Genomic DNA, 55,210 nt, shown 5'->3' with positions numbered 1-55,210 from the left:
AACTCTATAGTTCGATCTTGAATTTTTCGCTCTTTCGAGCAACTCATAAAAACGGAATTGAAGTGAACTTCACTTCTATTCTCATGAGCGTTTAAAGTCTTTTCGACTTTGCTCCGAAGAACTTGGCAATCGCCTTCAAACGCCCACGCTTATCGGCTGTATATTTTTAACGAACTACGCTCAACATCTGCTGTTTTGCGTCTTGCTTGCTGCGATCAGCGAAGCCTTCGATTATGCCACGTTTTTAGAAGAACATGCAAACTTTTTTTCATCCTCTCGCTTCGATTTGCACCTGAACTTCTTTTCAGAAACTTCAGCACGCTTCGTTTTGAGCGGAGCCTTCGATTATGACACGATTTTTTCAATCCCGTCAAGCCCGAAGGACTTTTTTCTCAGCTTCCTCCGACTCCCTTCGCAACCCCCTTCGGGAGCCACTCAGCGAGTCGTTTTCTGCTGAGCCTCGAATTATGACCTGCTTTTGACGCTTCGGGCAACTACCTACGAAAAAATTTTCTCGTTCGGCTACGGAGCCCTCATTGCCGCGCCGTGCGGGTGTTCGCAGGAAGCGGCTGAGGCCAACTCGTGCGGAAGGGGTTGATGTCCAAGCCACCCCTGCGCGCGTAGCGTGCATATACGGCAAGCTTGGTTGGCCGGCAGCGGCGCCAGATGTCCGTGAACATGCGTTCCGCACACGGTTCGTGAAACTCGTTGTGGTTGCGGAAGCTCACGATGTAAGCGAGAAGGCCCGCTTGGTCGATCGCAGGCCCGCTATAGCGGATCTGCACGCTGCCCCAGTCAGGCTGCCCGGTGACGAGGCAGTTGCTCTTGAGAAGGCGGCTGGTCAGTGTCTCCGTCACAGGCGCCTGCGTCGAGTCGCTCGAGAGCAGTTCCGGTGCCGGCTGGTATTGCGTGCACTCGATATCGAGTCGATCCAGATCCAGTCCGTCGAGTTCGTGGACCGGTTCGCGATCGAACTCACCCGGAGCCACAAGCTTGACGCCAATACCGGCGGATCGATCGCTCCCGCGCCAGACCGCTTCGCTCAGATCAGTCTTCATACGATCCCGCACGGCTTCCGCGTCGGTAAACACCGAGCTGTTGAAGCTATTGAGGTAGAGCTTGAAGGACTTGCTTTCGATGATGTTGGGTGTCTCGCACGGAATCGTGAAATGCGCGATGGCCAGTTGCGGCTTGCCACGCGGATTGAGCCAGCTCAACTCGAAGGCAGTCCATAGATCCGCACCGAAGAAGGGCAGCGCGCTCCCCGCAATGCCCATGGCTTCGCGCTGCGTCGAACGCGGGATCGGGAACAACAGGCTGGCGTCGTAACGATCGACATAAGCCGAGGCACGGCCCAGTTGCGACTGTTCGGGGGTGTTATCGAGGCTCATGCTCGCTTTCGGCTGTCTGCAGGAAGGGAACCATGTGCTGCAGGAGGATGTCGACGACCTGCGGCGGCAGGTCATGCCCCATTCCCGGCACGGCAACGAATCGCGCGCCGGGAATACGGCGCGCCGTATCCTGTCCACAAGCCATGAGAACCAGAGGATCGGCATCGCCGTGCAGGACGAGCGCGGGACTGGCAATGCGCCCCAGTACCGACGCACGGCCGCTATCGGCGCCAATGGCCAGCATCTGCCGCACGACGCCGGCGGGGCGGTACGCGCGGCGCAGTGCGCGCCTGATGCGTTCGCCCACCACCTGTTCGTCCTGCGGATAGGCCGGGCTGGAAATCAGGCGGACGAAGCCGAGGCCATGCGCCACGAGCGCCGCTTCCGTCCTGCTTGGCGGGCGCCGGATGAGCGCCGCCGCCACGTCTGGCCGCGGCCCCGGGAGATTGCGTGCCCCGCTCGAACTCATGATGCTGACGAGACTCGCCATCCGTTCCGGCGCACTGGCGGCCAGCCGCTGGGCGATCATTCCCCCCATGGAGACGCCGACCACGTGGGCCTGCCGGATGCCCAGGGCGTCCAGCACGCCCAACGCGTCGTCCGCCATGTCCTGCACGGTGTAGGCGGAACGTACCGGCAAGCCGATGCGCTGCCGCACGCTCTGCCAGATCAGATTGCCGGTCCCCGCCTCGTCGAACCCCTGGCTCAGGCCGATGTCCCGATTGTCGTGGCACACCACGCGAAAGCCTGCATCGACCAATGCCTGCACGAACTCGGCGGGCCAGGCAATCAGTTGCATGCCGAGCCCCATGATGAGCAGGACCACCGGCCGGCCTTCACCGCCGCTGTCCTCGACCTCGATCTGGATACCGTTGGCAGTGATCTTCATAGAGGTGGCCGGATACTGGTGTGTCAGATGAACTCGCGCTCGCGCAGCCACTTGGTGGCGACCCACTTTTCCCCCGCGAGCACGGGCGCGCCACCATGCAAGGTACGCGTTGAGGGATCGGGACGGTCGTAGCTGAAGAAGACACCGGTCCCGCGCTTGGGGGCCACCTCGAGTCCAACGTCGGGAAAGGTGGTCCCGCCGCCTTGCTCGGGCTCCTGCAGGTACATCACCAGCGTCGCAACACGCTGGCCGCCGCGACGCAGGATGGTCGGGGTACCAGGCTCTCCCGGATCGAAGTAGTCATAGTGCGGGCGGTATTGCGCGCCCGGCGAATAGCGCAGGATCTGCAGCCCTTCACCGAATTCGAGCGGCCATTGCAGCAGCGTGGCAATACGTTGCTCCAGCCGGGCGACGACCGCGTTCTCGCCGCGTTCGAAGAACATGCCATCGCTGGTGCGATCGACGTTGAGCGCTTCCCCGCCGGTTTGCGTCTCGACCGTGAGCGAGCGCGCAAGCCGCAAGCGTGCGGCAGCGATCAGCGCCTCGCATTCGTCGTCCGAGACCAGGTCACCAAACACGATCACGCGCGGGTGGCGCATCGTCTGAAGCACGTGGACGCGGCGATCGCCAGCATCTACATAGAGCGGTGAAGCCGACAGGTCCGGCCCCGGCAAGTTCTTGCGCGGCTCCGCGACAGCCGCGATCCCGGCGGCACGCGCCTCGATGTCGGCAAGAACGACGTCCGCCACATTGTCGTGCCAACCCGCGGCGCGCATCGATGCCCGCAGGCTCGGCACGGAATGACCTGCAGCGAGTTGGGCGCTAACCCATTCGCGCAATTCGGGACTTATTTCCTGACCCAGGCTCATGCGGATCTCCTGCGAAATACGAGGCGTTCGGGCTTTGATGCAGCGGCGTCGAATGCGTAGCCCTCAAGGTCGAACTTTTCCAGCGCCTTCGGCGTGGCGGCCTTGTGCAGCACCGCCCAGCGCGCCATCAGGCCACGTGCACGCTTGGCAAAGAAGCTCACGATCTTGTAGCCACCTTGGTCGCCCTTCGCCCCGGTGGCGCCCTTCCATTCCTGGAAGACGCATTCCACCACGCGGGCCCTGAGCACCGACTGGTCGACCGATTTGAAGTATTCCTGAGAAGCCAGGTTGATGACCACGGGCGTCCGATCGGCAGCCAGGCGCTCGTTCAGATGTTCCGAAATCCTCGGGCCCCAGAAGGCATAGAGATCCTTGCCATGGCGGTTGGCCAATTGCGTACCCATCTCCAGCCGATAGGGCTGCAGCAGGTCGAGCGGGCGCAACACGCCGTAGAGCCCGCTCAATATGCAGATGTGGTCCTGCGCCCAGGCCAGTTGTGCCTTGCTGAGCGTCTTCGCCTCGAGACCACCATAGACATCGCCGTCAAAGGCCAGCGCCGCCTGCTTGGCGTTCTTGTCGGTGCCCTTCGAAACCCACGCGGCGTAGCGCGCCACATTGAGTGCCGAAAGCTTGTCCGACAGGTGCATGAGTTCGGCGATCTGCTGGGGCGACTTCTCGCGCAGGATCTTGATGAGTTCGGCCGCGGGGCCCCGCGGGCCTTCGAAATGGGGGCGCGTGGCCGGTACCGCGTCGGGCACCGCGGTCTCGTAGTCGAGCGACTTGGCAGGGGAAAGCAGAAAAAGCATCAGTGAATTATCTGCGGCAAGGCCTCTCGTGCAGGCGAACCGGGCGCGGCCCTCCGCGGTCGAATAAAATCGTTGCCACCTCCACCCCACAAGCGGCATCCTGCGGGATGCCGTTCGTCTTTGTACCGCCATGAGCGACACCTTGCCCCAACCCGGCCTCGAGAGCCTTTCCAAATCCTTCGAACCCGTTGCCATCGAGGCGCAGTGGGGGCCCGAGTGGGAGCGGCGCGGCTATTCGGCCGCGGGCTTCCGCGGCACGCAGAAACCCAAGGACGACGCGCCTTCCTTTGCGATCCAACTGCCGCCACCGAACGTTACCGGCACGTTGCACATGGGCCACGCGTTCAACCAGACCATCATGGACAGCCTCACGCGCTACCACCGCATGGCTGGCGACAACACCCTCTGGCTGCCTGGCACCGACCATGCGGGTATCGCGACGCAGATCGTCGTCGAGCGCCAACTGCAGGAGCAGAAGGTCAGCCGCCACGACCTGGGCCGCAAGAACTTTGTCGCCCGCGTCTGGGAATGGAAGGAAAAGTCGGGCGGCACCATTACGAACCAGATGCGCCGCATGGGCGACACGGTCGACTGGAGCCGCGAGTACTTCACCATGGACGAGAAGCTCTCGAAGGTCGTCACGCAAACCTTCGTGCAGCTCTATGAAGAAGGACTGATCTATCGCGGCAAGCGTCTGGTGAACTGGGACCCGGTGTTGAAGACCGCGGTGAGCGACCTCGAAGTCGAAAGCGAGGAGGAAGAGGGCTTCCTCTGGCACATCGCCTATCCGCTGGAAGACGGCTCCGGCTCGCTCACGGTGGCAACCACCCGCCCCGAAACGATGCTGGGCGACGTGGCGGTGATGGTTCACCCGGAAGACGAGCGCTACAAGCACCTGATCGGCCAACGCGTGCGTCTGCCGCTGGTCGACCGGTTGATCCCGGTGATCGCCGACGACTACGTGGACAAGGAGTTCGGCACGGGCGTGGTCAAGGTCACGCCGGCGCACGACCACAACGACTACGCCGTCGGCCTGCGTCACGGCCTGCAGGTCATCGGCGTGCTGACGCTTGACGCCGCCATCAACGACAACGCCCCCGAAAAGTACCGCGGTCTCGACCGATTCGTTGCGCGCAAGGCCGTGGTGGCCGACCTCGAAGCGCTGGGACTGCTGATTGAAACCAAGAAGCACAAGCTGATGGTCCCGCGCTGCGCGCGCACCGGCGCGGTGGTCGAACCCATGCTGACCGACCAGTGGTTCGTCGCCATGACCAAACCGGATGCCAATGGCCAGTCGATCGCGCAGAAGGCCATCGACGCCGTGCGCTCGGGCGAGGTGAGCTTCGTCCCCGAGAACTGGGTCAATACCTACAACCACTGGATGGAGAACATCCAGGACTGGACCATCTCCCGCCAGCTCTGGTGGGGCCACCAGATTCCTGCCTGGTACGACGAGGACGGCGAGGTCTACGTCGCGCAAAGCGAAGCCGAGGCACAGGCCCAGGCGCCGGGCAAGACCCTCAGGCGCGACGAGGACGTGCTCGACACCTGGTATTCCTCAGCGCTGGTGCCCTTCTCCTCACTGGGATGGCCCGAGAAGACGCAGGACCTCGACTTGTATCTGCCCTCGACCGTGCTGGTGACCGGCTACGACATCATCTTCTTCTGGGTCGCCCGGATGATCATGATGACCAAGCACTTCACCGGCAAGGTGCCGTTCAAGCACGTCTATATCCATGGCCTGGTGCGCGATTCGCACGGCAAGAAGATGAGCAAGTCCGAAGGCAACGTGCTCGACCCGGTCGACCTGATCGACGGCATCGCGTTGCCTGAACTGCTCGACAAGCGCACGCAGGGCCTGCGCCGTCCCGAGACTGCGCCTGCCGTGCGCAAGAACACGCAGAAGGAGTTCCCGGACGGCATTCCCGCCTTTGGCGCCGACGCATTGCGCTTCACCTTCGCATCGCTCGCATCGCTGGGCCGCAGCATCAACTTCGACCCGAAGCGTTGCGAGGGCTACCGCAACTTCTGCAACAAGCTGTGGAACGCCACCCGCTTCGTGCTGATGAACTGTGAAGGCCAGGACTGCGGCCTGCGAGAGCACACCAAGGAAGAATGCGCCGTTGGCGGCCCGGCCCACGGCTACCTGAGGTTCAGCCAGGCCGACCGTTGGATCGTCTCGCAGCTCCAGCGCGTCGAGGCCGAAGTGACGAAGGGCTTCGAGGAATACCGCCTCGACAATGTCGCCAACGCCATCTACCAGTTCGCCTGGGACGAGTTCTGTGACTGGTATCTCGAGATCGCGAAGGTCCAGATCCAGCAGGGCGACGACGCGCAGAAGCGCGCCACGCGGCGCACGCTGATCCGCACGCTCGAAACCCTCCTGCGCCTGGCGCATCCGGTCATACCATTCATCACCGAGGAGCTGTGGCAGAAGGTGGCGCCCGTCGCCGGCCGCGAAGGCGAGTCGGTGATGATCGCGGCCTATCCCAAGAGCCAGCCCGAGAAGATCGACGAGGCCGCCGAAGCCCACGTCGCACGGCTCAAGTCGCTGGTCGACGCTTGCCGCACTCTGCGCGGCGAGATGAACGTCTCGCCAGCCACGCGCCTGCCGCTTTATGCGGTCGCCGACGACGCAGCGAGCAGCGCTTTCCTGCGCGACGCGGCGCCCGTGCTCCAGGCACTGGCCAAGCTGAAGGAAGTGAAGGTCTTCGACGACGAGGCTGCATGGGCAGCCGCCGCCGAGGCAGCACCGGTTGCCGTGGTCGGCGATGTCCGCGTCTGCCTGCACATGGAAATCGACAAGGCCGCCGAAAAGATCCGCATCGGCAGGGAGCTCGCGCGCGTGGAGGGCGAGATCGTCAAGGTCAACGGCAAGCTCGGCAACGAGGCTTTCGTTGCCAAGGCGCCGCCGGCGGTGATCGAGCAGGAACGCAAGCGGCTGGTGGACTTCAGCGCCACCGTCGAACGCCTGCGCGACCAGCTTGTGCGCCTCGGCTGACATACGATGGGAGCCGTGGCCCTTAGTATTCGGGTGCGGCGTCAGGAACGCCATTCTTCTCCGATTCAACATCCCTTGATCTGACGAAAAACCCATGTCCAATTCCCCGATGCGCATTCGCAAAGCCGTGTTTCCCGTGGCCGGCTTTGGCACCCGTTTCCTGCCGGCCACCAAGGCGCAGCCAAAAGAGATGCTCCCGGTGGTGGACAAGCCGCTCATCCAGTACGCAGTCGAGGAAGCCTATGCCGCCGGCATCCGCGACATGATCTTTGTGACCGGGCGCAACAAGCGCGCGATCGAGGACCACTACGACACGGCCTACGAACTCGAGACACAGCTCGAAGCCAGCGGAAAGCTCGAACTGCTCAACATCGCCCGATCGGTCATGCCCGACGACATGACCTGCTCCTACGTGCGGCAGCCCCGCATGCTGGGACTGGGACACGCCGTGCTGTGCGCGGAGCATCTTGTCGGCAACGAACCTTTTGCGGTTCTGCTGGCCGACGACCTGATGGTCGGTCCGGACGGCGGCGAGCCCATCCTGGCGCAAATGACGCGCGTCTTCGGCAAGCTGGGGAGTTCGCTGCTGGCGGTGCAGGAAGTGCCTCTGGAACACGTCAAGCGCTACGGCATCGTCGCCGGCGATACGGTTGAAGACGGATTGGTCAAGGTCAATCGCATGGTCGAAAAGCCGAAGCCAGAGGATGCGCCCTCACGCCTCGGCGTAGCAGGCCGCTACATCCTCACGCCCGGCGTGTTCAGCGAGATTCGCAACCAGCCCAAGGGTGCCGGCGGCGAAATCCAGCTCACCGACGGCATCGCCGCGTTGATGAAGAAGGAGTCGGTCTACGCCTATTCGTACAAGGGCATCCGTTACGACTGCGGCAGCAAGGAAGGTTTCCTGCAGGCCACCGTCGAGCTCGCGCTGGCGCACGCCGAAGTCGGCGGCCAGTTCCGCGACTATCTCAAGAGCCTGGAGCTGTAGGCGCGTTGACCAGCGGATCGAGGAAGCGAAGCAGTTCCTCGTCGCTGACAGGCGTGAGCGGCAAGCCGAAGACTTCCTTCAGGTGAGCCACCAGCGTCTGGGCCCAAAGGGCATTCGCAACGACACCGACATGATGGTCCCCAAGCAAGAGGTTGTTCGGCTCGTCCCCGGCGGTGTTCGTGATGCGAAGTGTCGGGCCGAATGCGAAAGACGTCCCGGAAGGATTGCCTGACGCATCACGCGTGCCCCACCGGCTCTCGAACCAGGCGGCGTCGTCGAAAAATGCCACTCGCGGGCGGCCCGCAGCAATGTCGCGAATCGCGGAATTGAAGTTGTCCAGCGCCGTCCTGATGCGGGTCGTCTCCCGCGCCGAGCGCCAACGATCGAAATTCGCCGGATCGTCCGCGTCGTTGGGGATACCGACCAGAAGAATTCGCGTGGACGGGTGCGAGGCATGGATCATTTCCACGGCCTTGCGGATCTCTCCCGCGCAATAGGCGATGGTGGTGGACAACTCCGGGGCCGTCGGATCGGCAGCCTGGAGATCGAGCAGGCCGGCCCAGGAGTTCACTCCGATTCGAATGACGACGACTCCGCGCGTCCAGCGCTCCGGATCTTCGTTCATCAATTCAACAAGGCGAGGCCCCTGGCGAAAACGGCCGCCCATGAGGTTCTTGCACGCGGCACCGGAATTCGCGAAGTTGTAGAGGTAATCCTCCTTCTCCGGGGCTCGACCGCCGCTCAAGCCGATCCATTCGCGCGCGCGGGCCACGACACCGGGCCGCCCCCAGCGAACCCAAGGCCCCAGGTCCAGTTCCTGCCCTCTCACGCGGGCTAGCACCTCGGTCCATTGAAACGTGCGTGCGCGCAGCGGGCCGCCGCGTTCGTTCGAAGCGGCGGGAAACCACTTGTAGTCTTGATAGGCCTGGCTGTTCGAATCCCCCAGCACTGCCAGAGGAATGGACGCCGGCGACGGGTTGGGATTTTTAGGGACAGAACCCATTCCGTCGCTCCACATCGTCAGGGTGAGTACCGCGACGAGCCCGCCCACCACGAGGGCCACGGCAACGATTCGGTTGCGGAGCTCCATGGCGGCAGGACACTCAACGACGCCGCAGAACGTGAATGAAATCAGTACCGATGGTCTGCTGCTCGACGAGATCGTTGCCAGTCTGGCGCGCGAACGCCTGGAAATCACGCACCGAGCCGGCGTCGGTGGAGACCACTCTCAACAGCTCGCCGCTCTGCATCTCGTTGAGCGACTTCTTGGCCTTCAGGATGGGCAAGGGGCAGTTGAGACCGCGGGTGTCGATTTCTTTGTGGATGTGCATGACAGGTTCCTCCGGCGGCAAGGATTCTAGGTGGCTGCCGCGTCGGGCATGGGTGCGGCCGGGCGCGGCCACTCCATGAACCGCGGCTCGTGGCCGCGCGTACGAAGCCAGTCGGCCAGGGCATAGCCGGTTCCGGCCGGCCAGCACCGGAGCGCTTCCAGGTCATAGAGGCGGTAGTCGACGAGTTCCGGCGAAAGCCGGACCTCACCATCGGCAACCGCATGGTAGGCAATGATCACCTGATTCATACGCTGGAAGTCGTAGACGCCGACCAGGTTCAGGGCGCTCGCATCGAGGTTCGTTTCCTCCTTGATCTCGCGCGCGATGCCTTCCTGCGGCGTTTCGCCGGCCTCCATGAAGCCGGTGATCAAGGCGTACATCTTGTGCGGCCATGCGGCATTGCGTGCCAGGAGCACCTGGCCGCGGTACTCGATGATCGCAGCCAGCACGGGCGTCGGATTGTTCCAGTGCGTCCAGCCGCAGGAAGGACAGCGCAAGCGCGATTTCGCGCCGCCATCCTCCTGCAGTTCGATGTGCGCGAGCGGTGTCGCGCAGCTTGGGCAGAACTTGTGATCGCTCATGGCGGTCAGGCGGGGAACACGCCGGTCGACAAATAACGGTCGCCGCGGTCGCACACCACGAAGACGATGGTTGCGTTCTCGACCGTCTTCGCGATCTCCAGTGCGACCCACAACGCGCCCGCGGCGGAAATGCCTCCGAAGATCCCCTCCTCGCGCGCCAGCCTGCGGCACATCTCCTCGGCATTGTCCTGGCTCACGTTCACGACCTGGTCGACCCGGCTGGGGTCGTAGATCTTGGGCAGGTACTCCTGCGGCCATTTGCGTATGCCCGGTATTCGCGAGCCTTCGTCCGGCTGCGCGCCGACGATGCGCACCGCGGGATTCTTTTCCTTGAGAAAGCGCGAGACGCCCGTGATGGTCCCGGTCGTGCCCATGGCGCTCACGAAATGTGTGATGCGGCCTTGCGTGTCGGCCCAGATCTCTGGGCCGGTGGTTTCGTAGTGGATGCGGGGGTTGTCCGGGTTGGCGAACTGATCCAGCACCCTCCCCTTGCCCTGCTGCACCATCTGCTCGGCGAGGTCGCGCGCGTACTCCATGCCACCGCTCTTGGGCGTGAGCACCAGTTCGGCGCCGAAGGCCTTCATGGTCTGCGCGCGCTCGACCGAGAGATCCTCCGGCATGATCAGCACCATGCGGTAGCCCTTGATGGCCGCAGCCATGGCGAGCGCGATGCCGGTGTTGCCAGAGGTCGCCTCGATCAAGGTGTCGCCGGGCTTGATCTCGCCGCGCTCCTCGGCACGCTTGATCATCGAGAGGGCAGGCCGGTCCTTGACCGAGCCAGCGGGATTGTTGCCTTCGAGCTTGCCAAGAATCACATTGCCGCGCTTCGCGTTGGCGTCGGCGTCAATGCGCTGCAGCGCGACCAAGGGTGTCTTGCCAATCGCGTCTTCAATCGTCGGGTATTGCATGGAGCCACTGTGCCATAATTTTGGGCTGCCTTCCTTCCGTGCCCGGGTGGTGAAATTGGTAGACGCAGGGGACTCAAAATCCCCCGCCGCAAGGCGTGCCGGTTCGATTCCGGCCCCGGGCACCACGGCTCTCATGCCGTGCGTTCAGGAAGTATTTCGCGCAAAGGGCGAGTCCGCATGCCGCCTCGACGGCGCGGCGCATCACTCGAATCGCGCGCAAATCTACAATCGTCTGATGGTTTTTCACGATCCCGATTACGCGGCGGACGCGTTCGAAGTCAAGATTTCCGAGTTGCTGGTGGCCACGCCTGAGGGCAGCGACGCACTCATCGACGATTCAGTTTCCGAAGTCCTGCGCCTGCTGCGCGAGCATCTGAAGATGGACGTGGTGTTCGTCTCCGAGTTCGTCGACGGACGGCGCGTTTTCCGTCGCGTCGATACGAGCCCGGAGGCTCGGGTCATCGAGCCGGGACAGTCCTCGCCCCTGGAAGAATCCTTTTGCCAACGTGTCATAGACGGACGCCTGCCGCGCCTGGTGCGCGAAGTGGCTGCGCTTCCGACGTTCGGAGAGCTCCCGGCGACTGACTTTCCTGTGGGTGCCCATCTGAGCACCCCCATCGTGCTCAATGACGGTCGTGTCTACGGCACGCTGTGCTGCTTCAGCTTCGCACCCAACGAGCAACTGACGCAGCGCGATCTCAAGAAGCTGGAAATGTCCGCACAACTCACGGCCAAGAAGATCAACGAGCGTCGCGCGCGTGAAGCAGACAAGGCCATGGCAGACTGGTCGCTGCAACCGCAAGACGGATCAGCTCGCAAGCGCTGATTCGCCCCACGGCCACTTCCTGCAGACCCGTCGCGCGTCACGGCTGATCAGGCGCCGGACCGAAGCCCCGTCTCCACCGTCGGATGCCGCAGGCGCACCCGCAACTCGCGCTTGAGGCGCGTGTTGTCGAGCCGCCTCGATTCGCCCATGAAGCTCAGCAGCGACAACGGAAGCTGTGCCTGCGCCTCCTCTCGCGCGATACGCGGCGGCCGCGGAAAACCGTACAGGCGCGCGGCGAGATCGACGTAGTCGCCCATCTTGAGTTCGCTGTCGTCGCTCGCATGGAACACTCGCTGCGGCCCACCGCGCCACAAGGCCGCCACACAGGCACGCGCGAGGTCGTCGGCGTGGATGTGATTCGTATAGACGTCGTCCTCCGAGCGCAGCACCGGCGTGCCCTTCCTCAGCCGTTCGCGGGGCGTGCCCCCTTCGCGATCGGGCGCGTAGATGCCCGGGATGCGCAGGATGCGTGCCGATACGCCGGCCCGGCCAAGCCAGCGGACGGTGCGCTCCGCGTCGACACGGCGGTGTGCGCGGGGCGTATCGGGCCGCGGTGCACGCGTTTCGCTGATTCGCGCACCGCCGCAGTCGCCGTAGACGCCACTGGTCGAGCCGTAGACAAGCGCGGACGGGAGTGAACGCAAGCGCAGCGCACGCGCCAGAGCCAGGGTACGCGCATCACGCCACCATTGCGCACCTTCGACGCGCGCCGGCGGCGCGAGGTGCAGCACGCGGGTCGCGAGCCCGGCGAGGCGCCGCAAGGTCGCCGGTGCATCGAGATTCGCAACGATCGGCGTCGTGCCTGCTTTCCGCAACAGCGGCCCGCGCTCGGGCGAAGAGGTCAGAGCCATCAACCGCACGCGCCCCCGCAGAAGACCGACAGCCCGCAGTCCCACATCGCCGCAACCGACGATGAGCACACGCTCGCGCCGGAAGCGCGAGGGCATCGCGCCAAGAGGGCTGTTGATTGAGGGCAAAATCCATCTCCCTTTAGAAGCAGATCCGAAGAATAACCATGACCAGCGCAGCGGCGAGCGAAGCGGGCTTTCACATCACGGTAGAGCCCAGCGGGCGCCATTTCACCGCACACGCCGACGAAACCATTCTCGCGGCCGGCATCCGCCAGGGCATCGGCCTTCCCTATGGCTGCAAGGACGGAGCCTGCGGTTCGTGCAAATGCAAGAAGCTGTCGGGCACCGTGACGCTGGGCCTTCATCAGAGCAAGGCGCTGAGCGCCGAGGAAGAACTGGCCGGTTACGTATTGACCTGTTGCGCGCGCGCAGAGAGCGACGTGGTGCTGGAATCGCGCCAAGTCACCGAAGCCGGCGCATTCCCGATCCGCAAGATGCCGGTCCGCGTGCTCGCACTGACGCGGCAGTCGCACGACGTCGTGATGCTGCGCTTGCAGCTCCCGGCAGGCGAGCCGCTGCAGTTCCATGCTGGCCAGTACATCGAATTCATCCTTCGCGACGGAACGCGCCGCAGCTACTCCATGGCCAACGCGCCGCATACGCTGCTGGAGCCCGGCACCGGCATCGAGTTGCACATCCGGCATCTGCCCGGCGGCAAGTTCACCGACCACGTCTTCGGCACGATGAAGGAAAAGGAGATCCTTCGCGTCGAAGGTCCTTATGGCAGCTTCTTCCTGCGCGAGGAATCAGACAAGCCGCTGATCCTCCTGGCCTCCGGCACCGGCTTCGCGCCGATCAAGGCCCTGCTCGAGCACATGCAGCTCAAGGGCATCGAGCGGCCGGCGACCTTGTACTGGGGCGGGCGGAGGCCCGAGGATCTCTACATGGACGACTGGGTCCGCGCGCAACTCGCGGAGATGCCGAACCTAAGCTATGTGCCCGTGGTATCGAATGCGGTGCCTGAGGACAACTGGCGGGGCCGCACCGGCTTCGTTCACCGTGCAGTGATGGAGGATTTCGCCGATCTCTCGGGTTATCAGGTGTATGCCTGCGGAGCTCCGATCGTGGTCGATTCCGCCAAGCACGACTACGTGGCGGAGCGTGGCCTGCCCGAGGAGGAATTCTTCGCCGACGCATTCACGACGGAAGCGGACAAGGCCTTGCCCTGACGTCGCGCTCAGGCTCAGGGATAGCCATCGACGCGCCCCAGGCGACACGAAGCACAATTGGAAACATGAACGCCAGACATTTCCTCCTCAGCCTCGTTTCCACCGCCACCGTCCTCCTCGCCGCTCCGGCGCACGCCCAGCAACGCCCCATCCGCCTCGTCGTTCCTTACGCCGCCGGCGGCCCGATCGACGTCACGGCGCGCGTCCTTGCCGAAAGCGTGAAGGATTCGCTGGGGACGGTCATCATCGACAACAAGCCTGGCGCCGGTGGCAACATCGGCGCGGACGCAGTGGCGAAGGCAGCACCGGACGGTCTCACGATCGGCATCGCAGCCACGGCGACGAACGCCGTCAATCCCTGGCTCTACGCGAAGATGCCTTTCAACGCCGCCACGGACTTCGCGCCGATCACGCAGATGGTGCGCGTGCCCAACGTGCTGGTGATGAACGCCGAAACCGCGCAGCGCCTGAAGATCAACTCGCTGCCCGATCTCATCGCCTACGCAAAGGCCAATCCGGCCAAGCTCAACTACGGCAGCGGCGGCAATGGCAGCGCGGGACACCTCGCGGGCGAGCTGTTCAAGAAGGAAGCAGGCATCTTCGCGGTGCACATCCCGTACAACGGCGGCAATCCCGCGCAACTCGCGTTGCTCTCGGGCCAGGTCGACTTCAATTTCGACAACCTCGCGACCGCGGCGCCCAACATCCGCTCGGGCAAGCTGAAGGCCATTGCCGTGACCACCGCGCAGCGCAGCACCACGCTTCCCGATGTGCCGACCGTCGCGGCCACACTGAAGGGCTTCTCCATCGATACGTGGTGGGGTCTCGTGGCGCCGGCCGGTACGCCACCCGATGTGGTCGCCAAACTCAATCACGCCTTCGTCGCGGCGCTCAATGCGCCGGAAACCAAGACGCGATTCGCGTCGCTGCTGGCAGAACCGGTCGCCAGTTCGCCGGAGCAGTTCAGTGCGTTCATGAAGACCGAACTCGCGAAGTACGAGAAGGTCGTCAAGGCCACTGGCGCAAAGGTGGACTGACGCGAGGCCTGCTCGCGTCGCGCCCCCTTCGAGGAGGAGATACCTGCGGCCCCGCTGATTACTCGCCGAGGTACGCGGCGCGCACCTTGGGGTCGCTCAGCATCACCTTGGCGTCGCCGCTCATGGTGATCAGGCCTGACTCCATCACGTAGCCGCGATCGGCGAGTTGGAGCGCGCGGCTGGCGTTCTGTTCGACCAGAAGAACGGTGACGCCCTGGTCGTAGACCTGCTTCACCACCTCGAAGATCTTGTCGACCATGATCGGCGACAGGCCCATCGAGGGCTCGTCGAGCAGCAACACCTTGGGGCGTGCCATCAGTGCGCGGCCCATCGCGAGCATCTGCTGCTCGCCGCCGGACATGGTCCCGGCAAGCTGCGTCGCGCGCTCCTTCAGGCGGGGGAAGGTCGCGAAGACGCGTTCGACGTCCTTGGCGATCTCCGCCTTGTCCTTGCGGATATACGCACCGATCTGCAGGTTCTCGGTAATGGTCATGCGCGTGAAGACGCCACGTCCTTCGGGCACCATCACGAGCCCTTCGCCAACCAGGTCCCAGGCGCCCCGGCCCTTGATGCTCTTGCCGAGAAACTCGATGTCACCGCCCAGGAAAGGCTGCGTGCCGGTGATGGCCTTCATCGTCGTCGTCTTGCCGGCGCCGTTGGAGCCGATCAGTGAAACAAGCTCGCCTTCGTGCACCTCGAAGTCCACGCCCTTCACGGCCTGGATACCGCCGTAGGCCACTTTCAGGCCGCTGACTTTCAATAGAGTTTGTGCCATCTCAGTGTCCTCCCGTGCCGAGGTAGGCCTCGATCACCTTTTCATTCCGCTGCACGTCCGCGGGCGTGCCTTCCGCAATCTGCTTGCCGTAGTCCAGGACCGTCACGCGGTCGCACAGGCCCATCACGAGCTTCACATCGTGCTCGATCAGCAGGATGGTGCGATCGTCCTTGCGGATGCGGTCGATCAGTTCGCGAAGGAGCACCTTCTCGGTGGCGTTCATGCCGGCCGCGGGCTCGTCGAGCGCGATGAGTTGGGGGTCGGTCGCCAGGGCGCGTGCGATTTCGAGACGGCGCTGGTCGCCGTAGCTAAGCGTTCGCGCCTTGTAGTCTGCAAACTTGCCGATACCGACGTAGTCGAGCAATTCATGCGCACGCTCGGCGATCGCGGCTTCCTCGGCCTTGAAGCCGCCGGTACGGAAGATCGCCCCGAAAACGCCCGAATGCGTGCGGATGTGGCGCCCGACCATCACGTTCTCGAGTGCGGTCATTTCCGAGAAGAGCCGGATGTTCTGGAACGTGCGTGCGATGCCGGCCTTGGCGACTTCGTGGACTGCTGTCGGCTGGTAGGGCTTGCCGGCCAGTTCGAAGGTGCCGCTGTCAGGCGTATAGAGGCCCGTGATGACGTTGAAGAAGGTGGTCTTGCCGGCGCCGTTGGGGCCGATCAATCCGTAGACCTGACCGCGCTGGATTTTGATGCCGACATCGGACAGCGCTTGCAGGCCGCCGAAGCGCTTGGAGATGCCGTGAACGTTGAGGATGGTTTCAGTCATTGTCGTGCTCTCCTCGCTCACGGATTGATCGACATGGGACGCGACGCGGCACCCGGCACTTCATCGGCCGGAGCCTCGATGCCCGGCGCGGCGGCCGGCATGCCGGAAGCGGGAGCAGTCCCCTTGCGCGCCAGTGACTTGCCGTGCTCCGGCGAAGGCCAGAGGCCTCGCGGACGCACCAGCATGATGATGATCATCGCCAGTGCAATGAACAACTGGCGCAGGATCGAGGCGTCCAGGCGACCGTCGGTCATGGCCTGCAGCGGCCCAGCCACGTAACGCAGCACCTCGGGCAGCGCGGCCAGCAGAACCGCGCCCAGAATCACGCCGGGCAAGTGGCCGATGCCGCCCAGCACCACCATCGCGACGATCATCACCGACTCCATCAGGCTGAAGGACTCGGGGGAAACGAAGCCCTGGAACGACGCGAACATCGCTCCGGAGACGCCGCCGAAGCTCGCGCCCATGCCGAAGGCCAGCAGCTTCATGTTGCGGGTGTTGATGCCCATGGCCTTGGCGGCGATCTCGTCTTCGCGGATCGCCATCCAGGCGCGGCCGATGCGCGACACCTGCAGGCGATGCGAAATGATGATGGTGAAGATCACCAGCGCCAGGAACAGGTAGTAGTAAAGGGTCACCGAGGAGATGGTGAAACCGTCGAACTTCAACGGCTTGCCCAGGTTCAGACCCCAGAAATGGATCGGGTCGATGGCAGTGATGCCCTTCGGTCCATTGGTGAGGTTGATCGGGTGGTCCAGGTTGTTCAGGAACACGCGGATGATTTCGCCGAAGCCGAGCGTCACGATTGCCAGGTAGTCGCCGCGCAGCTTGAGCGTTGGCGCGCCCAGTAATGCGCCGAACAGCGCCGCCAGTCCGAGCGCCGCCGGGATCACCAGCAAGAGCGAGCTGTGCAGCCCGTTCGGGAACATGGCCTTGACGGCCGGGAATGTGTCGGTCAGGTGAGGCGACCCGAGAAGCGCATACAGGTACGCGCCGATCGCAAAGAACGCGACGTAGCCGAGGTCTAGCAGGCCTGCATAGCCCACCACGATGTTGAGGCCCAGCGCCAGCATTACGTAGAGCAATGCGATGTCCGCGATGCGGACCCAGGCGTTGCCCTGGCTTTGCAGCAGCAGCGGCAGCACCAGCAGGGCAACCGCGCCGAGCACGAAGAAGACGATGTTCTTGCTGTTCTTCATGGTGCGCTCCTCAAGCCCGGTCCGCCACACGTTCGCCGAGCAGGCCCGAGGGCCGCAGCGTCAGCATGATGATCAGAACGATGAACGCGAAGATGTCGCTGTAGTGGCTGCCCAGCACATCGCCCGTCAGTGCGCCGATGTAGCCCGAGCCGATGGCTTCGATCAACCCCAGCAGGATGCCGCCGACCACCGCACCGGCCAGGTTGCCGATGCCGCCGAACACAGCCGCCGTGAAGGCCTTCAGGCCGGGAATGAAGCCCATCGCGTGCTGCGCGATGCCGTAGTTGGACGCATACATCACGCCGGCCACCGCGGCGAGCACGGCACCGATGATGAACGTTGCCGAAATGACCATGTCGGGGCGGATGCCCATCAGCGCCGCGACGCGCGGGTTCTCGGCGGTGGCGCGCATCGCGCGGCCGAGCTTGGTGTAGTTGACCAGCCAGGTCAGGATGGCCAGGCAGATCGCCGTGACGCTCAAGATCATGACCTGCGTCGGCGAGATCACCGCGCCGCCCACATGGATGGGCGTCGTCGGCAGCAGGTTCGGATAGGCCTTGTTGGTGGGCTTCCAGATGATCATCGCGAGCGTCTGAAGCAGGATGGACATGCCGATCGCGGTGATCAGGGGCGCCAGCTTCGGGCTGTTCCGCAGCGGCCGGTAGGCCACTTTCTCGATGACGAAATTGAGCGTCGCGGCGACCACGCAGGCAATGAGCAGGGCAATGATCAGGATGATCCAGCCCGGCGTGCCCGGCATCGACTCCTGCATGAGCCCGATGATGGTCCAACTGGTGAGCGCTCCGACCATGAGCACTTCACCGTGTGCGAAATTGATGAGATTGATAATGCCGTACACCATGGTATAGCCCAAGGCTATCAAGGCGTACATGCTGCCTAGAACCAGACCGTTGATGATCTGCTGCAGCAAGGTGTCCATATCGAGAGCTCCCTAATTTTGTGGCAGCACCCTTGAGAGGTGCCTCGACCCGGCGTACCGGATTGACGCCTTGGTTTCACTTAGCAAAAAACCCGCCAGCATGTGACGACGGCGGGTTTGTGGGCGGGATTGTAGTCACGCCCGGATGCCAATCTGGTGCGTTTTGCGGCGGGGTTTTCCCGCTGGCGTCCAGGGGAAGGCAGGCGTGGGAAATCGACCTGTTTCTAACCTGAAACTTCTTGGTTTCGTTTTCGCAGCTCGCGTAGCTTTTCCGCAATGCGGATCTCCAGGCCGCGCTCCACGGGTCGGTAGAAGGGCGGCGGGTGGAGACCTTCGGGCATGTAGCTCTCTCCCGCCGCGAATCCGCCCTCCTCGTCATGGGCGTAGCGGTAGCCCTTTCCATAGTCGAGCTGCTTCATGAGCTTGGTCGGCGCATTGCGCAGATGCATCGGCACCGGGCGCGTGCCGTCTGACTTGATGAAGGCACGGACCTCGTTGTAGGCCTTGTAGACCGCATTCGACTTCGGTGCGATCGCGAGGTACACCACGCACTCGGCCAGCGCCAGCTCGCCTTCGGGCGAACCGAGCCTCTCGTACACCTCTGCGGCATCCAGAGCAAGGCGCAGCGCGCGGGGGTCGGCCAATCCGATGTCCTCGCTGGCCATGCGCACCAATCGGCGTGCCATGTAGCGCGGGTCGGCGCCGCCGTCGAGCATGCGCACGAACCAATAGAGCGAGGCATCCGGATCGCTGCCGCGCACCGATTTGTGCAGCGCGGAGATCGTGTCGTAGAACTGCTCGCCGCCCTTGTCGTAGCGCCGCATGCGTTCACCGAGAACACGCAGCAGCCACTCGTCCGTGATGTTGTCCAGCTTCTCCGCGCGCGCTGCGACCGCCAGCGTTTCAAGGGTGTTGAGGAGTCGCCTGGCGTCGCCGTCGGCGTAGGCCACGAGGCGGTCCACGGCCTTCGCATCGATGGCCGGCACGGCCTGGATGTCCTGCGCGCGCGCCACGATCTGCTTGAGATCGTCCTCGCCCAGTGGCTGCAGCACATAGACCGCAGCCCGGGACAGCAGCGCCGAGTTCACTTCAAACGAAGGGTTCTCGGTGGTCGCGCCAATGAACGTGAAGAGTCCGGACTCCACATGTGGCAGGAACGCGTCCTGCTGGCTCTTGTTGAACCGATGAACCTCGTCGACGAAGACGATGGTGCGGCGTTGCTCGAGACCATCACGTGCTGCGGTCGCGCGATCGACTGCGTCGCGAATGTCCTTCACGCCGCCGAGCACGGCGCTGATGCTCAGGAACTGCGCGTCGAACGCGTCGGCCATGAGGCGCGCTATGGTGGTCTTGCCCACGCCGGGTGGCCCCCAGAGGATGCAGGAGTGCGGCTGGCCCGACTCGAAGGCAATGCGCAGTGGCATGCCAGGGCCCAGCAGGTGTTGTTGGCCGATGACCGCGCCCAGGTTCTTGGGTCGCAGGCGTTCGGCGAGGGGTTGGTGAGTGGAGGTAGCCATCGGAAGCGCGTAGTGTCGCCCAGCATCCTAAGTCGCGCGCGACAAGCCCTTGACATGGAGCCCGGTGCGGCCGAAGGTGATCGCATGCGTCAAGCCAAGGAACTCCCCGCAAGCTTCAAGGACTACGAGGCTGGCAAGCACCGGCGCTATGGCCTGCTTTTCTCTGTGAACGGCGGCGCATTTGCCATTGCAAAGCTCTTTGCCGACACCAAGGCCGCCGCGGTGCTCGGCGCGCTGACGCTGCAGCACCTGTCCGTCGGCATGATCCTGTTCACGGTGCTCATGACCGTGGACATCTTCCTGTTCGGCCGGAATCTTCGCAGTACGCTCCCACCCGACGCGTTCGAGGGCGACGGCAACACGGTGGCGATCTTCGGCATGCCGGGCCAGTGCGTCCTGGCATTGACCGGCTTGCTGATCTGCGCCGGCTGGTACCTGGTGGCCTGGGGCTAGCCGCTTGGAAGCGCCGACGCTATTGGCGGACCACGTCGGCGCCAGCCGGCGTCTTGAACACGAAGGTGCTGGCGGGGAGCGCCGGATTGACCTCGACCTTGCTGAACTTCAGCACTGAACTTTGGCCAAAACTGTCCAGGATTTCCAGCGAGGCCAGGGCCTCGCCCTGGAAACCGATCTGCACGCTCTGCAGTTGCCCGTCCTTGTTCTTGGGACTCGCCTTGACCCATTGGAGGCCATCGCGCTCCGGCGCAGCTTCAAGGGTGAAATCGGCTTGCAAGGCACGCAGATCGGGCGCCGCGGCAATCAGCGCTGCGGGCGTCGAACCGAGCGCCTGTGCCTGCTTGCGCTGGGTGACCTGGTTCAAGTCGGCGTCGTAGAGCCACAGCGTCTGGCCATCGGCAACGATGGTCTGGACGAACGGCTTCTTGTAGTCGAACCTGAATTTCCCAGGCCGCTGGAATTCGAAGGTGCCCGTCGACACCTTCGCACGCGAGGTCTGTCCATCCTTGGGCGGCGAAGTCACGGTCTGCGTGAACTCGGCGCGGCCCGACTTCACCGATTTGACGAACGCCTCGAGGCTTTCCATTCCGCCAGCCCAGACCCCGCTCATCCCCAGGGCAAGCAAGCCGCCCACGATCAACTTCTTCATTGCCATCTCGATTTCTCCGTCGCCGGCAAAGCCAGGCCCGTTCACTCCGTCCGCGCTGGCACGAGGATCTCGCGCTGGCCACTGCCGCTCATCGCGCTGACCAAGCCGGCGTTCTCCATGTCCTCGACCAGGCGAGCGGCGCGGTTGTAGCCGATCTTCAGGTGACGCTGCACCAGCGAAATGCTCGCCTTGCGGTTCTTGAGCACCACTTCGACCGCCTGGTCGTACATCGGGTCCTTTTCACCACCATCACCACCGCCTTCACCGAGCAAGTCGCCGTCACCGTCAACGGTACCGCCTTCGAGCACCCCTTCGATGTAGTCCGGTTCCCCTTGAGACTTGAGGTAGGCCACCACGCGGTGCACTTCCTCGTCGCTCACGAAGGCGCCGTGCACGCGGACCGGCAGGCCGGTGCCGCTCGGCATGTAGAGCATGTCACCCATGCCCAGCAGCGCCTCGGCGCCCATCTGGTCCAGGATGGTTCGCGAGTCGATCTTGCTCGACACCTGGAAGGCAATGCGGGTCGGGATGTTGGCCTTGATGAGGCCCGTGATCACATCCACGCTCGGGCGCTGCGTCGCCAGGATCAGGTGGATGCCGGCCGCGCGCGCCTTCTGCGCGAGGCGGGCGATCAGTTCTTCGATCTTCTTGCCGACGACCATCATCAGGTCGGCGAGTTCGTCGATGACCACGACGATGTGCGGCTCGCGCGCCAGCGGCTCGGGGCTGTCGGGCGTAAGGCTGAAGGGGTTGTAGATGAACTCCTCGCGTGCCTTCGCTTCGTCGATCTTGGTGTTGTAGCCCGCCAGGTTTCGAACGCCCAGCTTGCTCATGAGCTTGTAGCGGCGCTCCATCTCGGCCACGCACCAGTTGAGGCCGTGGGCTGCCTGGCGCATGTCGGTCACGACCGGTGCCAGCAGGTGCGGGATGCCCTCGTAGACCGACATTTCCAGCATCTTCGGGTCGATCATCAGCAGGCGGACATCGCGCGCCTCAGCCTTGTAGAGAAGGCTCAGGATCATGGCGTTGATACCGACCGACTTGCCCGAACCCGTGGTGCCGGCCACCAACACGTGCGGCATCTTGGCCAGATCGGCCACCACCGGATTGCCGACGATGTCCTTGCCGAGGCCCATCGTGAGCATCGACTTGCCTTCGTTATAGACCTGCGAGCCGAGGATTTCGCTGAGCTTGATCGATTGGCGCTTGGCGTTCGGCAGTTCGAGCGCCATGTAATTCTTGCCGGGAATCGTCTCGACCACGCGGATCGACACCAGCGACAGCGAGCGCGCCAGGTCCTTCGCGAGATTGACGATCTGCGAGCCCTTCACGCCCGTGGCCGGTTCGATCTCGTAGCGCGTGATCACCGGGCCCGGCGAAGCAAGCACGACACGCACCTCGACGCCGAAGTCCTTCAGCTTTTTCTCGATCAGGCGCGATGTCATCTCCAGCGTGTCGGCCGAGACGGTTTCCTGCCGCGCCTGCGCGGCATCGAGGAGATCGACTTGCGGCAGCTTGCTGTCGGGCAGTTCGCGGAACAGGGGCTTCTGGCGTTCCTTGGCGACTCGATCGCTGCGCGGCACTTCGGCGAGGGCAGGTTCGATCTGCACCGGCGGCGAAGGAGCCTTGCGCTTGGCGCGCGGGACGATGCGGAGTTCCTCGTCCGACGCCTCCAGCGATCCGTGGTCGGTGGACGCCAGTTCTTCGCGTTCGCGCACGGCCTGCTTGCCCATGGCGATATCCTGAGCGATCTCCCGCTTCTCGCGGCGGGACTCGAAAAGGGAATACAGACGCGAGCCGATGCGCTCGGCGATCTGGCCCCATGAAAATCGAAACACGAGCGCCGAGCCGATCACGCCGGCCGCAATGGCAATCAGTGCCGATCCGGTGAAGCCCATCCATTTAACGCTGGCTGGTCCGACGAGATAGCCGAGTATTCCGCCGCCGTGCCCCGGCAAGCGAAATTCGAGACGGTAGAGACGCGACCATTCGAGCATCGCACTGGCGCACAGAAGCAGGATCAAGCCGAACCAGAAGGCCAGGCGGCTGCGATTGAACGGCCCGCGGGGGGTCTGCTCGGCCGAGTTGGCTTCGCCGCCGCGCATCCATCCGGCCAGCGACGAAAGCCAGACGCGAAGACCGGCCGCCAGGCACCACCAGACCGAGTACCCGGCCAGGAAGTAGCTCGCATCCGCAAGCCAGGCGCCGATGCGGCCGCCCCAGTTCTTGACCTCTCCGCCCGTGCCCGAGGTCGACCAGGCGGCATCGGAGGGCGTGAAGCTCAGCATCGAAAGCAGCCAGAACAACAGGGCGACGAAGCCGGCAATCAGGGTGATCTCGTGCGCGAAGCGCATGGCGCGAAGACGCACCGGCGGCGCTTCGTTCGACGAAGACGATTGAAGGGTGTTGAGCGAATAAGTCATGAACGGCACAACGACCGGTCCGCAGCAGCGGGCCGGTGGTCCAGAAAAACTACAACGAAGAACATCGCAGCCGCGTTGTCAGGGCCGGCAATGAAAGGGCCAGTGCGCAGCGGTGCGCCCGGCCGGATGGTCAAGTGAGCGATGAGAGTCGTTCCTTGACGATCATCGAACCATCCGGCTGGGTCTGCACGAACCCACGCTCCTCGAGATCCTTCATGACGCGGCTCACCATCTCGCGCGACGCACCGACCATCTTGGCCAGATCCTGACGCGAAATCTTGTCGCGCACCTTGAGGTTGCCGGCCCCGTCATCGACCGCGAACTCCAGCAGCGAGCGCGCCACGCGTCCGTAGACGTCCATCAGCGCCAGCGACTCGATCTTGCGGTCTGCGTGCCGCAGGCGCGCAACGAGGCCCCGCATGATGTTGTAGGACATCGAGGAGTTTTCAGGCAGGCAGCGCGCAAAGGCTTCGCGGCCAAGCATGAGCACGTCCGTCTGGATTTCGGTGCGCACGGTCGCCGAATGCGGTTCGTCGTCGATCATGCTCATCTCGCCAACGTAGTCGCCGGGATGCAGCGTCGCGAGAATGACCTCGCGACCGCGGCTGTCGGTGCTCATGACGCGGGCGCGGCCGGTCAGAATTATGTAGAGGGCATCTGACTTCTTGCCTTGTTCGACGACGACCTCGGCGCGCTTGAAGCGCTTTTTGACAATCGCATCGGCAATGCTTGCAGACTGCGTTGGCGTCAGCGCAGCGAACAACGGCACGCGACGAAGCAATTCAAGATTGGACAGCATCGACATTCATCAATCCCCGGATTCCGCGCGATTTTCAAATCCATGGATTAATACAATCGCGCGCATTGAAAACAGCCCCCGCCCGGTCTTGAACCGAACGGTGATACTCCATATCTATCACCCTGAAAATGTACACGCTGCCGCAGCGTCAATCCTAGGTTTTCTACTCATGTCCTCCCCACGCCACGCGAAGGTTCTCATTCTTGGCTCCGGTCCCGCCGGCTACACGGCCGCAGTCTACGCGGCCCGCGCCAACCTCGAACCCATGCTCATCACCGGTATCGCCCAGGGCGGCCAACTCATGACCACGACCGAAGTCGACAACTGGCCGGCCGACGTCCACGGCGTGCAGGGGCCCGACCTCATGCAGCGCTTCCTCGAGCACGCCGAACGCTTCAAGACCCAGATCGTCTTCGATCACATCAACAAGGTCGACCTCAGCAAGCGCCCGTTCACGCTCACCGGTGACACCGACACCTACACCTGTGATGCACTGGTGATCGCCACCGGCGCATCGGCCAAGTACCTGGGCCTGGATTCCGAACAGCACTTCATGGGTCGCGGCGTCTCGGGCTGCGCGACTTGCGACGGCTTCTTCTACCGCGACCAGGAAGTCTGCGTGATCGGCGGAGGCAATACCGCGGTCGAGGAAGCACTGTATCTCTCGAACATCGCCAGCAAGGTCACGCTCGTGCATCGCCGCGACAAGTTCCGGGCCGAGCCGATCCTGATCGACAAGCTCCATGAAAAGGCCGCCGAGGGCAAGATCGAGATCAAGATCCACAACACCCTGGACGAAGTCCTGGGCGACGACTCCGGCGTAACCGGCATCCGGCTGAAGAATACGCAGACAGGTGCGACCGAGCAGTTGGACCTGAAAGGCTGCTTCATCGCCATCGGACATCATCCGAACACAGACATCTTCCAGGGCCAGGTCGACATGAAGGACGGCTACATCGTCACCCGTTCGGGGCTGCAGGGTTTCGCGACCATGACGAGCGTGCCCGGCGTATTCGCAGCAGGCGACGTGCAGGACCACGTCTACCGCCAGGCCATCACCAGCGCCGGTACCGGCTGCATGGCGGCCCTCGACGCACAGCGTTTCCTGGAGCAGGACGGCACGCTCTGAACCGCCAGGCGGTGAAAAGGCTATAATCCAAGGCTTTGCCGAATCTACCCCTCCATCTTGGAGCCGGGTTCCTGCGGCAAGCCGGGGTACCGCCACCCGTTTCTGGCGAGGTCAAGCTGCAAACCACCCCGCAATCTCATTGCGCCAGGTGCCAGCTGTTCAAGAAAGAGTGTCCCCATGGCACGCGTATGCGAAGTAACGGGCAAAGGCCCGATGGTCGGAAACAATGTTTCCCACGCCAACAACAAAACCAAGCGCCGGTTCCTGCCGAACCTGCAATACCGTCGTTTCTGGGTCGAAACGGAAAACCGTTGGGTTCGCCTGCGTGTTTCGAGCGCTGCCCTGCGCCTGATCGACAAGAACGGCATCGACGCCGTGCTCGCAGACCTGCGCGCACGCGGCCAAGCTTAAGGAGCTGAATCATGGCAACGAGCAAAGGCGGACGCGAAAAGATCAAGCTGGAATCCACCGCGGGTACCGGCCACTTCTACACGACCAGCAAGAACAAGAAGACGATGCCTGAAAAGATGTCGATCATGAAGTTCGACCCCAAGGCACGCAAGCACGTCGAATACAAGGAAATCAAGCTGAAGTAATTCGGCCCGGTTCTCCAAGACGCCAAAAAACCCGCTGTGACCCAGCGGGTTTTTTGTTGCCCGCGTTTCCGCAAGGCTCGCCGCGGACGCAAAAAAGCCGGCTCATGAGCCGGCTTTTTGTGTTGCCAGGGAAAGAAGGACCCAAGCGTCAGGAGCGAGCCGCGCGCAGACGCGTCGAGAACTCGCGCAGGCCTGCGATACCACTGGCCTCCGCCCGATGGCACCACGCGGCCAGATCGGCAGCCAGTTGCTCGCGGGACTGCGAGGTGTTGAGCCACATCTGGCGCAACTCTTCGCGCATCGTCACCATCTTGTCGAGCACCGGATGCGCGGCACGTGCCTGCACCAACTGCGAACGCGCAGCAGCAGGCACCTTGTCGTCGTCACGGTGCAGCCAGCGCTTGGAAGCCTTGAGAACCGACAAGTCCGCACCCTTGGCTTTCAGTTGGGCGAGTTCATCGCGCGTGGCACGGCGCATTTCGCGGGCGTAACCGGCCATCACTTCGTAGCGATTGGCAATCAGGGCCTCGAGCGTGTTCTCGTTGGCGACAGGCACCACATCGCCCATTTGCAGCTTCGGCGGCAGCTTCTTGACCTTGGCCCAGCCGATCTTCTGCATCAGGCTGATATAGACCCAGCCGATGTCGAACTCGTACTTCTTGACCGAGAACTTGGCCGACGTGGGATAGGTGTGATGGTTGTTGTGCAGCTCTTCACCACCAATGATGATCCCCCAGGGAATCAGGTTAGTGCTGGCGTCAGTGGCTTCGAAGTTGCGGTAGCCCCAGAAGTGACCGATGCCGTTGACGACGCCGGCGGCCCAGAACGGAATCCACAGCATCTGGACAGCCCAGACCGTCAGGCCCAAGCCGCCGAACAGGGCAACGTTGATGATCAGCATCAGGCCAACGCCTTGCCAGCTGAAGCGCGAATACAGGTTGCGCTCGATCCAGTCATTGGGCGTGCCGTGGCCGAAACGCTCCATCGTTTCCTTGTTTTTCGATTCCTTGCGGTACAGCTCCGCGCCGCGCCACATGACTTCGTCGATGCCCTTGACTTGCGGGCTGTGCGGGTCTTCCTCGGTTTCGCACTTGGCGTGGTGCTTGCGGTGGATGGCCACCCACTCTTTCGTCACCATGCCGGTGCCGAGCCACAGCCAGAAGCGGAAGAAATGCGACGGGATCGGGCCCAGATCCATGGCCCGGTGCGTCTGCGTCCGGTGCAGGAAGATCGTGACTGCCGCGATCGTGATGTGCGTGGTGACGAGCGTGTACAGCACGACTTGCCACCACGTGAGGTCCCACAAGCCGTGTCCGAGCCAGTCGATGGCCGCGCTCAGGACGGCAGAGTCAGGAAGCAACATTGAGTTCGGTACTCCATGGCCACACGAAGGTGCAGCCTTCAGGTAATCCGCGATTTTAAAGGTTTGACCCTTAAAAGGGGGCTAAATCCTTGATATATCGCAAGTTTTCGAACTCTTTGGAGCTTCGTCCCTACTTCCGGTTCCATACCGCAGCAAAGAAGCCGTCAGTCGCATGGCGATGCGGCCAGAGCCGCAGGTAGCGCCTGCCGCCCTCGCCGCCCGCGCAAAGCGCCTCTGCGCCGGGGACTTTCAGGCCTTCCAGCACGTCTGCCGCATCCGCTGCCTCGAAATCCGGATTGGCCGCGCCGAAAGCCTCGGCAATCGCCTCGTTTTCCTCCGGCAGCACGCTGCAGGTCGCGTAAACCAACCGCCCGCCGGATTTCACCAGGCGAGAGGCACTCTGCAGGATTGCGGTCTGTTTGGCAGTGAGTTCCAGGACCGATTGAGACGACTGGCGCCACTTCAGGTCGGGATTGCGCCTCAGCGTACCGAGGCCCGAACAAGGCGCGTCCACCAGCACCCGGTCGATCTTGCCGGCAAGCCGCTTGATGCGGTCGTCGCGCTCGTGGGCGATGGCCGCGGGGTGAACATTCGACAACTTGCTGCGAGCAAGCCTTGGCTTGAGGGCGTCGAGACGGTGCGCCGAGGTGTCGAAAGCGTAGAGACGGCCGGTATTGCGCATCGTGGCGCCGATAGCCAGCGTCTTTCCTCCGGCGCCGGCGCAAAAATCGACCACCATCTCGCCACGCTTGGCGTCAAGCAGCAGGGCCAGCAGTTGGGAGCCCTCGTCCTGCACCTCGACCGCGCCACGAGCGAACGCGTCGAGCTTGGTAAGTGCCGGCTTTCCGTCAATCCGAAGCCCCCAGGGCGAGAACGGCGTGGGAACGGCCTTGATGGAGGCCAGGGCCAACTCCTTTTGCACTTCAGGCCGCTTGTCGGTGAGCGCATTGACGCGCAGGTCAAGCGGCGCCGGCTGCTGCAGGCTTTCCACCAGCGGCCAGAACTGGTCGCCCAGTTGCGCCTTGAGCGGCGCGACCAGCCATTCAGGCAGGTTGTGGCGGTGGCGTTCGAGCAGATCGTCCTGCTTGACGGCGTCGCAGTTGTCGAGCCAGCGCTTTTCGGTGTCGTTGAGCGCACTCTTCAGGAAGTCGCGAGGGCCGTGGAAGCCGAGGATCGCCATCCGACGCTCTTTCGGGCCGCTGCCCGACGGGGAAAGATGGTCGAAGAGCAGCTTCTTGCGCAACACGGTGTAGACCGTCTCGGCCAGCGTGGCGCGCTCGCGCGGCCCCAGTTCGCGATGGTCGCGGAAAAAGCGGGAAACGACCTGATCGGCCGGGTGATCGAATTTCAGGACGAGGCCGACCAGGTCGGCGCTGGCCTCGAGAAGGGCTTTGGGGTGCATCCCCCATTGTCTCAGCCGCCGGCCGACCCTAGATGGCGGTGCGCGTCCAGATCGGCTCGAAGGCCTGGCGCTCGATTTCGGCGAGCGTGGGCGAATGCCCCGCCCAAAGCACCAGCACGGCGCCGGGAAGGCTCAGGGTGTGCTCCAGTTGCCGGCAAAGATTCCAGCGCTCCTCATCGGCAAGCATGGGCAACTCCAGGAACACCACGTAGGCGCGCCGCCACGGGAATTCGCGCAGGTTCTTGCGAACCACCCACGCCCGGGAAATCGCGCTGCAGCGCACCAGGTCCGCGCGCAGTTCGCCCAACTCGAACTCGCTGAGGTCATGGCGGGCGATCTGGCTGAAGTAGGGCGTCGCGGTGATTTCCTCCCACGCGCGCTGCTCGGCCTCTTCCGCCGTTTTCGCCCGTTCGCGCCAGAGCCTGAGCGCTCGCTCGTCGTGCGCGCCGGTATCTGGGTCCTCGAGCAGCGAGACCGCGGTCTTGGCGGCCCACCAGCGGCTGGCCGTGCTCGATTCGTGCAGTTTCTCCAGCACCTCAATGCGCGCCGTCCGATCCTTGGCCGGCAGCATCTGTGCGAGACCTCGCAATGCGCCGGGGTGATTCGCGGTCATCTCCAATGCGCGTTCGTAGATGCCGCGCACGTCCGCCGCCGCATCGACGCGGCGCGAACAATCGGCCCACTCGACCATTTCGTCGGCGTTGTTGCGCCCGGCACTGGCCGCCAGCGCACCGACCCGTTCGCGTACGCGCACAAGGTACGCGTGATGCTGCTTCCAGTCATTCGCATGGGCCCGGCGCCATTCCGCATCGAAATGGGCCGTCCACTTCGGCGCATCCGCCAGAAGGGCGAGCGCCGATTTCTCCGACCATGAGGGCAATGCCGCCTTTTCCTCGAGCGCTTCCAGCCGGTCGCGCAGCACGGGGTGAGTGTCATCGACGTCGCTGACGCTGCGCAGCGCACTGCGCAGTGCGGTGCGCGCAAAGTCGACATCGACAGGAGCACAGAGTCTCTGCGCCATGGCCGTGAAGGGCCCGATGGGCAACGGCTCATCGACGGCGCGCGACCAGTGGGACGGCCAGAATTCCTCCGCGTACCAGGAGCCCTTGACCGCGATCTCGGTCAGCGCGCCGGCAACGACGCGCGTGCCGAGAAGACGCGCGGCGACCCGATCAGCCTCGTACTCATCCTGCCGCGCGAGCGCGAAGGTCTTGGCGGCAAAGCGCGGAAAGTACCAGCGAAAAAAGGCTTGCGATGCGAACGCCATCACACCGTCGTCGCGCTGGAAGCTCGCATCCAACTTGAGCCATGAAAGACGGGTTCGGTAGATCCAGGCACTCAGCTTTCCGTGGTTGCCCCGCAGATGGCCGTACTCGTGCGCCAGCACCGACAGCAGGCGGCGCCGGTCGAGTGCCATGAGAAGCGGAAGCCCCACGCTGAGGTGGTTGACCGCTCCGCCGAAAAGGCCGAAGCGCGGCAACTGGCGGATGCTGGCGTTGAAATCGCTGTCGAGATAGACGCGGTGGACTGGCGGCCCGTCGATCTTGGCGCGGATCCGGTCAAGTGCCTCGAACAGCGCGGGCGCGTCCTCGCGCTCCAGCGCGACCCCTTCGGGTTCGTCGAAGCGAACCCAGAGCGCACGCAGCGTGGCCCACAGCAGGCCAAGCGCAAAAAGCAGGAGCCAGCCCCGTGCCACGCTGAATCGAGTTCCCTGTCCCAGCGAGACCACGACCCAGGCGATGATGCCGACCGCCAACGCCAGGCAAGCGATCACCCACAGATAGCCCAATGCGGCAAAGGCGGCCACTCCGCGCCGGTAGCCTGTGCTGTCGTCCGCACTGGCATGCTCGCTCAGCCGCACGAGATGAACAAAGTCCGCGCGATCCATCCCGACCTTTCACCCTAATGAAGGAAAAACCCAAAGTGACAGACGACGACCTTCCGCCCCTGATCGAAACGCCGCCCGGCCGCTACCGCCACTACAAGGGCGGCGAGTACGAAGTGCTCGGCACGGTGCGCCATAGCGAAACGCTCGAGCCGATGACCCTCTACCGGGCGCTCTACGGCCAGGGCGGGTTGTGGGTAAGACCCGCGGCGATGTTCGGGGAGACCGTGGAGGTGGGAGGCTCGTCACAGTTGCGCTTCGTCAAACTCGACTAGAAGTATCGAAGCGCAGATTGTGTCAGTTTGTTTCCAAGAGCCATGCAGCAATGGCTTGCGGGTAAACCCTATGTTCCTGCGCCAAAACGCGCGCTGCGAGGCGTTCTTCAGTGTCATCGGCCATGACGGGCACGGCCGCTTGCGCAAGGATGGGCCCGTGGTCGAGTTCGACGGTGACCTCGTGCACGGTCACTCCGGCCACGCGGCAACCCGCCTCGATGGCGCGCCGATGGGTGTTCAGCCCCGGAAAGGCAGGCAGGAGTGAAGGATGAATGTTGAGAAGCCGACGCTCATAGCGCTTCACGAAGCCGGGCGTCAGGATCCGCATGAATCCCGCGAGCACCACCAGCGTCGGCGAATACGCGTCGATGGCGTGGGCCAACGCCGCATCAAAGTCTTCTCGCGTCGAAAAGTCCTTGTGCGAGACCACTGCGGTCGCGATGCCGTGCTCGCGTGCGATCGCCAGCCCCTGTGCGTCCGCCTTGTTGCTGATGACCGCTGCGACGTGCGCACCGAAGCGCGCAGCCCATCGCTCTTTGTCGGCAGCCCGGACGATGGCAGCCATGTTCGAGCCGCTGCCGGAGATCAGGATCACAATGTTTTTCATGGGACGCGGGATTATCTGTGCTCGTTTCCCCGAGGCCGGGTTTGTCGCCGCGCGGACACCTTGAACTAGCACGACCGTGCTAAAACTGCCCATTCCGAAGACAGGCCGCAACCGCGACAGTCGATCAACACAGCGAGGCACGCATGGATTTGAGCTTCACGCCCGAAGAACAGAAGTTCCGCGAAGAGATTCGCGCCTGGGTCAAAGAGAACCTTCCCGCAGAAATTTCCCACAAGGTGCACAACGCACTCGAACTCACGCGCGACGATCTGCAGCGCTGGGCCAAGATCCTGGGCAAGAAGGGCTGGTTGGGCTACGGCTGGCCCAAGGAATTCGGCGGCCCCGGCTGGACGGCGGTCGAAAAGCACCTGTTCGAGGAAGAAGCTGCACTGGCCGGCGCACCACGGATCATCCCCTTTGGCCCGGTAATGGTCGCCCCGGTCATCATGGCCTACGGCAACGCCGAGCAGCAGAAGCGCTTCCTCCCCGGGATCGCCAGCGGCGAAGTCTGGTGGAGCCAGGGCTACAGCGAACCGGGCTCCGGTTCCGACCTGGCCTCGGTCAAGACCAAAGCCGAGCGCAAGGGCGACAAGTTCATCGTCAACGGTCAGAAGACCTGGACCACACTCGGCCAGTACGGCGAATGGATTTTCTGCCTGGTGCGCACCAGCAATGAAGGCAAGCCCCAGACAGGCATCAGCTTTCTGCTGATCGACATGAAATCACCCGGCGTCACCGTGCGTCCGATCAAGCTGCTCGACGGCGGCCACGAAGTCAACGAAGTCTGGTTCGACAACGTCGAAGTGCCCGCCGAGAACCTCATCGGCGAAGAGAACAAGGGCTGGACCTACGCGAAGCACCTGCTCTCTCACGAACGGACCAACATCGCCGACGTGAACCGCGCCAAGCGCGAGCTGGAGCGTCTCAAGCGCCTCGCGAAGAGCGAAGGCGTCTGGGAAGACCAGCGCTTCCGCGACGAGATCGCCAAGCTGGAGATCGACGTTGTCGCGCTCGAGATGCTGGTGCTGCGCGTGCTCTCCGCCGCCACCTCGGGCAAGAACTCGCTCGATATCGCCGGCCTGCTGAAAATCAAGGGCAGCGAGATCCAGCAGCGCTATTCAGAACTCATGATGCTCGCCGGCGGCCCCTACTCCCTGCCGCTGGTCCGCGAGGCGATGGAAGCAGGCTGGCAAGGCAACTTCCCGGGCGGTCATCCGCAACTGGCTCCGCTGTCGTCCACCTACTTCAACATGCGCAAGACCACCATCTACGGCGGCAGCAACGAAGTCCAACGCAACATCGTCGCCCAGACGGTCTTGGGCTGAGCGCAGGCAAACAAGGATCAAGCAATGGACTTCAATTTCAGCGACGACCAGCAACAACTTCGCGACGCGGTCGCCAAATGGGTCGAAAAGGGCTACGGCTTCGAGCGCCGCCAGGCTACCGAGGCGGCAGGCGGCTTCTCCCGTGAAGCTTGGGACGAACTGGCCGAACTCGGCCTGGGCGGCCTGTACATCCCGGAAGACGAGGGCGGTCTGGGCATGGGACCCGTCGAAGGCATGGTCGTGATGGAAGAGCTCGGCCGCGGCATCGTGCTCGAGCCGCTTGCGCAATCCTTCATCGCGGGCGCGGTGCTGGCCGGCCATGCCGACGAGGACACCAAGGACAACTGGCTGCCGCGCATCGCCGGCGGACAGGCGATGGTGGTGCTCGCCTACCAGGAACGCAAGGCGCGCTACCGCCTCGACGTGTGCGAAGCCAGCGCGGCGAAGGCCGGCGACGGCTGGGCGTTGAGCGGCACCAAGAGCCTCGTCCCAGCCGGTGACGAGGCGGATGCCTTCATCGTTCCCGCGCAGGTGGACGGCAAGATCGCCCTCTTCCTCGTGGAGCGCGCCGCCGACGGCGTCGCCGCTCGCGGCTACGGCACGCAGGACGGCAGCCGCGCGGCCGAAGTGGTTTTCGACAAGGCGGCCGCCACGCTCGTCAGCCTCGATGGACTCCCGGCACTCGAACATGCCGTCGACATCGGCATCGCCGCGACCTGCGCGGAAGCCGTGGGCGTGATGGACAAGACGCTCGCGATCACCGTCGAGTACATGAACACACGCAAGCAGTTCGGCGTGGCTATCGCGACCTTCCAGGCGCTGCGCCACCGCGTCGCCGACATGAAGATGCAGCTCGAACTCGCGCGTTCGATGAGCTACTACGCGAGCCTGAAGCTCAACGCACCGGCCGCGGAGCGTCGCCAGGCGCTGGCCCGCGCGAAGTACCAGTTGGGCGTCTCGATGCGCTTCGTCGGGCAGCAGGCCGTGCAACTGCACGGCGGCATCGGCGTGACCGACGAGTACATCGTGAGTCACTACTTCAAGAAGCTGACGCAACTGGAAATGACCTTCGGCGACACCCTGCACCACCTGGGCGAGGTGTCGGCGCGCATGCAGGACACCGCTGGGGTCTTCGCCTGACGTCGACCCGCAGTCGCTTCCGATAGCACGCAACGCCCGTCGGCCTCAAGCTGACGGGCGTTTCTCTTTAGACGGAATTTGCAATGCACACTCGCCGCCATTTGATTGCCATTGGCCTCGCCACCACCATGCTCGCAGCCTGCACCACAGCACCCCTGACCCAGGAGCGTCCCCCGATCGTGTTCATGCATGGGAACGGCGATTCGGCAGCGCTGTGGCAGACGACGATCTGGCGCTTCGAGTCCAACGGCTGGCCGCGTGAGCGGCTCTTCGCGGTCGACCAGCCCTTTCCACTGGCTCGCGACGACGACACGGTCGCCCAGCCGGGACGCAGTTCGACCGCCGAATCGATGGCTTTCCTGAAAGTGCAAGTCGACCACGTGCTCAAGTCCACCGGTGCGAGCAAGGTCATCCTGATCGGCAATTCGCGTGGCGGCAACACCATCCGCAACTACGTGCAGAACGGTGGCGGCGACCAGGTCGTGAGCCACGTGGTGCTGGGCGGGAACCCCGCGCATGGCATCTGGGCGGTAAAAGGCCTGCGCGAGCGCAGCGAGTTCTCGGGGCTGAGCCCGTTCATGCAGCAACTCAATGCGCCCAAGAACGGCAATGGAGACGAGGTCACGCCCGGCGTGAAGTGGCTGACCCTTCGCTCGGACAACAACGACAAGTACGCGCAGCCTGACGGCATCTGGATCGGCGCCAAGGGCACGGCGACCCACATCGGCTTCGACGGGCCGGCGCTCAAGGGCGCGACCAATGTGGTGCTGCCGCGTGTCGACCACCGCGAGACCTCTTTCTCGCCAGCCGCCTTCGATGCCACCTGGCGCTTCCTGACCGGCGAAGCCCCGCGCACGCTCCAACCGGCGCCCGAATCGCAGATCGTCCTGTCGGGCAAGGTCACCGGCCTCGGCCTCGATTCACTCGATCAGGCCAGCGGCGCGTTCGTCAACAACCTGCCGCTGACCGGAGGTCGCCTGGCAGTCTTCGCCGTGGACACCGCGACCGGGACGCGGCGCGGCCCGCCGGCTTGGGAGCAGACCATTGCACAGGACGGGCACTGGGGGCCGTTCGCGGCGCAATCGAACACGTCCTACGAATTCGTCCTGAGCGCGCCTGGCTACGCCACCACGCATATCTATCGCAGCCCCTTTCCACGCTCCAGCGGCGTGGTCCAGCTTCGGCCCGAGCGCATTGCCGAGGCGGATCGCGATGCCCGCGCGCTGGTGATCCTCACCCGGCCTCGCGGCTACTTCGACGCCGAACGCGACACCATGCGCTTCGACGGTCAGACCGCTTTGCCGGGCGTCCCGCCCAAGGGATCGGGCGTCTCGAGCTCGAAGATCAAGCTCCCGAGCGACGCGCCCCGCGCCGTGGAGTCCGAATTCAACGGGGAGCGCGTGACCGGTCAGGCCTGGCCCGCCACGCAAGGCGAAGTCAGCGTGCTGGAACTGACCTACTGAGCCGCGACTACCCGTGCAGCCGCGAACTCTGCGGCAGGTGGGCCATCAAGAACTCCATCTGGTCTGCCAGGATCCGGCGGTTGCGCAAGATGAAGTCCTCCCACAGGCTGGGCACGTAGGGGGCGTACAGCAGGGACATGCCGGCTTGCTCGGGAGTGCGGCTGCTCTTGCGGTGGTTGCAGGGCCGGCAGGCCGTGACCACGTTCATCCAGGTGTCGATGCCCTTCTGCGCGAACGGGATGATGTGCTCGCGCGTCAGTTCTTCCTCGTGGAAATGGCCGCCGCAATAGGCGCAGACATTCCGGTCGCGCGCAAACAGCTTGCTGTTGGTGAGCCCGGGCCGCTGGGTGAAGGGATTGATGCGCGGCACGCCCTTGGTGCCGATGATGCTGTTGATGGCAATCTGCGACTGCTGGCCGGTGACGGCGTTGTGACCGCCCCTGAACACCGCGACCTGCGCGCCCACCTCCCAGCGAACCTCGTCGGAGGCATAGTGGATCACCGCTTGTTCGAGCGAAATCCACGATTGGGGCAGCCCTTGGGCCGACAGCTTCAAGACCTTCACCACACGCCTCCTCGAGAAAAGAGAACCACGGAAAGACCAGGACATGATGCGCGCCCGAAGGGCTTGCACACGACGCACTGAGTCACAATATACCGGCTTTGTGACAAAACGCCCCTGATGTGCCCATTCCATGGGCACGAAGTGCTATCAAAAAGATACCAACCCATGCAGGTCTTTCGGGGATTTCGGCATCCGGGCGTGGCTCCCGCCTGCGCCCTGACCATTGGCAACTTCGACGGTGTGCACCGCGGCCACCAGGCCATGCTGGGCCTGCTCAACACCGAGGCGCGCCTGCGCGGCCTGCCCAGTTGCGTGCTGACCTTCGAGCCGCATCCGCGCGATTACTTCGCGGCGCTCACCAAGCGCCCGGAACTGGCGCCTGCCCGCATCGGCACGCTGCGCGACAAGCTCACCGAACTTGCGGCGGGTGGCGTGGCGCAGACCATCGTCCTTCCTTTCGACGGCCGGCTCGCCTCGCAGACGCCGGATGAATTCATCCAGCACGTGCTGATCGAAGGCCTGGGCGCCCGCTATGTGCTGGTTGGCGACGACTTCCGTTTCGGCGCCAAGCGCGCCGGCGACTACGCGATGCTCGACCGCGCCGGCGACGAGAACGGGTTCGATGTCGCGCGGATGAACAGCTACGAGGTCCACGGGCTGCGCGTGTCCAGCTCCGCAGTGCGCGAGGCGCTGGCCGAAGGCCGGATGAACGACGTGCACGCCCTTCTCGGCCGGCCCTACGCCATTTCGGGCCACGTGGTGCACGGGCGCAAGCTCGGCCGCGCGCTGGGCGCCTCGTCCCCCGGCCAGGACGACGGCTTCCGCACGCTCAACCTGCGCTTCAAGCATTGGAAACCCGCCGCGAGCGGCATCTTCGCGGTGCTCGTGCACGGCTTGACCGAAGCCCCGCTGCATGGGGTCGCCAACCTGGGCGTGCGGCCATCGCTGGACGCCAACGACGTCAACGCCGGCCGGGTGCTCCTGGAGACTCATTGCCTCGATTGGCCCGCCCACCTCGGTGCCGAAGGTGCCTACGGTAAAATCGTCCGCGTGGAACTGCTGCACAAACTGCACGACGAATTGCGCTACACCAGCCTCGAAGCCCTGACTGCGGGCATCGCGAAGGATGGCCGCGACGCGCGTGCGTTCTTTGCCTCCACCCACGCCGAGACCCATCGCCAGACCACGCGCGACCGAATTTAGAGCGGAACCTTCGCTTTCCGCCGCGTCCGGCCGCACCTTGCCTGCAAGGGCCGCACGCCCCATCGATCCCTCGAGCGTTGCCAGGCAGCGCAGATTTCTGGAACCTTCCATGGCCGACAACAAGACTGACAGCGGTACCGACTACCGCGCCACGCTGAACCTGCCCGACACCCCCTTCCCCATGCGGGGCGACCTGCCCAAGCGCGAGCCGGGCTGGGTCAAGGAATGGAACGACGAAGGCCTCTACCACCGCCTTCGCGACGCGCGCCACGGCGCACCCAAGTTCATCCTGCACGATGGCCCGCCCTATGCCAACGGGCAGATCCACATGGGACACGCGGTCAACAAGATCCTGAAGGACATGATCACCAAGGCGCGTCAGCTCGAAGGCTTCGACGCGCTCTACGTGCCCGGCTGGGACTGCCACGGCCTGCCGATCGAGAACGCGATCGAGAAGAAGTACGGCCGCAACCTCGGCCGCGACGAGATGCAGGCCAAGAGCCGCGCCTACGCGACCGAGCAGATCGCCCAGCAGATGAGCGACTTCCAGCGCCTGGGCGTGCTGGGCGAATGGGACCACCCCTACAAGACGATGGATTTCGCCAATGAGGCCGGCGAAATCCGCGCCTTCAAGCGCGTGATCGAGCGCGGCTTTGTCTACCGCGGCCTGAAGCCGGTGTACTGGTGCTTCGACTGCGGTTCCTCGCTCGCCGAATTCGAGATCGAGTACGCCGACAAGAAGTCGCAAACGCTCGACGTTGCCTTCAAGGCGCACGACCCGGCGAAGCTCGCGGCCGCCTTCGGCCTGCCCGCGCTCGGCAAGGATGCCTTCGCGGTCATCTGGACGACCACCGCGTGGACCATCCCCGCCAACCAGGCGATCAACCTGAACCCGGAGCTCGACTACGCGCTGGTCGACACCGAACGCGGGCTGCTCGTTCTGGCCGCCTCGCTGGTCGAGATGTGCATGAACCGCTATGCGCTCGACGGCAAGGTGCTCGCCACCGTCAAGGGCGAGAAGCTGGGCGGCCTCGAGTTCGAGCACCCGCTGTATGACGTCGATGCCGGCTATCGCCGCCTGTCGCCCATCTACCTGGCCGACTACGCCACGGCCGACGACGGCACCGGCCTCGTCCACTCCTCGCCCGCCTACGGCGTGGATGACTTCAACTCCTGCATAGCGCACGGGCTGTCCTACGACGACATCCTGAACCCGGTGCAGGGCAATGGCTCGTACGCCCCGGACTTTCCGCTCTTCGGCGGCCAGAACATCTGGAAGGCCGTGCCGGTCATCATCCAGGCGCTGCGCGACGCCGGGCGGCTGATGACGACCGAGACCATCACCCACAGCTACCCGCATTGCTGGCGCCACAAGACGCCGGTGATCTACCGCGCGGCGGCGCAGTGGTTCATCCGCATGGACGAGGGCGAAGGCGTGTTCACCAAGGACAAGGCGCCACAGACGCTTCGCCAGACCGCGCTGCAGGCCATCGAGCAGACGAGCTTCTATCCGGAGAACGGCAAGGCGCGCCTGCACGACATGATCGCCAACCGGCCCGACTGGTGCATCAGCCGCCAGCGGAGTTGGGGCGTGCCGATCCCCTTCTTCCTGCACAAGGATTCGGGCGAGTTGCATCCCCGCACGATGGAGATCCTCGACCAGGCCGCCGACATCGTCGAGAAGGGCGGCATCGAGGCGTGGAGCCGAGTGACGGCCGAGGAGATCCTCGGCGCCGCCGACGCGCCCCACTACACGAAGAGCACCGACATCCTCGAGGTGTGGTTCGATTCCGGCTCGACCTTCTTCCACGTCCTGCGCGGCACGCACCCCAACGTCCACCACGAGACCGGGCCCGAGGCCGACCTTTACCTCGAAGGCCATGACCAGCACCGCGGGTGGTTCCATTCGTCCCTGCTGATCGCCTCCGCACTCGAAGGCCGCGCGCCCTACCGCGGCCTGCTCACGCACGGCTTCACGGTCGACAGCCAGGGCCGCAAGATGAGCAAGTCGCTCGGCAACGGCATCGACCCGCAGGACGTGAACAAGAAGCTCGGCGCCGAGATCACCCGCCTGTGGGTGGCCGCGAGCGACTACTCGGGCGACATCGCCGGCGACGACAAGATCCTCGCCCGCGTGGTGGACGCGTATCGCCGCATCCGCAACACGCTGCGCTTCCTGCTGGCCAACACCAGCGACTTCGACATCGCGAAGGACGCGGTGCCGCTCGACCAGTTGCTCGAGATCGACCGCTACGCACTGAGCCGTGCCGCGCAATTCCAGGCCGAGGTGCTCGCACACTACAAGGTCTACGAGTTCCACCCGGTCGTGGCCAAGCTCCAGGTGTATTGCTCGGAAGACCTGGGCGCCTTCTACCTCGACGTGCTGAAGGACCGGCTCTACACGACCGCGCCCGGTTCGCATGCGCGCCGAAGTGCGCAGACGGCGCTCTGGCACATCACGCAGGCGATGCTGCGCTGGATGGCGCCGTTCCTGAGCTTCACGGCCGAGGAGGCGTGGAAGTTCTGCGGCGACGGCCAGTCGATCTTCGTCCAGACCTACAGCGATCTCGGCACGCCCGACGAAGCGCTGCTCGGCAAGTGGACCCGCATCCGCGAGATCCGCGACGCGGTCAACAAGGAGATCGAGACCGTGCGCGCGGCCGGCCAGGTCGGCTCGTCGCTGCAGGCCAATGTGACCCTCGGCGCTCCCGCCGAGGACCACGCGCTCCTCGCATCGCTGGGTGACGACCTCAAGTTCGTCTTCATTACGTCGGCAGTGAAACTGGTCGCCGGCGAGGCGCTGTCTGCAACCGTGACGGCGAGCGCGGCGACGAAGTGCGAGCGCTGCTGGCATTGGCGCGACGACGTGGGACACGACCCTGCGCATCCGGCCATCTGCGGACGCTGCACCAGCAACCTCTACGGTGCGGGCGAAGCGAGGACGGTCGCCTGATGGCGCGCCGTTCCTCCGCCTCGGGCCTCGGGATCTGGCCCTGGCTCGGCCTCGCGCTCGTGATCGTCATCATCGACCAGTTCACCAAGACGCTGATCCTCGGCTACTACAAGCTCGGCGATGCGACCTACGTCACGAGCTTCTTCAACGTCGTGCGGGCCCACAACACCGGGGCGGCCTTCTCCTTCCTCGCCGACGCGGCGGGGTGGCAGCGCTGGTTCTTCATGGGCATCGGCATCGCGGCGGCGATCTTCATCATCTGGATGCTCAAGTCCCACGCGGGGCAGAAGCTGTTCAGCTTCTCGATGGCCGCCATCCTCGGCGGCGCCATCGGCAATGTCATCGACCGGATGATGCATGGCTACGTGGTGGACTTCCTGGACTTCCACCTGGCCGGGCGGCACTTCCCGGCCTTCAACGTGGCCGACAGCGCCATCACGATCGGCGCGATCTGCCTGATCCTCGATGAACTGAGGCGAGTCAAGCGAGGCAAGTAAGCCCCCAGCGTCGTGGGAGGCCTATGGCTATATAGTGCTTCTCTTCCATGAAGCACTTGTTGAATCTGCTCGCAGCCATCGCGCTGCTGGTGTGGGGTACCCATCTCGTTCGCACAGGCGTCTTGCGCGTCTTCGGCGCGAACCTGCGCAGAATTCTCGTGCACAGCATGCGCAACCGGTTCACGGCGGCCCTGTCGGGCATCGGCGTGACTGCGCTGGTGCAGTCGAGCACGGCGACCTCGCTGATGACTTCTTCCTTCGTCGGCCAGGGCCTGGTGACCCTGCCGGCGGCGCTCGCGGTGATGCGCGGGGCGGACATCGGCACCGCGCTGATGTCGGTGCTGTTCTCGGCGGATCTTTCATGGCTGTCGCCATTGTTCATCTTCGTGGGGGTCGTGCTGTTCATCACGCGGCCGTCCAGCGCGGCCGGCCGTGTCGGGCGGGTGTTGATCGGCCTCGGGCTGATGCTTCTCGCCCTCCAGCTCGTGGTCGAGGCCACCGGCCCGCTGTTCGACAGTCCCGCGATGCGTGCGGTCCTGAGCTCGATCAACAGCGATGTCCTGCTGGAAATCACCATCGGCGCAGGGCTCGCCATCCTGGCCTATTCCAGTCTCGCCGTCGTGCTGCTGGTTGCCGCCATGGCGAGTTCCAACGTGGTGCCGCTCGACGTGGCGCTGGGCCTGGTGCTCGGCGCCAATCTCGGCAGCGGCCTGCTCGCGGTGCTGACCACCGCGAAGTCGTCCGTCGCGGTTCGCCAGGTGACCTTGGGCAACCTCGTCTTCAAGCTGCTCGGCGTGGCCATCGCAGCGCCCTTCGTCGGCCTGTGGCTGCGCGAGGTCAAGCCCTACATCTCGGACGCCACGCAACTGGTCGTGCTCTATCACCTGGCCTTCAACGTGATCGTGAGCGTCGGCTTCATCGGCCTCACCAGTTCGGTGGCCCGGCTCGTCATGAAGCTGCTGCCCGAGCCTGAAGAGCCCGCCGCAACGCGACGGCCCCAGCATCTGGATCCGTCGGCGCTGTCGACGCCCACACTCGCCATCTCGAACGCCGCGCGCGAGGCACTGCACCAGGCGGACGTCGTCGAGACGATGCTGATCGGCATGCTCAACGTGATCCGGAACAATGACCTTCGGCTCGCGCAGGAACTGCGGAATCTCGACGACACGGTCGACGAGCTGTACTCCGCCATCAAGTACTACCTGACCAAGATCTCGCGCGAGGCACTGGGCGAGGAAGAGAGCCGCCGCTGGACCGACATCATCAGCTTCACCATCAACATGGAGCAGATCGGCGACATCATCGAGCGGGTGATCATCGACATCGAGGACAAGAAGATCAAGCCGCAGCGCAACTTCTCCGAGGCCGGCATGCGGGAGATCGTCGAGCTGCACGAGCGGCTGGTCGCAAACCTGCGGCTGAGCATGAGCGTGTTCCTGAACGGCAACGTGCGCGACGCGCAGAAGCTGCTGGAGGAGAAGGCGCGCTTCCGCGACTTGGAGCGGGCCTACGCGACGACCCACCTCGGGCGCCTGTCGGACCAGACCACGCTGAGCATCGAGACCAGTTCGCTGCACATCGACCTGATCTCCGAGCTCAAGCGCATCAACTCGCACATCTGCTCGATCGCGTATCCGATCCTGGAATCGGCCGGAGCCCTGGCGCCCACCCGGATGCGCGAATCACGACTCGGCGCGTTGCAGTAGCTCGCCTAGTCCAGGGTCAGGATGGTGCAGCCGGTGGTCTTTCGCGCTTCGAGGTCCCGGTGCGCCTGTTGCACGTCGGCCAGTGCATAGCGCTGGTCGATCGGGATCTTCACCGCGCCGCTCTCCACGACCGCGAACAGGTCGTCCGCCATCGCCTGCGTGCTCTCGCGGGTCGAAATGTGCGAGAACAAGGTGGGCCGGGTCACGTAGTACGAGCCCTTGGCCAAGGTGCCGAGGTTGAAGGCGGCCACCGGCCCCGAACCATTGCCGAAGACCGCGAGCAGGCCGAAGGGCCGCAGGCTCGCCAGCGAGCCTTCGAAGGTGTCCTTGCCCACCGAGTCGTAGGCCACCTTCACGCCCTTTCCGCCGGTGATTTCCTTGACGCGTTCGGCGAAGTTCTCGGTGCTGTAGTTGATGGCGTGGGCCGCGCCATGGTCCAGCGCGATCTTGCACTTGGCATCGGTGCCCGCAGTGCCGATGAGTTGGAGCCCCAAAGCCTTGGCCCACTGGCATGCGATCAGGCCGACGCCACCCGCCGCGGCATGGAACAGGATGAAATCACCGGGCTGCAGGCCTTCGGCCGGCAAGGTCTTCTTCAGTAGGTACTGGGCGGTCAGGCCCTTGAGCATCATGGCCGCACCGGTCTCGAACGAGATCGCGTCCGGCAGTTTGCAGACGCACTTGGCCGGCATCACGCGCACCTCGCTGTAGGCGCCGGGCGGCTGGCTGGCATAGGCCGCGCGGTCGCCAACCTGGAGGTGCGAGACGCCCTCGCCCACCGCCTCGATGACGCCGGAGGCCTCCATGCCGAGCTGCAGCGGCATGGGGAACGGGTACAGCCCGCTGCGCTGGTAGGTGTCGATGAAGTTGAGACCCACCGCCTTGTGGCGAATGCGGATCTCCCCGGGACCTGGATCGCCGACTTCGACGTCGACGATCTTCAGTTCCTCGGGACCACCGTGGCGGTCGATGCGGACGGCTTTGCTCATGAATCGTGGCTCCTAGTGTTGAATGTGCGATTCGGCTGGATCGAAACGAGGCGCCTATGCTGCCACGGACTGGGATTCAAGGCGCGCACGGAGGAATGCGGCTCGCGGCCCGGTAAAGTCCAGCCCCATGCAGCAGCGTCTCACTCCGGGCACCGCCCTTCTTCTCACGGTGCCTCCCCTGCTGTGGGCCGGCAATGCTGTCGTCGGCCGCGTGGTGCGCGATCTCGTCTCGCCCATGTCGTTGAACTTCATCCGCTGGCTTCTGGCCTTCATCGTGCTGCTTCCCTTCGCGATGTCCGTGCTGCGCCGCGAGAGTCCGTTGTGGATGCACTGGAAGCGTTTTGCCGTGCTCGGGCTGCTCGGCATCGGCTGCTACAACGCGTTCCAGTACCTGGCGCTGCAGACCTCGACACCGATCAACGTCACGCTTGTGGGCTCCAGCATGCCGCTGTGGATGCTGGCGACCGGCGCGTTGTTCTTCGGCGCGAAGATCACCGGTCGCGCGCTGCTCGGCGCGGCGCTCTCGATGGTCGGCGTGCTGCTGGTGCTCAGCCGTGGTCAGTGGGGACAGCTTCTCGCGCTGCGGCTGGTGGCCGGGGATCTCTACATGATGCTCGCGACCATCTCGTGGGCGTTCTATAGCTGGATGCTCTCGCGCACCCATGAACCTTCCGAGGTCAGGCGAGACTGGGCATCACTGCTGATGGCGCAGCTGGTGTTCGGGCTCGCGTGGTCCGGCGTGTTCGCCGCCGGCGAGTGGACGTTGACCGATGCGCACGTGGACTGGGGCTGGCCACTGGCTGCGGCGCTCGTCTTCATCACGCTCGGGCCTGCGCTTCTAGCGTATCGGTGCTGGGGAGCCGGCGTGCAACGGGCCGGCCCGCAGACCGCCGGGTTCTTCACCAATCTGACGCCCTTGTTTGCCGCGCTGCTGTCAGCGGCGTTTCTCGGCGAATTGCCGCAGTGGTACCACGGTGCGGCGTTCGTGTTGATCGTCGGGGGGATCTGGGTGTCCTCGCGGCCATAGCGCGTCAGCTGCCCGACAGCGCCACCGCCTGCAGGGACACCAGCTTCTCGCTGGCGCCGACCCGCTGGGTGCCGATCTCCCGGAAGCCGAAGCGCTCGTGAAAGCGGCGCGAAGCATCGTTGGGCGGATCGACGTCGAATTCGCAGGTCACCTGCACGGCCCGGTTGCGCGCCGCGAATGCGAACAGATCCTGGTAAAGCAACTCCCCGATGCCCCGTCCTCGGCAATCAGCGGCCACCACGATGCGGTCGATGTAGACGAAGCGCTCGCAGTTCGCGGCGAACCAACGGTAGTTGGGGCTGTCGTAGGCCGCTCCTTCGGTGAACGCAAGCAGGAAGGCAGCGACCGTTCCCTCGCATTCCACGACCCGGTGGTACGCAGCTTCGGCATGCAGGCGCTCCAGCCGATCCCGCCCGAGCGGGGCCAGGAAGTGCACCCATGCCTCGTTGAGTTCGAGAATGCGAGGGAGATCCGCTGGTGTCGCGTCCCGAATCACCATCGGCGCGTCACCTCAATACGTCCCCGGATAGGCCCCGCCGTCGGCCAGCACGTTCTGCCCCGTCAGGTACCCCGCCTGCATGCTGCAGAGGAATGCGCAGATCGCGCCGAACTCGGCCGCCGTACCGAAGCGGCCCGCGGGAATGCTCTTCTCGCGCGCGGCCCGGACGGTGTTGACGTCCTGTCCCGACTTCTTGGCTGCGCCTGCCATCGTGCCCTTGAGCCGGTCGGTGTCGAAGGAGCCGGGCAGCAGGTTGTTGATCGTGACGCCCTTGCCGGCAATCTCCGAGCGGGCCACGCCGGCAACGAAGCCGGTCAGGCCGCTGCGCGCCCCATTGCTCAGGCCCAGGATGCCGATCGGCGCTTTCACCGAGCTGGACGTGATGTTGACGACGCGGCCGAATCCGCGCGCGGCCATGCCGTCGACCGTCGCCTTGATCAGTTCGATCGGCGTGAGCATGTTCGCGTCGACCGCCTTGATCCAGGCCTCGCGGTCCCAGTCGCGGAAGTCGCCGGGAGGCGGCCCGCCGGCGTTGGTGACCACGATGTCGAAATCCTTGTGCAGCGCGAAGGCGGCGGCGCGGCCTTCGGCCGTCGTGATGTCGGCCGCCAGGTGCTTCACGAAAGGCTTGGTGCCGCTCACGCTGGCCGCCTCGGCCTCCAAGGCCTTCGCCGCGGCCTCCAGCGCCTCGGCGCCGCGAGCGACGATCACCACGTTCACGCCTTCACGCACCAGCGCTTCCGCACAGCCGTAGCCCAGGCCCTTGCTAGCGCCGCACACCAGCGCGGTCTTGCCTGCAATTCCAAAATCCATGTTCTTTCCTTCGCGGGGTCAGCGCCCCATGCGTGTGAATACGAAGATGCCGGCGATCACCAGCGCCGTCCCGGCCGCGATCCACGCGGTGAAGGGTTCGCCGAGGATCACCACACCCATGAGGATGGTCGAGATCGGCCCGACCATACCCGTTTGCGCCGCCATGGCGGGCCCGATGCGTTCGATTGCCATCATGACGGCAAGGACGGGCACCGCCGTGCACAGCGTGGCGTTGAGGATCGACAGCCAGATCACCTGCGGCGCCACGTCGAAGGCCGCGCTCATCGGCCGCAGCAGCATGAACTGCACGATGCACAGCACGCAGGCGACGCTGGTCGCCAGCCCAACGAGGCGCAGCGATCCCAGCCGCTTGACGAACTCGCCGCTCGCGACGAGATAGATGGCATAGCTCACCGCGCTCAGGAAAACCAGCAGCGCGCCCCAGGCGGCCGAAGCGCTCTGTCCCAGCTGCACTTCATGGCCGAACACCAGCAGCACGCCCGCGTAGCTGATGCTCATGCCCGCAAGCTGCCAGCGGGTGATGCGCCGTCGATAGACGATCCAGCCGAACAGGAGGACCAGCGTCGGGTTGAGATACAGGATCAGCCGCTCCAGGCTGGCCGTGATGTAGGCCAGCCCCGCAAAGTCGAGAAAACTCGACAGGTAGTAGCCCGAAAACCCGAGCCCGACGACGCCCATCCAGTCACGCCGCGTGAGGGCCGGCTTGCCACGCCCGGCCCACCAGGCCATGAGCGCGAACAGCGGCAACGCGAACAACATGCGCAGCATGATGAGCGTGACCGCGTCCACGCCATGGCGATAGGCCAGCTTGACGATGATCGCCTTGCCGCTGAACGCGATGGCGCCCAGTGTCGCGAGAACGAGGCCCGGCGCGAGACTCTTGTGGACGGAGTGCTCCGACGTGGCCTGCAATTGCATCGTGAGAATCAGAACCCGGCCGCGAGTCCATCGCGGCGCGCGTCGCTCGCGGCCACGTAGCCCTCGACCGCCGGATCGCCGGCGCGCCAGATGAACTGGCCCGCACCGAAGTCCTGGTAGGAGTCGTTGATGACGTCGACCTTGTGGCCGAGCTCGGTCAGGCCCCGGACGGTCTTCGGATCCATGGCCGCCTCGACGTTGATCTCGAGGCCCGAGTTGAAGCGCCAGCGCGGCGCGTCGCACGCGGCCTGCGGGTTCTGCTTGTAGTCGAGCATGCGCACCAGCGTCTGCATGTGGCCTTGAGGCTGCATGTTGCCGCCCATCACGCCGAAGCTCATCACCGGCGCGCCGTCCTTCGTGAGGAAGGCCGGGATGATGGTGTGGAACGGGCGTTTGCCCGGCGCCACCACGTTCGGGCTCTTGGCGTCGAGGCTGAAGCCGTGGCCGCGGTTCTGCAGGCTGATGCCGAAGTCGGGTTCCACGCAACCCGAGCCGAAGCCCATGTAGTTGCTCTGGATGAAGCTCACCATCATGCCGCTCTCGTCGGCCGCGGTGAGATAGATGGTGCCGCCCTTGACCGGGTTGCCCGCCTTGAAATCCTGCGCCTTGTTCACATCGATGAGTTTGGCACGCGATGCGAGATAGGCGCCATCGAGCATTTGCAGGGGCGTCACCTCCATCGACGATGGGTCGGACACGTAGCGGTAGGTGTCGGCGAAGGCAAGCTTCATGGCCTCGATCTGCAGATGCTGCGAGGCGACGGAATCGACCGGGATCGAGCCGATGTCGAAATGCTCGAGGATGCCCAGCGCGATCAGCGCGGCGATGCCCTGGCCGTTCGGCGGGATCTCGTGCAGTGTGTGGTCGCGGTACTTCTGCGCGATCGGCTCGACCCACTCGGGCTTCCAGTCAGCGAGGTCGCGCACCTTGAGGCTGCCGCCGTTGGCGGCGGAGAATTTCTCGAGCGCTTCGGCGATCTCGCCGCTGTAGAACGCATCGCCCTTGGTCGCGGCGATGGCCTTCAGCGCCCGCGCCGCGGCCTGGAAGCGGAAGAGTTCACCGACCTCGGGCGCGCGTCCCCACGGCAGGAAGCCCTGTGCAAAGCCCGGCTGCGATTGCAGGATGGGCGTCGCTGCTGCCCATTTCTGCTGCACCACCGGCGGCATCAGGTAGCCGCGCTCGGCGATCTCGATCGCCGGCGCCATGAGGTCCGCGAAAGGCAGCTTGCCGAAGCGCTCGGACAACGCGACCCAGGTGCCGACGGCACCCGGCACGGTGACCGAATCGATGCCGCGCTGCGGCGGCGTCCGCGCATCGGCGCCGTACTTGCGGCTGAAGTAGTCGGGCGTCCAGGCCTGCGGCGCAGGGCCGGAGCCGTTCAGGCCGTGCAGTTTCTTTCCGTCCCACAGGATGCAGAAGGCATCGCTGCCCAGGCCGTTGCTGACCGGCTCGAGCACGGTCATGGCTGCCGCCGTCGCGATCGCGGCGTCGACGGCATTGCCACCCTGGTACAGGGTGCGCAGGCCCGCCTGCGCGGCCTGCGGATGCGAGGTCGACACGACATTGCGCGCAAAGACCGGAATGCGGGTCGAGGTGTAGGGATTGGCGTAATCGAATTTCATGAGTGCTTCCAATTCAGACAGGTCTGTCCTTCCTGAAACACCGGAACCGGCTTCGCCGGGCCGCCGGTGTTGCCCCCGGCAGGGGGGTGGGCGTTGCGACAGGAAGTGCGCGCAGCCCGGGGGCGGGCCTAGTCTCCGGTGATCTTGCGTTCGGTGATGATTTTTTTCCACTTGGCAGCGTCTTCAGCCACCATGGCAGCGAGTTGTGCCGGCGTGCTCTGGGTGGGCGAGATGCCCAGCCGCGCGAGCTTGTCGCGCACTTCCGGGTCGGCGAGTGCCTGGTTGGCTGCCGTGTTGATGCGGGTCACCATCTCGGCCGGAAGTCCCTTGGGACCGTAGAGGCCGAACCACGTATTGGACTCGAAGCCCGGCAGCGTGTCGGCGATCGGCGGCAGTTCGGGTGCCAGCGGACTGCGCTTGAGCGAGGTCACGCCCAGTGCGCGCAACCGGCCGTCGCGCACGTGCGGCATGCCAGTGGGCAACGAGTCGAACAGCACGTCGACCTTGCCGCTGATCAGGTCGGGAATCGCGAGCGCCGTGCCCTTGTAAGGAATGTGCGTGACGAAGACGCCGGCCTGCGACTTGAAGAGCTCCGCCGTCAGCTGGACGATGGTGCCGTTGCCGCTCGAGGCGTAGTTGAGCTTGCCGGGATTCTTCTTCGCGTAGTCGATCCATTCGCGCACCGTCTTGGCCGGCGAGCTGTTGGGCACCAGCATGATGCTCGGCGCATCGCCGACGTGGGCGATCGGCGTGAAGTCGTGCACCGTGTCGTAGGGCAGCTTGGGATTGATCCAGGGGCCGATCGAATGCGTGCTCGTGGTCGCCAGAAGCAGCGTGTAGCCGTCGGGCACGGCCTTGGCCGCCATGTCGGAACCGATCGCGCCGCCGGCGCCGGGCTTGTTGTCGATGACCAGCGTGGTGCCGAGCTTCTCGCCCATCTTTTGCGACAGCGTGCGCGCGAACAGGTCCGTAGCGCCGCCGGCCGGGAAAGGCACGATCAACCGGATCGGCTTGGTTGGATAGCCTTGCGCCAGGCTGGCGGGCGCCGCGGCCACGCAGAGCGTGGCGGCGATGACCTGTAGGAACTGGATTCGTTTCATGGTGCTGGATTTTGTCCCTGTGGAGGAGTTCGAATGCTATGCAGGGCTCCGACATCAAGCCAGATAATTCAGCTTATCGAACTATGAGCATTTCTTATGTCGAAGACTGGCAACGAAGAGATCTCCCTGCAGCAGCTCCGGGCTCTGGCGGCGGTGGCCGAATCGGGCAGCTTCACCTTGGCGGCAGAGAGCCTGCAACTGACGCAGCCCGCGATCAGCCATCTGATCAAGCGCATGGAGCACGAACTCGGCCAGCCCCTGGTCGTGCGCGGACGCCGCATCCGCATGACCAATGCAGGCGAGATGATGGTCGACACGGCCGTGCGCGCACTCAGGCTGATCGATGAATCGGTCGATGCCTGCCGTTCGCAGTCGCAGCTTCGGGAGGGACGCGTGGTGCTGGCGGTCGGCCATCTCACCGCTGGCGCGCTCCTGCCGCCGTTGCTGGGCCGCTTTTCGCAGCAGCACCCTTCCCTGGCGACCTCCCTGCTCGACAGCACCGCCGAACAGATGATCTCGCGGATCCTTTCGCAGGAGGCCGACCTGGGCTTCGGATCGGACATCGGGCAGAAGCATTCAGAACTCGCGACCGAGCCGCTCTTCACCGAACGGATGAGCCTCTTCGTGCGCGACGACCATCCGCTGGCGCAGCGGGTGGTGATCGATGCGAAGCACCTCGACGCGCTGCCCTTCATCCACGTCAATCCCGATGCGAACATCTGGCGGTCCGTCAGCCGCCAGTTGTCTAGCGTCGCCAATGTCTATCCGCGTGTCGTGCACCATGTGTCGATGCTGTCCACGGCCTTCGGGCTCATCCAGTCCGGTGCGGGCGTTGCGCTGCTGCCGCGTTACGTGGAAGTGCTGATGCCCGGCAACCTGCGCGCGGTGGCGGTGACGCGACCCACGCTCGAATACCCGGTGGTTGCCGTGCGGCTGGCGAAGCATCCGCTCAATCCTGCGGCGATGGCGTTTCTCACCATGGCCCGGCAGTACATGAAACCACGGAAATAGGCTCTTCCCCTCTACGGGGGGGTGAAACAGAAACGGCACCCGAAGGTGCCGTTGAGAGAGCGAAGGATACGCCTGACGATCAGGCCTCTTCCTCGTGGAAGGCTTCCTCGCGCTTGGACTTCACGGCCGGCAGCAGCACGATCACCAGGAGCAGCAACGCCGCAGCCAGCAGGCCCGCCGAGATCGGACGCGTGACGAACACGATCCAGTCGCCACGCGACAGCAGCAGCGCGCGACGCAGGTTCTCTTCCATCATCGGCCCCAGGATGAAGCCCAGCAGCAGCGGCGCAGGCTCGCATCCCAGCTTGAAGAAGCTGTAGCCGATGAAACCGAAGATCGCCACCATCCAGATGTCGAAGGTGTTGTTGTTGGTCGAGTACACCCCGATCGCGCAGAACAGCACGATGGCCGGGAACAGGAACTTGTAGGGCACCGACAGCAGCTTGATCCACATGCCGATCAGCGGCAGGTTCAGGATGATCAGCATCGCGTTGCCGATCCACATCGAGGCGATCAGGCCCCAGAAGAGTTCGGGGTTGCTGGTCATCACCTGCGGGCCGGGCTGGATGTTGTGGATGGTCATCGCACCCACCATCAGCGCCATCACGGCATTGGGCGGAATGCCCAGGGTCAGCAGCGGGATGAAGGAAGTCTGCGCACCAGCGTTGTTGGCCGACTCGGGCGCCGCGACGCCACGGATGTTGCCCTTGCCGAAGGGCACTTCGCCCGGGTGCAGCTTGGTCTTCTTCTCGATGGTGTAGGCCGCGAAGGCAGCCAGCAGCGCACCGCCGCCGGGCAGGATGCCGAGCGCCGCGCCGAGGGAGGTACCGCGCAGCACGGCAGGCAGCATGCGTTTGAAGTCTTCCTTGGTCGGGAACAGGCCGGACACCTTGGCAGTGAACACTTCGCGCTCGTGCTCGGGGCGCGACAGGTTGGCAATGATTTCGCCGTAGCCGAACACGCCCATCGCGATCGTCACGAAGCCGATACCGTCGGTGAGCTCCGGGATGTCGAAGCTGAAGCGCGCGACACCCGAGTTGACGTCGGTGCCGACCAGCCCCATCAGCAGGCCCAGCACGATCATCGCGATGGCCTTGAGCAGCGAGCCCGAAGCCAGCACCACGGCACCGATCAGGCCCAGGATCATCAGCGAGAAGTATTCGGCCGGGCCGAACTTGAAGGCCAGCTCGGTCAGCGGCGGTGCGAAGGCCGCCAGGATCAGCGTGCCGATGCAACCTGCAAAGAACGAACCCAGGCCGGCCGCAGCGAGCGCAGGGCCAGCTCGTCCTTTGCGCGCCATCTGGTAGCCGTCGATGACGGTCACCACGGACGATGATTCACCGGGCAGGTTGACCAGGATGGCGGTGGTGGAACCGCCGTACTGCGCGCCGTAGTAGATGCCGGCCAGCATGATCAGCGCCGACACGGGGGGCAGCGCGTAGGTGGCGGGCAGCAGCATCGCGATGGTCGCGACCGGCCCGATGCCCGGCAGCACGCCGATCAGCGTGCCCAGAATACAACCGACCAGGCAGTACAAGAGGTTGGTGAAGGTGAAGGCGACGCCAAAACCCAGCGAGAGATTGTTAATGAGATCCATGGTGTCGTCCTCAGCCCGTGATGAAGGTAGGCCACACCTGGATCTGCAACTTCAGCGCCCAGATGAAGGCGATGTAGCTGCCGACAGCCAGAACCGTGGCAAGAATCAGCACGTTGCGCAGGTTGAACTCGCTGCCCGCCAGGCTGGAGATGATCACCAGCGCATAGATGGCGATGATCATGCCCATGGCCGGCACGCCGACGCTCGGCAGGCCGCCGAGCAGCAAGCCGAAGGCGAGGTTGGCGCCGATGATGTAGACCACCTGCTTCCAGGCCCACTTGCCGATCGGCTCGCCGTCCTCGGTCTCGACCGTGAGGCCGGTGAACATGATGGCGAGGCCGATGATGGCCATCAGGACGCCGAGCATGAGCGGGAAGTATCCCGGCCCCATGCGGGCGCCGTTGCCCACGTTGTACGTCGTCGCGCCCCATGCGAACGCGACTCCGACGACGGTGAACATCACCCCCGAGAAGAAGTCTTTCTGACTCTTGATTTTCACGAATGGTCTCCACGAATGAATTCGATCGGAGATTGTGTGGTCAGCCAGAAGTCAGGTGGATGTGGATTCCACTAACCGTGAATTCAGGGTAATCCCTGTCTCGCCACCAAGCCGCGCGCACCGCTTGAGGCGGCCACCCTCCCCGGCGATGGCCCCCGGCCAAGCCGGTTTCGCGGTACTTCGGGCCTGGTTGTGCCGACGCTACTCCAGAGGGGGCGTCGCGCTCAGGACCTCTTCGATCGTCGTGACGCCTTCTGCGACGCGCAGGGCGCCGGCCAGCCGCAACGGCCGCATGCCGTCGGCGACGGCCTGTCGCCTCAAGGAGGACATGCTCGGCTCCTTGGTGATCTCGCCCTTGAACGCCTCGGTGACACTCAGCAACTCATACAGGCCCATTCGGCCCCGGTAGCCGGTCATGCGGCAGTCGACGCAACCCACCGGCTTGTACGCGCGTACGGAACCGTTGATCTGCCAAGGCTTCACCAACTCCGCGAGCTTCTCGCGGGTCACAGCTTCGTCGGGTTCCTTGCAATTCGGGCACAGCGTCCGCACAAGTCGCTGCGCGAGCACGCCCAACATCACCGCGTTGATCAGATAGGACGGCACGCCAAGTTCCATCAGCCGCGTGATCGCGCTGGGGGCATCGTTCGTGTGAAGCGTGCTGAACACCAGGTGCCCGGTCAGGGCAGACTGCACGGCCATCTCGGCGGTCGCGAGGTCGCGGATTTCGCCCACCATGATGATGTCCGGGTCCTGCCGCATCAGCGCGCGCAGGCCCTCTGTGAACCCGAAGTCGAGTTGAGGCTGCACCTGCGTCTGGTTGAAGGCGGGCTCGATCATTTCGATCGGGTCCTCGATCGTGCTGACGTTGACCTCTTCGGTGGCGACCCGCTTCAGCGTCGAATACAAAGTGGTGGTCTTCCCCGAGCCCGTAGGGCCGGTCACCAGGATGATTCCGTGCGGCCGCGTCACCAGTTGCTCCCATCGCCGCGCGTCGTGCTGCGCGAAGCCGAGCGCGTCAAGGTCCTTCACGGCCGTGTCGGGGTCGAAGATCCGCATGACCATTTTCTCGCCGAAGGCCGTCGGCAATGTCGACAAGCGCATTTCGACTTCGTCGCCGCGCATGTTGCGGGTCTTGATGCGGCCGTCGAGGGGCCTGCGCTTTTCGACCACGTCCATGCGGCCGAGCAGCTTGATGCGCGCCACCATCGCGTTCATCACGCCCATCGGCATCTGGTAGGCGGGATGCAGAACCCCGTCGATGCGAAAGCGGATCACGCCCTGGTCGCGGCGCGGCTCCAGATGGATGTCGCTCGCGCGCTGGTCGAAGGCGTATTGCCAGAGCCAGTCGACCACTTGCACCACGCTTTGGTCGTTGGCGTCGAGTTGCTTGTTGCTCTTGCCGAGTTCGACGAGTTGCTCGAAGCTGGCGCCACCCGTGTTGCCGCCGATCTTTTGCACGGCGCGCACCGACTTGGCCAAAGCGAAGAATTCGGCCGTGTAGCGCTGGATGTCCGTCGGGCTTGCGACCACGCGCCGCACCGAACGGCGCGCCTGGCGTTCGACCTCGGCGATCCAGTCGGTGAGAAAGGGCTCGGCGGTTGCGACCACGACTTCGCTCGCGGTCACCTGTACCGGCAGCACCTTGTGCCGCTCGGCGTAGGCTGCGCTCATGGTGTCGGCCACCTTGCCCACATCGACCTTGAGGGGATCGATGCGCAGGTAGCTCAGCCCTGCGCGTCCGGCGAGCCACTGCGTCAGCATCTCGAGATCGAGCGGCTTGCCGTCGCTCTCACGCGACATTGCGACGTTCGCCAAACGCACCAGCGGCGCCTGACGGCTTTCCGCCTGCGCGCAGCGCGCGAACGTCCGCTTGGCCTCCGCCGGCGAGATCACGCCATCCTTGGCCAGCCACTCGATCAGATGGCGCAAGTCAAGCGGGCCTTCGTGGCTCGAGGTAGCAGGTAGCGACACGGCAGCATTCATATCAAGACAACGTTGGACTGGTGTTCGGTGTGCTCATGCATGCGGCTTGAACACTCGCAACCACTTGGGTGCAGGGAGGCCCCAGCGAGTCTGGATGGTTTGAGCGCGGTCGGCAAGCGCCGGACGCTTGGGGCGGCTGGCGGTGCGCTGGCCGACCACCACGGTGTTGCCCTCGCGCGTCGGCCTGAAGGCCCAGACCGCTTCCTCGCCGAACGCGGCGGAGATCTTCTCCACGCTGCGCTCGTAGCTGGACGACCGGCCGAACAGGTTCACCGTCATGCAGCCGTCCTCGGTCAGCAAGGAGCGGCAGTCGGCATAGAAGTCCTCGCTGTCGAGCACCGGCGCGGCGGCCTCGTGGTCGTACAGGTCGACCTGCAGCGCATCGACCGTTCCCAGCCACTGCGGCTTGCGAATCTCGGCGGCCGCATCGGCCACCACCACCTGGAGCTTTCCGTCATCCGCCGGCAGCTTGAACCAGCCCCGGCAAGCAGCGACCACCTGTGGATTGAGCTCGATCGCCGTCGTGCGCATGCGCAGCGTCTTGCGGCAGAACTTGGTGAGGCTCGCCGCGCCCAGGCCCAGTTGCATTGCGTGGCGCTTGGGCACGCTCGCGGCATCGACGAAGAGCAGCCACGCCATCATGCGCTGGACGTATTCGAGCTCGATCTCGAAGGGGGCGTCGAGCTTCATCGAACCCTGCACCCACTCGGTGCCCAGGTGGAGATAGCGAACGTCTCCCCAATCGGAGAAATTGACCTCGGGAAGGAAGACCTTCATGGAATGAC

Annotated in this window: 52 protein-coding genes and 1 tRNA gene (1 of these 53 cut by a window edge); 20 read left to right on the top strand and 33 right to left on the bottom strand. The window is 64.5% G+C overall.

Annotated elements, in window-relative coordinates; translation table 11 throughout:
• Positions 1–533: 533 nt before the first annotated feature.
• From queF to yaaA, 4 genes are read right to left on the bottom strand one after another with little or no spacing between them, the layout of a single operon-like run.
• Positions 534–1,391: an NADPH-dependent 7-cyano-7-deazaguanine reductase QueF gene (queF, locus tag QTH97_RS11725; RefSeq protein WP_286568305.1), complete on the bottom strand. Its 858-nt coding sequence runs from the start codon at positions 1,389–1,391 to the stop codon at positions 534–536.
• Complete coding sequence (locus tag QTH97_RS11720) at positions 1,378–2,280, bottom strand: alpha/beta fold hydrolase (RefSeq protein ID WP_286568304.1); 903 nt, start codon at positions 2,278–2,280, stop codon at positions 1,378–1,380. The genes queF and QTH97_RS11720 overlap by 14 nt, the downstream gene beginning before the upstream one ends.
• Positions 2,281–2,303: 23 nt before the next feature.
• Entirely contained in the window at positions 2,304–3,143 is an 840-nt protein-coding gene (locus QTH97_RS11715) for a 2OG-Fe(II) oxygenase (protein ID WP_286568324.1), read from the bottom strand.
• A gap of 2 nt (positions 3,144–3,145) precedes the next feature.
• Entirely contained in the window at positions 3,146–3,955 is an 810-nt protein-coding gene (gene yaaA, locus QTH97_RS11710) for a peroxide stress protein YaaA (protein ID WP_286568323.1), read from the bottom strand.
• A gap of 130 nt (positions 3,956–4,085) precedes the next feature.
• Here yaaA and QTH97_RS11705 point away from each other — a divergent pair, with 130 nt between their 5' ends.
• Positions 4,086–6,956, top strand: coding sequence for a valine--tRNA ligase (locus QTH97_RS11705; protein ID WP_286568303.1), 2,871 nt, complete (start codon positions 4,086–4,088; stop codon positions 6,954–6,956).
• A 94-nt stretch (positions 6,957–7,050) separates the two neighbouring features.
• The gene (gene galU / locus QTH97_RS11700) at positions 7,051–7,941 is read left to right on the top strand and encodes a UTP--glucose-1-phosphate uridylyltransferase GalU (RefSeq protein ID WP_286568302.1); all 891 of its coding nucleotides are present in this window, start codon (positions 7,051–7,053) and stop codon (positions 7,939–7,941) included.
• On the opposite strand, the gene QTH97_RS11695 is transcribed toward galU, so the two are convergent.
• From QTH97_RS11695 to cysM, 4 genes are read right to left on the bottom strand one after another with little or no spacing between them, the layout of a single operon-like run.
• Positions 7,922–8,992, bottom strand: a complete 1,071-nt coding sequence (locus QTH97_RS11695) for an SGNH/GDSL hydrolase family protein (RefSeq protein WP_286568301.1) — start codon at positions 8,990–8,992, stop codon at positions 7,922–7,924. The genes galU and QTH97_RS11695 overlap by 20 nt on opposite strands.
• A 52-nt stretch (positions 8,993–9,044) precedes the next feature.
• A complete protein-coding gene (locus QTH97_RS11690) occupies positions 9,045–9,272 on the bottom strand; it encodes a sulfurtransferase TusA family protein (RefSeq protein WP_286568300.1) in 228 nt (75 codons plus the stop codon).
• A 26-nt stretch (positions 9,273–9,298) separates the two neighbouring features.
• Positions 9,299–9,853: an NUDIX hydrolase gene (locus QTH97_RS11685; RefSeq protein ID WP_286568299.1), complete on the bottom strand. Its 555-nt coding sequence runs from the start codon at positions 9,851–9,853 to the stop codon at positions 9,299–9,301.
• Positions 9,854–9,858: 5 nt separating this feature from the next.
• Positions 9,859–10,761 carry a cysteine synthase CysM gene (cysM, locus tag QTH97_RS11680; protein WP_286568298.1) on the bottom strand — a complete coding sequence of 301 codons (903 nt, stop codon included), beginning with the start codon at positions 10,759–10,761 and terminating at the stop codon, positions 9,859–9,861.
• Positions 10,762–10,801: 40 nt separating this feature from the next.
• On the opposite strand from cysM, the gene QTH97_RS11675 reads away from it, so the two are divergent.
• Positions 10,802–10,886: transfer RNA gene (locus QTH97_RS11675), tRNA-Leu, on the top strand.
• Between the two features lie 8 nt (positions 10,887–10,894).
• Positions 10,895–11,587, top strand: a complete 693-nt coding sequence (locus QTH97_RS11670) for a GAF domain-containing protein (protein WP_286568297.1) — start codon at positions 10,895–10,897, stop codon at positions 11,585–11,587.
• 47 nt (positions 11,588–11,634) lie between these two features.
• Here QTH97_RS11670 and QTH97_RS11665 read toward each other — a convergent pair whose 3' ends face one another.
• On the bottom strand, positions 11,635–12,564 hold the full coding sequence (locus QTH97_RS11665) for an NAD-dependent epimerase/dehydratase family protein (protein ID WP_286568296.1): 930 nt from the start codon (positions 12,562–12,564) through the stop codon (positions 11,635–11,637).
• A gap of 38 nt (positions 12,565–12,602) precedes the next feature.
• On the opposite strand from QTH97_RS11665, the gene QTH97_RS11660 reads away from it, so the two are divergent.
• Both QTH97_RS11660 and QTH97_RS11655 read left to right on the top strand, forming a co-directional pair.
• Positions 12,603–13,667 (top strand): CDP-6-deoxy-delta-3,4-glucoseen reductase, encoded by a 1,065-nt coding sequence (locus QTH97_RS11660; RefSeq protein ID WP_286568295.1) that lies wholly within the window; start codon positions 12,603–12,605, stop codon positions 13,665–13,667.
• A 65-nt stretch (positions 13,668–13,732) separates the two neighbouring features.
• The gene (locus QTH97_RS11655; protein WP_286568294.1) at positions 13,733–14,704 is read left to right on the top strand and encodes a Bug family tripartite tricarboxylate transporter substrate binding protein; all 972 of its coding nucleotides are present in this window, start codon (positions 13,733–13,735) and stop codon (positions 14,702–14,704) included.
• Positions 14,705–14,762: 58 nt separating this feature from the next.
• Here QTH97_RS11655 and QTH97_RS11650 read toward each other — a convergent pair whose 3' ends face one another.
• The 5 genes from QTH97_RS11650 to QTH97_RS11630 form a co-directional block, all read right to left on the bottom strand.
• On the bottom strand, positions 14,763–15,479 hold the full coding sequence (locus QTH97_RS11650; RefSeq protein WP_286568293.1) for an ABC transporter ATP-binding protein: 717 nt from the start codon (positions 15,477–15,479) through the stop codon (positions 14,763–14,765).
• A 1-nt stretch (position 15,480) separates the two neighbouring features.
• Entirely contained in the window at positions 15,481–16,251 is a 771-nt protein-coding gene (locus tag QTH97_RS11645) for an ABC transporter ATP-binding protein (protein ID WP_286568292.1), read from the bottom strand.
• Positions 16,252–16,268: 17 nt separating this feature from the next.
• A complete protein-coding gene (locus QTH97_RS11640) occupies positions 16,269–17,450 on the bottom strand; it encodes a branched-chain amino acid ABC transporter permease (protein WP_286568291.1) in 1,182 nt (393 codons plus the stop codon).
• Between the two features lie 10 nt (positions 17,451–17,460).
• Entirely contained in the window at positions 17,461–18,390 is a 930-nt protein-coding gene (locus tag QTH97_RS11635; protein ID WP_286568290.1) for a branched-chain amino acid ABC transporter permease, read from the bottom strand.
• 224 nt (positions 18,391–18,614) lie between these two features.
• Complete coding sequence (locus QTH97_RS11630; RefSeq protein ID WP_286568289.1) at positions 18,615–19,907, bottom strand: replication-associated recombination protein A; 1,293 nt, start codon at positions 19,905–19,907, stop codon at positions 18,615–18,617.
• 84 nt (positions 19,908–19,991) lie between these two features.
• Here QTH97_RS11630 and QTH97_RS11625 point away from each other — a divergent pair, with 84 nt between their 5' ends.
• On the top strand, positions 19,992–20,360 hold the full coding sequence (locus QTH97_RS11625) for a hypothetical protein (RefSeq protein ID WP_286568288.1): 369 nt from the start codon (positions 19,992–19,994) through the stop codon (positions 20,358–20,360).
• Between the two features lie 19 nt (positions 20,361–20,379).
• Here QTH97_RS11625 and lolA read toward each other — a convergent pair whose 3' ends face one another.
• From lolA to QTH97_RS11610, 3 genes are all read right to left on the bottom strand, one after another.
• Positions 20,380–21,012, bottom strand: a complete 633-nt coding sequence (lolA, locus tag QTH97_RS11620) for an outer membrane lipoprotein periplasmic chaperone LolA (RefSeq protein WP_444813419.1) — start codon at positions 21,010–21,012, stop codon at positions 20,380–20,382.
• 41 nt (positions 21,013–21,053) lie between these two features.
• Positions 21,054–23,435 carry a DNA translocase FtsK gene (locus QTH97_RS11615; protein ID WP_286568286.1) on the bottom strand — a complete coding sequence of 794 codons (2,382 nt, stop codon included), beginning with the start codon at positions 23,433–23,435 and terminating at the stop codon, positions 21,054–21,056.
• A 130-nt stretch (positions 23,436–23,565) separates the two neighbouring features.
• The gene (locus tag QTH97_RS11610) at positions 23,566–24,240 is read right to left on the bottom strand and encodes a Crp/Fnr family transcriptional regulator (RefSeq protein WP_286568285.1); all 675 of its coding nucleotides are present in this window, start codon (positions 24,238–24,240) and stop codon (positions 23,566–23,568) included.
• A gap of 163 nt (positions 24,241–24,403) precedes the next feature.
• On the opposite strand from QTH97_RS11610, the gene trxB reads away from it, so the two are divergent.
• The 3 genes from trxB to rpmG all read left to right on the top strand — a co-directional run bounded on the left by trxB (position 24,404) and on the right by rpmG (position 25,959).
• Positions 24,404–25,363: a thioredoxin-disulfide reductase gene (gene trxB / locus QTH97_RS11605; RefSeq protein ID WP_286568284.1), complete on the top strand. Its 960-nt coding sequence runs from the start codon at positions 24,404–24,406 to the stop codon at positions 25,361–25,363.
• Between the two features lie 177 nt (positions 25,364–25,540).
• Positions 25,541–25,774 carry a 50S ribosomal protein L28 gene (gene rpmB / locus QTH97_RS11600; RefSeq protein ID WP_028251282.1) on the top strand — a complete coding sequence of 78 codons (234 nt, stop codon included), beginning with the start codon at positions 25,541–25,543 and terminating at the stop codon, positions 25,772–25,774.
• A gap of 11 nt (positions 25,775–25,785) precedes the next feature.
• Complete coding sequence (gene rpmG, locus QTH97_RS11595) at positions 25,786–25,959, top strand: 50S ribosomal protein L33 (protein ID WP_007830291.1); 174 nt, start codon at positions 25,786–25,788, stop codon at positions 25,957–25,959.
• Between the two features lie 148 nt (positions 25,960–26,107).
• Here the strand turns inward: rpmG and QTH97_RS11590 are convergent, their stop codons facing one another.
• From QTH97_RS11590 to QTH97_RS11580, 3 genes are all read right to left on the bottom strand, one after another.
• Positions 26,108–27,322: a DesA family fatty acid desaturase gene (locus QTH97_RS11590; protein WP_286568283.1), complete on the bottom strand. Its 1,215-nt coding sequence runs from the start codon at positions 27,320–27,322 to the stop codon at positions 26,108–26,110.
• A 130-nt stretch (positions 27,323–27,452) separates the two neighbouring features.
• Positions 27,453–28,724 (bottom strand): RsmB/NOP family class I SAM-dependent RNA methyltransferase, encoded by a 1,272-nt coding sequence (locus tag QTH97_RS11585; protein ID WP_286568282.1) that lies wholly within the window; start codon positions 28,722–28,724, stop codon positions 27,453–27,455.
• Positions 28,725–28,752: 28 nt separating this feature from the next.
• Entirely contained in the window at positions 28,753–30,612 is a 1,860-nt protein-coding gene (locus tag QTH97_RS11580; RefSeq protein WP_286568281.1) for a M48 family metallopeptidase, read from the bottom strand.
• A gap of 35 nt (positions 30,613–30,647) precedes the next feature.
• Between QTH97_RS11580 and QTH97_RS11575 the strand changes: the two genes are divergently transcribed.
• Positions 30,648–30,884 (top strand): DUF1653 domain-containing protein, encoded by a 237-nt coding sequence (locus QTH97_RS11575; protein ID WP_286568280.1) that lies wholly within the window; start codon positions 30,648–30,650, stop codon positions 30,882–30,884.
• 22 nt (positions 30,885–30,906) lie between these two features.
• Here the strand turns inward: QTH97_RS11575 and purN are convergent, their stop codons facing one another.
• Positions 30,907–31,491, bottom strand: a complete 585-nt coding sequence (gene purN, locus QTH97_RS11570) for a phosphoribosylglycinamide formyltransferase (protein WP_286568322.1) — start codon at positions 31,489–31,491, stop codon at positions 30,907–30,909.
• Between the two features lie 143 nt (positions 31,492–31,634).
• Here purN and QTH97_RS11565 point away from each other — a divergent pair, with 143 nt between their 5' ends.
• The 3 genes from QTH97_RS11565 (at position 31,635) to QTH97_RS11555 (ending at position 35,419) form a co-directional block, all read left to right on the top strand.
• Positions 31,635–32,816, top strand: a complete 1,182-nt coding sequence (locus QTH97_RS11565; protein WP_286568279.1) for an acyl-CoA dehydrogenase family protein — start codon at positions 31,635–31,637, stop codon at positions 32,814–32,816.
• Positions 32,817–32,840: 24 nt separating this feature from the next.
• The gene (locus QTH97_RS11560; protein ID WP_286568278.1) at positions 32,841–33,956 is read left to right on the top strand and encodes an acyl-CoA dehydrogenase family protein; all 1,116 of its coding nucleotides are present in this window, start codon (positions 32,841–32,843) and stop codon (positions 33,954–33,956) included.
• An 83-nt stretch (positions 33,957–34,039) separates the two neighbouring features.
• Positions 34,040–35,419 carry an alpha/beta fold hydrolase gene (locus tag QTH97_RS11555; protein WP_286568277.1) on the top strand — a complete coding sequence of 460 codons (1,380 nt, stop codon included), beginning with the start codon at positions 34,040–34,042 and terminating at the stop codon, positions 35,417–35,419.
• 7 nt (positions 35,420–35,426) lie between these two features.
• Here the strand turns inward: QTH97_RS11555 and QTH97_RS11550 are convergent, their stop codons facing one another.
• Positions 35,427–35,984, bottom strand: coding sequence for an HNH endonuclease (locus tag QTH97_RS11550; RefSeq protein ID WP_286568276.1), 558 nt, complete (start codon positions 35,982–35,984; stop codon positions 35,427–35,429).
• Positions 35,985–36,149: 165 nt separating this feature from the next.
• Here QTH97_RS11550 and QTH97_RS11545 point away from each other — a divergent pair, with 165 nt between their 5' ends.
• From QTH97_RS11545 to QTH97_RS11530, 4 genes are all read left to right on the top strand, one after another.
• The gene (locus QTH97_RS11545; RefSeq protein WP_286568275.1) at positions 36,150–37,187 is read left to right on the top strand and encodes a bifunctional riboflavin kinase/FAD synthetase; all 1,038 of its coding nucleotides are present in this window, start codon (positions 36,150–36,152) and stop codon (positions 37,185–37,187) included.
• A gap of 109 nt (positions 37,188–37,296) precedes the next feature.
• The gene (gene ileS / locus QTH97_RS11540; protein ID WP_286568274.1) at positions 37,297–40,140 is read left to right on the top strand and encodes an isoleucine--tRNA ligase; all 2,844 of its coding nucleotides are present in this window, start codon (positions 37,297–37,299) and stop codon (positions 40,138–40,140) included.
• On the top strand, positions 40,140–40,637 hold the full coding sequence (gene lspA, locus QTH97_RS11535) for a signal peptidase II (RefSeq protein WP_286568273.1): 498 nt from the start codon (positions 40,140–40,142) through the stop codon (positions 40,635–40,637). Before ileS ends, lspA begins: the two co-directional genes overlap by 1 nt.
• A gap of 47 nt (positions 40,638–40,684) precedes the next feature.
• On the top strand, positions 40,685–42,343 hold the full coding sequence (locus QTH97_RS11530) for a Na/Pi cotransporter family protein (RefSeq protein WP_286568272.1): 1,659 nt from the start codon (positions 40,685–40,687) through the stop codon (positions 42,341–42,343).
• Positions 42,344–42,348: 5 nt separating this feature from the next.
• On the opposite strand, the gene QTH97_RS11525 is transcribed toward QTH97_RS11530, so the two are convergent.
• Positions 42,349–43,332, bottom strand: coding sequence for a quinone oxidoreductase family protein (locus tag QTH97_RS11525; RefSeq protein ID WP_286568271.1), 984 nt, complete (start codon positions 43,330–43,332; stop codon positions 42,349–42,351).
• A 127-nt stretch (positions 43,333–43,459) separates the two neighbouring features.
• Between QTH97_RS11525 and QTH97_RS11520 the strand changes: the two genes are divergently transcribed.
• Positions 43,460–44,359: a DMT family transporter gene (locus tag QTH97_RS11520; protein WP_286568270.1), complete on the top strand. Its 900-nt coding sequence runs from the start codon at positions 43,460–43,462 to the stop codon at positions 44,357–44,359.
• A 4-nt stretch (positions 44,360–44,363) separates the two neighbouring features.
• Here the strand turns inward: QTH97_RS11520 and QTH97_RS11515 are convergent, their stop codons facing one another.
• The 5 genes from QTH97_RS11515 to QTH97_RS11495 form a co-directional block, all read right to left on the bottom strand.
• The gene (locus tag QTH97_RS11515; RefSeq protein ID WP_286568269.1) at positions 44,364–44,858 is read right to left on the bottom strand and encodes a GNAT family N-acetyltransferase; all 495 of its coding nucleotides are present in this window, start codon (positions 44,856–44,858) and stop codon (positions 44,364–44,366) included.
• A 12-nt stretch (positions 44,859–44,870) separates the two neighbouring features.
• Positions 44,871–45,671 carry an SDR family oxidoreductase gene (locus tag QTH97_RS11510; protein WP_286568268.1) on the bottom strand — a complete coding sequence of 267 codons (801 nt, stop codon included), beginning with the start codon at positions 45,669–45,671 and terminating at the stop codon, positions 44,871–44,873.
• 18 nt (positions 45,672–45,689) lie between these two features.
• On the bottom strand, positions 45,690–46,610 hold the full coding sequence (locus QTH97_RS11505; RefSeq protein ID WP_286568267.1) for a DMT family transporter: 921 nt from the start codon (positions 46,608–46,610) through the stop codon (positions 45,690–45,692).
• 8 nt (positions 46,611–46,618) lie between these two features.
• Positions 46,619–48,232: a gamma-glutamyltransferase family protein gene (locus QTH97_RS11500; protein ID WP_286568266.1), complete on the bottom strand. Its 1,614-nt coding sequence runs from the start codon at positions 48,230–48,232 to the stop codon at positions 46,619–46,621.
• Between the two features lie 128 nt (positions 48,233–48,360).
• Positions 48,361–49,332 carry a Bug family tripartite tricarboxylate transporter substrate binding protein gene (locus QTH97_RS11495; protein WP_286568265.1) on the bottom strand — a complete coding sequence of 324 codons (972 nt, stop codon included), beginning with the start codon at positions 49,330–49,332 and terminating at the stop codon, positions 48,361–48,363.
• A gap of 96 nt (positions 49,333–49,428) precedes the next feature.
• Here QTH97_RS11495 and QTH97_RS11490 point away from each other — a divergent pair, with 96 nt between their 5' ends.
• A complete protein-coding gene (locus QTH97_RS11490; RefSeq protein ID WP_286568264.1) occupies positions 49,429–50,343 on the top strand; it encodes a LysR family transcriptional regulator in 915 nt (304 codons plus the stop codon).
• Positions 50,344–50,422: 79 nt separating this feature from the next.
• Here QTH97_RS11490 and QTH97_RS11485 read toward each other — a convergent pair whose 3' ends face one another.
• The 5 genes from QTH97_RS11485 to QTH97_RS11465 form a co-directional block, all read right to left on the bottom strand.
• Positions 50,423–51,940, bottom strand: coding sequence for a tripartite tricarboxylate transporter permease (locus tag QTH97_RS11485; protein ID WP_286568263.1), 1,518 nt, complete (start codon positions 51,938–51,940; stop codon positions 50,423–50,425).
• Positions 51,941–51,950: 10 nt separating this feature from the next.
• Positions 51,951–52,439 carry a tripartite tricarboxylate transporter TctB family protein gene (locus QTH97_RS11480; protein ID WP_286568262.1) on the bottom strand — a complete coding sequence of 163 codons (489 nt, stop codon included), beginning with the start codon at positions 52,437–52,439 and terminating at the stop codon, positions 51,951–51,953.
• A 201-nt stretch (positions 52,440–52,640) separates the two neighbouring features.
• Positions 52,641–54,425, bottom strand: a complete 1,785-nt coding sequence (gene tfpB, locus QTH97_RS11475; RefSeq protein ID WP_286568261.1) for a type IV pilus assembly ATPase TfpB — start codon at positions 54,423–54,425, stop codon at positions 52,641–52,643.
• Positions 54,426–54,458: 33 nt separating this feature from the next.
• Entirely contained in the window at positions 54,459–55,202 is a 744-nt protein-coding gene (locus tag QTH97_RS11470; protein WP_286568260.1) for a class I SAM-dependent methyltransferase, read from the bottom strand.
• Positions 55,199–55,210: the final stretch of a DNA-deoxyinosine glycosylase gene (locus tag QTH97_RS11465; protein WP_286568259.1), read on the bottom strand. Its footprint extends 522 nt past the window's final position; the window shows 12 of its 534 coding nt (coding positions 523–534); the start codon falls outside the window, past its right edge; its stop codon occupies positions 55,199–55,201. Before QTH97_RS11465 ends, QTH97_RS11470 begins: the two co-directional genes overlap by 4 nt.

Origin of the sequence: Variovorax gracilis (assembly GCF_030317115.1) — a bacterium.
Lineage (GTDB): Bacteria > Pseudomonadota > Gammaproteobacteria > Burkholderiales > Burkholderiaceae_C > Variovorax > Variovorax gracilis.
The sequence above is the reverse complement of the archived record's forward strand: the minus strand, read 5'-3'. Positions and strand labels throughout refer to the sequence as shown.

Bases quoted from the DNA above. Each gene is read 5' to 3' on its own strand.
- queF (WP_286568305.1), bottom strand. From the start codon at position 1,391: ATGAGCCTCGATAACACCCCCGAACAGTCGCAACTGGGCCGTGCCTCG.
- QTH97_RS11720 (WP_286568304.1), bottom strand. From the start codon at position 2,280: ATGAAGATCACTGCCAACGGTATCCAGATCGAGGTCGAGGACAGCGGC.
- yaaA (WP_286568323.1), bottom strand. From the start codon at position 3,955: ATGCTTTTTCTGCTTTCCCCTGCCAAGTCGCTCGACTACGAGACCGCG.
- QTH97_RS11705 (WP_286568303.1), top strand. From the start codon at position 4,086: ATGAGCGACACCTTGCCCCAACCCGGCCTCGAGAGCCTTTCCAAATCC.
- galU (WP_286568302.1), top strand. From the start codon at position 7,051: ATGTCCAATTCCCCGATGCGCATTCGCAAAGCCGTGTTTCCCGTGGCC.
- QTH97_RS11690 (WP_286568300.1), bottom strand. From the start codon at position 9,272: ATGCACATCCACAAAGAAATCGACACCCGCGGTCTCAACTGCCCCTTG.
- QTH97_RS11685 (WP_286568299.1), bottom strand. From the start codon at position 9,853: ATGAGCGATCACAAGTTCTGCCCAAGCTGCGCGACACCGCTCGCGCAC.
- cysM (WP_286568298.1), bottom strand. From the start codon at position 10,761: ATGCAATACCCGACGATTGAAGACGCGATTGGCAAGACACCCTTGGTC.
- QTH97_RS11670 (WP_286568297.1), top strand. From the start codon at position 10,895: ATGCCGTGCGTTCAGGAAGTATTTCGCGCAAAGGGCGAGTCCGCATGC.
- QTH97_RS11660 (WP_286568295.1), top strand. From the start codon at position 12,603: ATGACCAGCGCAGCGGCGAGCGAAGCGGGCTTTCACATCACGGTAGAG.
- QTH97_RS11655 (WP_286568294.1), top strand. From the start codon at position 13,733: ATGAACGCCAGACATTTCCTCCTCAGCCTCGTTTCCACCGCCACCGTC.
- QTH97_RS11650 (WP_286568293.1), bottom strand. From the start codon at position 15,479: ATGGCACAAACTCTATTGAAAGTCAGCGGCCTGAAAGTGGCCTACGGC.
- QTH97_RS11645 (WP_286568292.1), bottom strand. From the start codon at position 16,251: ATGACTGAAACCATCCTCAACGTTCACGGCATCTCCAAGCGCTTCGGC.
- QTH97_RS11640 (WP_286568291.1), bottom strand. From the start codon at position 17,450: ATGAAGAACAGCAAGAACATCGTCTTCTTCGTGCTCGGCGCGGTTGCC.
- QTH97_RS11635 (WP_286568290.1), bottom strand. From the start codon at position 18,390: ATGGACACCTTGCTGCAGCAGATCATCAACGGTCTGGTTCTAGGCAGC.
- QTH97_RS11630 (WP_286568289.1), bottom strand. From the start codon at position 19,907: ATGGCTACCTCCACTCACCAACCCCTCGCCGAACGCCTGCGACCCAAG.
- QTH97_RS11625 (WP_286568288.1), top strand. From the start codon at position 19,992: ATGCGTCAAGCCAAGGAACTCCCCGCAAGCTTCAAGGACTACGAGGCT.
- lolA (WP_444813419.1), bottom strand. From the start codon at position 21,012: ATGAAGAAGTTGATCGTGGGCGGCTTGCTTGCCCTGGGGATGAGCGGG.
- QTH97_RS11615 (WP_286568286.1), bottom strand. From the start codon at position 23,435: ATGACTTATTCGCTCAACACCCTTCAATCGTCTTCGTCGAACGAAGCG.
- QTH97_RS11610 (WP_286568285.1), bottom strand. From the start codon at position 24,240: ATGTCGATGCTGTCCAATCTTGAATTGCTTCGTCGCGTGCCGTTGTTC.
- trxB (WP_286568284.1), top strand. From the start codon at position 24,404: ATGTCCTCCCCACGCCACGCGAAGGTTCTCATTCTTGGCTCCGGTCCC.
- rpmB (WP_028251282.1), top strand. From the start codon at position 25,541: ATGGCACGCGTATGCGAAGTAACGGGCAAAGGCCCGATGGTCGGAAAC.
- rpmG (WP_007830291.1), top strand. From the start codon at position 25,786: ATGGCAACGAGCAAAGGCGGACGCGAAAAGATCAAGCTGGAATCCACC.
- QTH97_RS11590 (WP_286568283.1), bottom strand. From the start codon at position 27,322: ATGTTGCTTCCTGACTCTGCCGTCCTGAGCGCGGCCATCGACTGGCTC.
- QTH97_RS11585 (WP_286568282.1), bottom strand. From the start codon at position 28,724: ATGCACCCCAAAGCCCTTCTCGAGGCCAGCGCCGACCTGGTCGGCCTC.
- QTH97_RS11580 (WP_286568281.1), bottom strand. From the start codon at position 30,612: ATGGATCGCGCGGACTTTGTTCATCTCGTGCGGCTGAGCGAGCATGCC.
- purN (WP_286568322.1), bottom strand. From the start codon at position 31,491: ATGAAAAACATTGTGATCCTGATCTCCGGCAGCGGCTCGAACATGGCT.
- QTH97_RS11565 (WP_286568279.1), top strand. From the start codon at position 31,635: ATGGATTTGAGCTTCACGCCCGAAGAACAGAAGTTCCGCGAAGAGATT.
- QTH97_RS11560 (WP_286568278.1), top strand. From the start codon at position 32,841: ATGGACTTCAATTTCAGCGACGACCAGCAACAACTTCGCGACGCGGTC.
- QTH97_RS11555 (WP_286568277.1), top strand. From the start codon at position 34,040: ATGCACACTCGCCGCCATTTGATTGCCATTGGCCTCGCCACCACCATG.
- QTH97_RS11545 (WP_286568275.1), top strand. From the start codon at position 36,150: ATGCAGGTCTTTCGGGGATTTCGGCATCCGGGCGTGGCTCCCGCCTGC.
- ileS (WP_286568274.1), top strand. From the start codon at position 37,297: ATGGCCGACAACAAGACTGACAGCGGTACCGACTACCGCGCCACGCTG.
- lspA (WP_286568273.1), top strand. From the start codon at position 40,140: ATGGCGCGCCGTTCCTCCGCCTCGGGCCTCGGGATCTGGCCCTGGCTC.
- QTH97_RS11530 (WP_286568272.1), top strand. From the start codon at position 40,685: ATGAAGCACTTGTTGAATCTGCTCGCAGCCATCGCGCTGCTGGTGTGG.
- QTH97_RS11525 (WP_286568271.1), bottom strand. From the start codon at position 43,332: ATGAGCAAAGCCGTCCGCATCGACCGCCACGGTGGTCCCGAGGAACTG.
- QTH97_RS11520 (WP_286568270.1), top strand. From the start codon at position 43,460: ATGCAGCAGCGTCTCACTCCGGGCACCGCCCTTCTTCTCACGGTGCCT.
- QTH97_RS11515 (WP_286568269.1), bottom strand. From the start codon at position 44,858: ATGGTGATTCGGGACGCGACACCAGCGGATCTCCCTCGCATTCTCGAA.
- QTH97_RS11510 (WP_286568268.1), bottom strand. From the start codon at position 45,671: ATGGATTTTGGAATTGCAGGCAAGACCGCGCTGGTGTGCGGCGCTAGC.
- QTH97_RS11505 (WP_286568267.1), bottom strand. From the start codon at position 46,610: ATGCAATTGCAGGCCACGTCGGAGCACTCCGTCCACAAGAGTCTCGCG.
- QTH97_RS11500 (WP_286568266.1), bottom strand. From the start codon at position 48,232: ATGAAATTCGATTACGCCAATCCCTACACCTCGACCCGCATTCCGGTC.
- QTH97_RS11495 (WP_286568265.1), bottom strand. From the start codon at position 49,332: ATGAAACGAATCCAGTTCCTACAGGTCATCGCCGCCACGCTCTGCGTG.
- QTH97_RS11490 (WP_286568264.1), top strand. From the start codon at position 49,429: ATGTCGAAGACTGGCAACGAAGAGATCTCCCTGCAGCAGCTCCGGGCT.
- QTH97_RS11485 (WP_286568263.1), bottom strand. From the start codon at position 51,940: ATGGATCTCATTAACAATCTCTCGCTGGGTTTTGGCGTCGCCTTCACC.
- tfpB (WP_286568261.1), bottom strand. From the start codon at position 54,425: ATGAATGCTGCCGTGTCGCTACCTGCTACCTCGAGCCACGAAGGCCCG.
- QTH97_RS11470 (WP_286568260.1), bottom strand. From the start codon at position 55,202: ATGAAGGTCTTCCTTCCCGAGGTCAATTTCTCCGATTGGGGAGACGTT.